Below are 57,671 nucleotides of genomic sequence, written 5' to 3' on the forward strand. Positions count from 1 at the left end.
CCAGCCCAAGGCCTAAGACGAACAGATAACTGGCTCCCAGCATTGGTTGATTAAGCTGAGACACATAGATTAAGGCACCGGCCAACGGTGCACTCATACATGGCCCGACAATCAGTGCCGCGATCATGCCCATAAGACCGGCACCAATCAGCGTGCCACCCTTCTGCTTTTGCTGCCATTGATCCAGACGCTGCAACATGCCTTGGGGTAAGGACAGCTGAAATGCTCCGAACAGATTAAGTGCGAACAAAACAAACAGAATGCTGAAAATACTGATGAATACCGGACTTTGAAACCAGCGCTGAAAACTATAACCGAGCTGTGCCACAGCAAGTCCCATGACCGCATAGACCAGTGCCATACCCAAAACAAAGACCAGCGCAATCAGCGCAGCACGGTAGCCCCGGTGCTGCTGGACCAGAATTCCCGTTAAAATTGGAATTAAAGGTAAAGAACACGGTAAAAATGCCAGCAGAATGCCAAGCCCGAGAAAAATCAGGGCATTAATTAACAGGCCTTGTTCTGACAGCAGACTTAAAAAATACTGGTCATTGTTCCACTGGCTATTCATTCCTGCTGACGAAGTTTGATTTTTAAGGTCTGCAATGAGCTGGTCATTTTTCTCTGTTAATTCCATCTCAGGCTGCACCACAGGTTCAGAAACTGCAGCGACTTGTATTTCCTCTACCTTTTCTTCAGTCAGGGCTTGATCTGTACTTGGAGTCTGCTCTATAGCTTGGAACTCATCTTTCTGAGCATTCAGAATTTTTTCGTTTGCTTGTGGCTGTGCAGTACTGGCCAGCAGTTTTGGTGTTTTGCTCAGGTTTTGCGCTGGAAATAGACCATCTGCATCAGTTGATACCGTGGCGCGTTGCACCGGATAACATAAACCGCTTTCTGCACAGCCCTGCCACTGCACCACAAACTGCTGGTTGGGCTGCACATTCATATTGCTTTTGACTTGCCCATAATGCACTTGGGTCAAACCGAAATTGGGATCGTCTTTGTCTTCGGGTTTGGGCAATGTTAGCTTGACTAGAGTCTGCTGAGAAGACACTTTAAGCTGGTCATGATACAGATAATAACCCTCTGCAATTTTCCAGCTAAGCTCTGCCTGATCCTGACTTGTAGAAACCACCTGAAACTGAAATGCCTGATCTGGTGGTAAAAAGTCTGCATGTGCAGTTCCCGTCATGATTCCACCGCCGATCACGGCACCCAATATCCACTTCAACATCCAGCTGATCTCCTCCTGTTAGGACTGCATTATTGAAAAACTAAAATTAAGGCAACATTAACAGCCCAAATCATTTATAAAATAATGGCAGTTTGATCAGGATGTTCTATGTTTATTGTATTGGTTGAGGATGATCCCTATATCGCACAGAGCATTTGTGCTGCTCTGAACTATCTGAATATTTCAGTGGAGCATGTCAGTCACGCACGTGCTGCAGATTATTTTATCCGGCATAGTGCAGTCGATTTGTGTTTACTGGATTTAGGCCTGCCCGATCAGGATGGCCTGGAGTTGCTGCACAGCTGGCGACGCGACCAGATTGATCTCCCGGTACTGGTATTGACGGCGCGGCTGCGCACCGATCAGTGTGTTCAGGCCCTGACGATGACTACCTGACCAAACCCTTTGAACTGGAGGAGCTGATTGCCCGGATTCATGCCCTCACCCGTCGCCACCGCGGCTTTGCCTCGAATACCCTGCAATTTGATGAACTGGTTCTAAACCGGGATATCCAGACTGTGACCTATCAAGACCAGGCCGTGAATTTATCTCGCCGTAAATTCAGCCTGCTGGAAACCCTGATGAGCCACCCCAATCAGATCCTGAAAAATGAACAGCTTATTGATAAGCTCTATGGTTTTCAGGACGCTATCGAGAGCAATGCCCTGAATGTACACATTTATCACCTGAGACAAAAACTGCATCCAGACTTGATTCAAACCGTTCGCTGTGTGGGATATATTTTCAAACCGTTTGAGCATCGTCATGTTTAGTCACAGCTTGAAATGGCGTCTGGTCATGAGTCTTTTGGCCGTGTTTATTGTGCTGTGGAGTGCGGTATTTTCATGGCTGTATATTGACCTGAAACAGCGTTTACAAGACACGCTGGATCAACGCTTATCGGCATCTGCGCAAATGGTTGCGCGGCTGATTCAGCAGTTACCGCTGGATAGTCTGGGGGATGCAACCTTATCCAAATTAGCCAAGAATGATGATGCAAACCAGTTAATTGCCTGTGAAGTCTCTCTTTTTAGCTCTGACCTCTCGTTAGGCAATCAGGTGATCGCCAAAACACGCGGTGCTCCCCAAAATTTAAGCCAGCGACCAGAAGGATTCAGCACTTGGCAACAGGGTGATACGGAATGGCGCAGTTATGTCCTGCGTCGTGGCGATATTCAGGTGGTGGCAGCAGAACGTATGTTCTTGAGGGATACCTTACTACAGCAGATTCTGCAGTCCGTACTGATTCCCTTGGTCTTCTCACTGCTGATCTGTATTGCCCTGATCGTTTTTATTATCCGCCAACAGTTCCGGTCTTTGGATCAGCTCAGTCAATACCTGAACCAGAAAAACCTTAACTATTCAGAGGCGGCAGATTTTTTAATGCAGCTCAAGCCTGCAAGCATCCCTCAGGAAGTACAGCCTTTTGTCAACAATTCCACCCAGTTGATTCAGAAACTCAATGACAGTCTGCAACAGGAGAAAGCCTTTAGTGCCTATGCTGCACATGAGTTACGCAGTCCCCTGACCGCAATTAAAACTCATGTACAACTGGCCCAGCTGATCGGTCAGCAGCAGAATCTGCCTGAATCCATTCAGCACAATTTGCAGCAGGCCAATGAGAGTATCCGACGTTATACGCTGTTACTCGAACAGCTTTTATTGCTGACCCAATCAGAAAACAGTGTCCAGGAAATGACTGAGACTATCTGGCTTCGCCCCACACTTGAGAAAGTTCTTGCAGACTTAGGTACACGCTATCCAGAAATGAACGAAAAAATACAAGTGAACTGGGACAGCTTGGGTGAAATTCAGCTGCCTGAATTTGTGCTGTATACGGTACTGAAAAATCTGCTTGAAAATGCCCTGCTACATGCACAGGCTGCCCATATCTGGATTTCCATGCAGTCTGATGGCCTGGTGATTGAAGATGATGGACAACAACTTACAGCCGAGGATATTCAACATTTAGGACAACGCTTCTGGCGAAAATCTGCTCAGCAGCACGGCCATGGTCTGGGACTGGCATTGGTTAAAAGCTTGCTAGGTAATTATCAATACCACCTTGGATTTCAGCAGCGTCAGCCTGTAGGACTGACTATTAAAATTCAACAATATATTCAAAATTAATTTGAATTTAATAGATCACTTTTATAAATCAAAAAATGATCGTGCTATTTATCTTTAAATGGATATTAAAAGTGCCTTCTCTCTTTGGGATAAGAAGCACTGCCTCGCAACAGGATGAGGGGGTGGAAAGCTCTTCCTAAGGAGCCTGTTTCGAAAATCTTCTATAAGGAGAAGGAATTGTCTTGATAGTGATTAAACATAATTTATGAAAGACTCTAATAATCATGCAAACATAAAATTCTTAATTTCCTCCTAAAGCTGAAATTTTATTTTCTGTTATTTAAGTTTGAGCACTTGCTCCCATGAGGATCAGTATCAATACATAGATCAAGATTTTTGCCAGCTGAAAGCTTTATTATTTTATCCAGATGAAGTTCTGCTTTTTTAACTTCTATAGTGGTTATAGCGCTCAATTAACTCAAACCACGTTTAATCCTATTTACCACACAAAAAAGGTCTAAGTTTTAGCTTTTGGCACTTTTTATCTACTTTATCACTGTCAATCTATCTCAGTCGTTTATATGTCCCCCACATTCTAATTTTTACTTTAATTTAATGATTCAGGTTCCGCATTCAAAATATCCAGGCAATAAAAAAACCCCAGTCATTGACTGGGGTTTTTCGTATCTGGCGGAAGCGGTGAGATTCGAACTCACGGAGGGGTATAAGCCCTCGTCGGTTTTCAAGACCGGTGCATTAAACCGCTCTGCCACGCTTCCATGTGCGCCATCATACGGAGCTTTTTCTCACCTGACAAGTGAAAATTACAGTGAATGCAATCAACTGCATATAGTTTCATCAAATCCTTACAATCTGGCTGCCAGTTCAGCACCTTCACGAATCGCGCGTTTGGCATCCAGCTCTGCCGCCAGTTTGGCACCACCAATAATATAATACTTAGCTATAGTTTTTTGACCTTCAACTGGCATGATTTCTTTCACTGATTCCTGACCGGCACATACCACAATCGTATCTACGCGTAGCAATTGGTCATGTCCATCCACTTCAATCCATAAGCCTTCATCAGTAACCGACTTATACTGCACACCCCGCAGCATGCGTACACCATGTTTTTTCAATTGTGCGCGATGTACCCAGCCTGTGGTTTTCCCTAGACCAGCACCAAGTGGTGTGGTTTTACGTTGGAGCAGATAAATTTCCCGGACTGGTGCTTCAACCTCCGCAGGCTGCATTCCTCCTTCAGTCACATAATTTGGATTTGGGTCTACTCCCCATTCACGCTTCCATTCATCTACAGGCATTGGCTGAGGTTGCAATGGTGGTTTTAGCAAAAATTCAGATACATCAAAACCAATTCCTCCTGCACCAATCACGGCAACTCGATCTCCGACAGATGCTCCATTCAACACTTCGGTATAGGACAAGACCTGTGGCGCATCACTACCCGCAATCTTCAAGGCGCGTGGTACAACGCCAGTCGCCACAATCACCTCATCAAAACCTTCACGTTCCAGCTGTTCACGATTGACCTTGGTATTCAGACGTAATTCAACCCCAGTCTTTTCTATTTGAACCTTGAAATAACGAATGGTTTCATGAAATTCTTCTTTACCCGGCACTACTTTGGCCAGGTTGAACTGACCACCAACATCGTTCGTCGCTTCAAACAGGGTCACCTCATGACCACGTCCGGCAGCCACGGTTGCCGCTGACATACCTGCAACGCCCCCACCCACAACGGCGATCCGTTTCGGTTTTTTGGTTTTTACATAAACCAGTTCAGTTTCATATCCAGCACGCGGATTCACTAAACAGGTAGCACGCTGATTTTTAAACGTATGGTCCAGACAAGCCTGGTTGCAGGCGATACAGGTATTGATCTCATCAACACGGTTGGTCGCTGTTTTATTGACCCAGAAAGCATCTGCCAGTAAAGGACGTGCCATTTGCACCATGTCCGCCTGCCCTGATGCCAGGATTTCTTCAGCAGTATCTGGCATATTGATACGATTCGATGCGATCACCGGAACAGTAACATTTTTCTTTACTTCTGCAGTGTACTCGACGAAAGCAGCCCGTGGCACAGACGTAACAATGGTTGGAATACGTGCTTCATGCCAGCCGATCCCGGTATTGAGTAAAGTAATTCCGGCCTTCTCTAATGCTTTAGCGACGGTAATGACTTCCTGCATGGTATTACCATCATGTACCAGATCCAGTAAAGACAGACGGAAGCAGATAATAAATTTTTCACCAATCTCGGCCCGAATCGCTTTGACAATTTCCACCGCAAAACGCATCCGGTTTTCTATCGAACCACCCCAGCGATCATTACGCTGATTAACATGACGACTCAGAAACTGGTTAATCAGGTAACCTTCTGAACCCATGATTTCCACACCATCATAGCCGGCTTTTTTTGCCAGACTGGCAGTTTTTACATAGTCCTGAATAGTAGCCAGAATCTGTTTTTCTGAAAGCTGGCGTGGTTTAAAAGGAGAAATCGGGGACTTGATTGGACTCGCTGAAACTACAAAAGGTTGGTAGCCATAACGGCCCGCATGCAGGATTTGCAACAGGATTTTGGCACCATGCTTATGCACAGCATGGGTTACCAGTCGATGCGGAGCAATATCTCCCAAGGTATTCATGGTCCCGCCTGCAGGCAGTAACCAGCCTTGACGGTTTGGAGAAATACCACCCGTGATGAGCAGCCCTACCCCACCTTTGGCACGCTCACCAAAATAAGCTGCCAGTTTAGGGTAATTATAGAAACGATCCTCCAGCCCGGTATGCATTGAACCCATCACCACCCGGTTTTTAATCGTGGTAAATCCCAGATGAAGCGGTTTTAAAATATTCGCATAACGAGTCGTTGTCATGGCTATTCCCTTTGATGATGGCTTTGCATCTTGTTGCATATTACTCTAGCGTGTTTTTTATTTTTGTTTATGGCATTTTCACAAAATTATTGCTTTCTCAGGTCAACTCAGGCCTCCCACTGTTTCGCCGAGCTTTTCCATAATGCAATTGCCCCCAGTACTGTTCCTACAGGAAAACTCAACAGCATCAGCACCGCCATAATTCGGGAAAGTGTACGTCCCTCGCCCTGACCTTTCTTAACTTTCAGAGCTGCCTGAATATTGAAATAGATCAATACCAGCATTAATAGAATGACAAATCCCAGGCTAATGGTTGAAGCGGTTCTTTGCTGAGATTCAAGATAAAGAAATACTACGCCACTAAAAATCAACAGGCCGGCATAAATGCCATGCAATACAGACAAAGTCTGATTACGCTCATGCAGTCGTGGCAGCTGGGGCGGGGTGATACTTGAATTCATAAGAGCTTCCTAAAAAATTGTTATTGTTGGTTTTATCGTATCAGGACCAGGTAATGATCTCTACTTGGCATATTAAAACCCAAGACTGGATTTAAATCAGCAGTTTCTCGATCTATTGCAACATTCGTACAACCTGTATTTTTCCAATGTTTTACAGATAAAAAAATGCAGTGCGAGCACTGCATGAGATAGGCCAGATCATATTGTTATTGTTGTTATTCCCAGTTTTTCTGCTTATTTCCAGTATTTCAGCTTTGAGCTATGCCCAATACCGACATTAAAACTATTGGTCGGGTCCAGCTTCTGGTAATGGTTTTTTAATGCCGGTTTGGCAATATAGAGATGCCCTACATTATGTTCAGCTGGATATTCCGCACCACGATCATCCAGCAGCTTCCACATGGCATGTTCCATTTTCAGCGGACTAACCCCTTTTTTCACGATATAATCCTGATGGAATACATGGCACAGGAAGTGACCATAATAAAGTTTATGTAAGATCTGCTCTTCCATCTCATGTGGCAGGTTTTCTACCCATTGGCGGTCATTCCTACGCAGCGCAATATCCAGCGCCACAATATCTTCTACTTCACTTAAATGGGTATCACGGTAACGAATTGCTGCACCAGCTACGGCAAAACGGTGCAGAAATGCCTTACGTCCTTCGTCTTCGGTGCAGAGAAAATAGTTCCCGCCAGGATGGGCCTTAAAGTAGCCTTCAAAGAAGGCCTGTACCTGTGCCACATCCTGATTTTCAATTCTGAGAATCAGATGATGCTCATACAGATCACGGTACTCGTTCATGCGTTTTGGCAAATGTGATGGCAGCATTTTACTGATCATTTGCAGAATTTTGTCACTTAAGCCACGTAGCCCCATTTTCTGCAATATCCCATCAACCTTGTCTTTCATGGCAAATGCGGCAGGCACTTTGGCAGTACCAAATTTTTCAATGAACATAAAAGTGTCTTTGCCATATTCCGCACCGATGTCATAAGCCACACGGTGAATATATTCTCCAGCAATCGGCAGACCTGGCAGATCTTTGAGCAGAAAGCGACGGATTTCTGTTAGATCATCCTGCGAGTTGGTGCCAACATAGAACACCTGACTCGGGATTTTTTCAAAAGTATCCAGACGTACTGCAAAAACACACACCTTACCAGCAGAACCAGAGACTTCAAACAGACGGCTTGGATCAGCATTGAAGCGTGCCGGAGTATCAGCATCGACCTGACGCACATCCTGACTATAACGATGATCAGATGCACAGCGATGTTCCTTCTGCTGGATATCCTGCTCGTTATATTGTTTCTGCTCCAGATTTTTCAGAATCTCTTCCGGACTATGACCCAGATGGATACCGAGATGATTCACCAGCTCCAGTTCGCCATGTTCATTGACACGCGCATACAATGCCAGTTCAGTATAGGCCGGCCCACGGCGAACCAAGGCTCCACCGGAGTTATTGCATACGCCACCCAGCACCGAAGCACCAATACAGGATGAACCAATCACCGAATGCGGTTCACGGTTAAATGGCACTAGCTGTTTTTCCAGTGCATCAAGTGTTGCACCCGGCAAACAGACAACCTGTTTGCCCTCCTGGATCACCTGAATGCCTGCCAGACGGCGAGTACTCATCACAATCACTGGACGGTCATATTCACCAAACGGTGTTGAGCCACCAGTTAAACCGGTATTGGCTGCCTGCATAATCACGATACAGTCTGCTGCAACAGCAATTTGCAATACTTGCCATTGTTCTAGTAATGAACCTGGAGTGACGACCGCAAACACCTCACCTGAACCATAACGTCGGCCTTGCCGATACAGACGAGTATCGTGATCGTCCGTTAACACATGTTGCTGGCCGACCACAGCGACCAGATTGTTTAAGGTCGCAGTAGCGTCAAATGAGTTTTGCATAGTAGAGCCCCGTTTCATTTTTATAGCTATCTTTTTATAAAATTAGCCATAAGCATGTTTTGGATTTTTAATCTTGAATAGATGAAATAGCAGTAATTATGTAGTTCCGAATTGCTCTAGGATGACCACGATTTAGAGTGGTCATCCTGATTGGTTTTATTGTGAAATTTCGCGATCGAGCCTTACCAGACAATCCTGTGTAATGTCAGCAATGGTCTTGGCACCTGTTAAGGTCATGGCAACACGCATTTCCTTGTCAATCAGATCAAGAAGGTTGCTGACACCTGCACCGCCTGCAGCACCCAATGCATAAACGAAGGCCCGACCGAGCATACAGGTGTCCGCACCCATTGCCAGCATACGCACCACATCCAGACCATTACGGATACCAGAGTCGACCAGGATTTTCAGTTCACCTTTTACCGCATCAGCAATTGGTGGCAAGGCACGTGTGGTAGATAACACACCATCTAACTGACGACCACCATGGTTGGATACTACAATGCCATCCGCACCGAAACGCACAGCATCTTTAGCATCTTCAGGATCCAGAATCCCTTTGATCACCATTGGACCATCCCAATAGTCACGGATCCACTCCAGATCTTTCCAGGAAATAGACGGATCAAAATTGGCACCCAACCAGCCGATATAATCTTCAAGGCCTGTCGGTTTACCGAGGTATTTCGAGATATTACCCAAGTCGTGTGGACGACCCATCAAGCCGACATTCCAGGCCCAGTGTGGATGCATGCAAGATTGCATATAACGGCGCATCGCTGCATTTGGTCCACTCATGCCAGAATGTGCATCACGGTAACGTGCACCCGGCACTGGCATATCCACGGTAAAGACCAGCGTTGAACAACCCGCAGCTTTGGCACGCTCCAAGGCATTTTTCATAAAACCGCGGTCACGCAGTACATAGAGCTGGAACCACATTGGGCGCTGGATCGCTGGTGCCACTTCTTCAATTGGACACACAGATACCGTCGACAAGGTGAATGGAATCCCTTTTTGGTCTGCCGCAACTGCTGCCTGTACTTCCCCACGGCGTGCATACATACCGGTCAAGCCTACAGGTGACAAGGCCACCGGCATCGAAAGGGTTTCATCAAATAATTTAGTTTCCAGATTTAGTGCTGACATGTCATTCAAGACACGTTGACGCAGCGCTACTTTTGATAAATCTTCTACATTGCGTTTCAGCGTGTATTCTGCATAAGCCCCACCATCAATATAATGAAACAGGAATGGTGGAAGACGACGTCGTGCGGCTTCACGGTAATCATTTGCAGAAGAGATAATCATAATTTAGATCCTGTTTAATCGGCTCATACGCTGCTGACGGGCTTCATCCTCATCAATCGTGCGTACTTGCTGAATGACAAACTCAATGTGTCCACAAACTGCCTGACGTGCAGCTTCTGGATCTTGACGCTCAATTGCGGCCATCACCTTAAAGTGCTGGTCCTGCAACTGATCAAAACGGTGGGCTTCGGAATAGACTTTGCGTCGTCCGAGTACCACATTAAATTGCAGCAGGTCGAACAGACTGCGCATCAACTGGATCAGCACCACATTATGCGATGCTTCGGCAATGGCAAGATGAAAACGGGCATCCGCGCGAGCTGCCTCATCGTCATCACCCAACAGCTGATAATGTGCAATCTGGTCATAACACTGTCTGATTTTTTTTATATCATCGGGTGTGGCGCGCTGTGCGGCATACCAGGCTGTACCGCCTTCCAGAATCAGACGAGACTCCTGAACATCAAAACGGTATTCAGGATCAACATCCATTAAGTCACTTAAAGGCTGCACAATATGATGCTGTGACCAGTGATTCGGCAGTTCCTGCAAATAAGTACCGGCACCAACACGGCTCACCAGCATGCCCTGGCTAACCAGATGCTGCAGCGCTTCTCGCAACGAAGAGCGCGACACGCCTAACTGCTCACATAATTTACGTTCTGCGGGCAAACGGTCCCCGACCTGCATATGATTTTTTTCAATCAGACTACGCAGACTTTGTACGACTTTATCAGAGACTTTCATTGCACCGCCCTCAGTATGGTGTTATGGAATCATCCATGGGAACACATAAGCTTGTAAGGTGATAATGATACCGATCATCACCGTGAAGGTGATACTGTGTTTTACGGTAAAGCGGAATAAATCCGATTCTTTACCGACAAGACCTACTGCGGCACAGGCAATTGCAATCGATTGTGGTGAAATCATTTTACCGGTTACACCACCGCTGGTATTCGCTGCCACCAGCAATACTTCAGGTACACCGATCTGCTGAGCCGTGGTTGCCTGTAAAGCCGAGAACAATGCGTTTGCTGAAGTATCAGACCCTGTCAGGAATACACCGACCCAACCCAGGAATGGTGAGAAGAACGTAAATGCTTGTCCTGTATGTGCCAAGGCTAATGCCAAGGTTGCCGATAAGCCCGAATAATTGGCAATGAAAGCAAACGCCAATACCATACCAATTGAGTAAATCGGTGTTTTCAGCTCATTTACTGTTTCAGCAAAGGTCGCTACTGCGTCTTTCGGTTTCATTTTCAGGTAAATGATGGTGATGATTGCAGCGATCATGATCGCTGTACCCGTCGCCGACAACCAGTCAAATTTATAGATCGCGTCGTAGTCTTTCGCTTCAGCGACCACCGGCGGCAACTTTTGAATCATTTGATGCAGGAAAGGCACTTTAATAGAAATTACTAAATCACTTAAAGCCCCATCTTTGGCAAACAGATCTTTAAATGGTTTGATGCTCCATAAAGTTACCATGGCAGTCAGTACCGCAAATGGCGACCACGCTTTAATAATTTGACCGATGCTATATTTTTGCTGGCTTGCCAAAGCAATGTTGCCATCGACCAGTTGTTCATTATCAAAACGGAAAATATGTTTTGGCTGCCAGAACTTGAGTAATACCGTTAAGCTCACCAAAGATGCAATCGCTGCAGTGATATCAGGTAATTCAGGACCTACATAGTTAGCAGTCAGGAACTGCGCCAGGGCAAAAGAACCCCCACCGACTAAAATTGCAGGCCAGGTTTCTTTCACACCACGCCAGCCATCCATGATTGCCATAATCCACACCAGTACGATGGGTACCATGATTGGCAACTGACGTCCTACCATCTGGCTGATTTCCATGGTGTCTACGCCTGATACCTGACCAGCGACAATAATCGGAATTCCCATCGCACCAAAAGCTACAGGTGCAGTGTTCACAATCAGACATAAACCCGCGGCATACAGTGGTTTAAATCCAAGACCTACTAATAACGCTGCAGTAATTGCAACCGGTGCGCCAAAGCCTGCAGCACCTTCCAGAAAAGTACCAAAAGCGAAGCCGACCAATAACATTTGTAAACGCTGGTCTTCGGTTAATGACAGGATCGATGAGCGAATAATGTCAAATTGACCGGTCTTCACTGAAATCTTGTAAAGGAATACGGCGCCAATAATAATCCAGGCAATCGGCCACAAGCCGTAGAAGAACCCATAGACCATGGAAGCCAATGCCATAGTGACTGGCATTTTGTAGAGGAACATTGACACCAGAAATGCCAAAGCCACAGTAATCGTTCCCGCTACACTGCCCTTCATTCTGAAAACAGCAAGAGCAAGAAAAAAGAATACGATTGGAATAAGGGCGATCGCGCTGGAAATCCAGATATTTCCGATTGGATCGTAAATTTGTTGCCACTGTTGAAGCATTCTCTACTCCTTGAAATGCTTGTTTGTTATTTCATTACAGGACATGTTCAAAAGCTTATTGGTATGACCAATTTAGCATTAAACAGACCAATATCGGTCTTTTATCCAGCCAAAGTTAATGAAATATTTAAAATACTGCAATAGCTAATTTATTAAAATATAATTGGTATGACCAATTTTTATATTAAAAGATGGAATTCAATATAAGTGATAGCTAAGCAACATCCGGTATTTAACAGGTCGAGAGAAGCAAAGGTTGAAATAAAATGAAGCCTATAGAACTTTAGTCTTAGCCAGCTTAAAAACCCCAGATTTGGCTAATTCAAGGCCATTTGTGATGGCTCTCTTTGCATTAGATTGTTTATTTTTTTGTCTATTTTTTAGATTTTGCATTTTTTTTGCGAAAACTTGCCATTTGAAAGGTGTTACAATATCTGCATTCAAAATTCTCCTTGGCCACCAATATAAGTGGTGCCTATATTATTCTATCGTTAGGATTAACAATGTCTGATAATGCAACTATCTTACAGAATGTACCTGTAGGCAAAAAAGTTGGTATTGCCTTTTCTGGTGGTCTAGATACTTCAGCAGCCCTGTTGTGGATGAAACAAAAAGGCGCAGAACCTTATGCATATACTGCAAACCTGGGTCAGCCTGATGAAGATGATTACGATGCCATCCCAAAGAAAGCTGAAGCGTATGGCGCAGTAAAAGCACGTTTAATCGACTGCCGTCTACAGCTTGCATTAGAAGGTATTGCTGCAATTCAATGTGGTGCGTTCCACATCTCAACTGGTGGTGTTCCTTACTTCAACACAACGCCACTGGGCCGTGCAGTAACAGGGACAATGCTTGTTACCGCAATGAAAGAAGATGACGTGAACATCTGGGGCGACGGCTCAACTTATAAAGGTAACGACATCGAGCGTTTCTACCGTTACGGTTTGTTGACCAACCCAAATCTTAAAATCTACAAGCCTTGGTTAGACCAGACGTTTATTGACGAGCTTGGTGGCCGTGCTGAAATGTCGCAGTTCCTGATCGACAACGGCTTTGACTACAAAATGTCAAAAGAGAAAGCTTACTCAACTGACTCAAACATGTTAGGTGCAACTCACGAAGCCAAAGATCTTGAATACCTGAATGCAGGCATCAAAATCGTTGACCCAATCATGGGTGTTGCGTTCTGGAAAGAAGAAGTTGAAATCAAACCTGAAGAAGTGTCGATCACTTTTGAAGAAGGCTTCCCAGTTGCGATCAACGGTCAACGTATCGAAGATCCTGTTGAGTTCATTCTTGAAGCGAACCGTATCGGTGGCCGTCATGGTCTAGGTATGTCGGATCAGATTGAAAACCGTATCATTGAAGCGAAATCTCGTGGTATCTACGAAGCTCCGGGTATGGCGCTGCTTCACATTGCTTATGAACGTCTGGTGACGGGTATTCATAACGAAGACACGATTGAACAATACCGTATCAATGGATTACGTTTAGGTCGTTTACTTTACCAAGGTCGCTGGTTCGATTCTCAAGCGCTTATGCTTCGTGAAACGGCTCAGCGTTGGGTTGCTAAAGCGGTTACCGGTACTGTGACTTTAGAACTACGTCGTGGTAATGACTACACGATTATGAACACTGAATCTGAAAACCTGACATACGAAGCTGAACGCTTAACGATGGAAAAAGGTGATTCAATGTTCTCGCCAATGGATCGTATCGGTCAGTTAACTATGCGTAACCTGGACATTACGGATACGCGTGCAAAACTGGGTATCTACACAGGTGCGGGTTTACTTGCAGTGGGTACCGGTTCAGCTGTTCCACAATTAAAAGACAAAAACTAAGTTTTAGTTGTGTCAAAAAAACCGCGCAAATTGCGCGGTTTCTATTGTCTGTAATTCAGGAAAAATTCAACTGATATGCAGCGGTTTTGAATTTACCGAAGCAATGCTCTGATAATAAATCTGATTGCGCCCTAGTTGCTTGGCACGATACAGTGCCTGATCTGCAATACCGAGTAATCCATCTTTGGTCATAGCTTGCTCGCCACGATAAACCGTAATGCCTAGACTTACCGTAATCTGCTTGGATACCAAAGATTTTTCATGTGGTATTTCCAGACGTTCAATCGCTTTAAAGATATTGGTAGATACTGCATAAGCCCCATGTGCATCAGTTTCTGGAAGTAGCACCACAAACTCCTCACCTCCATAACGCGCAACAAAGTCCATATGCCGGATCGCATTCTTGATAGTTTTGGCGATGGTCGAAATCACATCATCACCCTTCTGGTGCCCATAAAAATCGTTATAGTTCTTAAAGAAATCTACATCGATAAATAAAATAGCCAAAGAGCTTTCCTGACGCTGAGCGGTAGAAAAGTAAATTTCCAGCATTTCATCAAAGGTACGGCGATTCGAGATTTTGGTCAGCTCATCATGCTGGCTCAGATGTAACAGTTCGGTATTGTGAATCCGGTGAATCTGCTCACTGATCCGCGCCCGCATGGAATAAAGAAAAATCATCCGTTCACGTGCAAAAATCATATGACTAATAACAAAACCGAGCAGGCAACTTCCCAACAGAATTCGGCCAAATACCAAAGGATTAAAGTTAGCCCCAACCAGAGTCAGGCAAATAATCGTAGTTCCAGCTGCCAATACACCAGTGATCATCATCTGAATCGGCTTGACACCAGTAAGGATATAACCCAACACATAAATAATGGTGACAATTGCCATGGATTGATGCTGTAAAGCTGCAGTCTGAATGGACATAGTTAGACATGAAATTGAAACCAGTGCCCAGAATATCAAGACCAGTGAAGCAGGCTGAAAAAAAGGTTTTAAGCGTTCTAAACTTGAGAATAAATAGAAAACAAATAAACTAATTCCGCCATTAATAATACCTATTAAAGACAATACAAAATCATGTACAAAATATTGTTTATCGATGATCCAGTAATCGGTAGGAATAAGGATAAGGATGCCGATAAAATAGATTAATAATCCTGCCCAGACATACTGATCGGTGTGCTTACGGGCACGTTCCAGATTTTTGGTCCAGAATTCATCTTCAAGCGGTTGAGGAAAAACTCGGCTTAATTTCTGCCCAGCAATAAGCTCTTCGACTTTTTCCTTTTGATCCTGCAGTTTTGCTAAATTATACTTATATTCCATGGCAAGCATGTATGTAATTTTTTTAGTGTTTTTAAAATAACATACTTTTTTAAATTAATTCATAGTTAATGCATCTTTTGTCAGTATTTCACATTACCATTTTCGGTATAGATGCATTATCATTCATATTATTTCTCTGATTGAATTCGCCTTGAATACGATTACGATTCTCCAGCCAGATGACTGGCACGCTCACCTACGTGATGGTCTAGCACTTAAACGTACTGTTCCTGATCTAGCTCAACAATTTTCCCGCGCAATCTGTATGCCAAACCTGGTTCCACCAGTAAAAACCGTGGAAGAGGCAAACAGCTATCGTGAACGCATCATGGCGCATGTGCCGGAAGGCTGCAACTTTGATCCACGCATGGTGTTGTACTTCACCAACAATACTTCACCTGCCGAAGTTAAAAAAATCAAAGAATCTGAGTATGTGAATGCCATCAAGCTTTATCCTGCTGGTGCGACTACAAACTCGGATAGCGGTGTAAGCGATATTTCTAAAGTGTATGCAGTAATTGAGCAGCTTGAAGAACATCAGGTACCTTTACTGCTACATGGTGAAGTCACGCATAACCATGTCGACATTTTTGATCGTGAAAAACGTTTCCTGGACGAAGTACTTTCTCCATTATTAAAGCAGTTCCCGAAACTGAAGCTGGTACTTGAACATATTACCACCAGTGAAGCGGCAAACTTTGTCCTGGAACAGGACCGTAATGTGGCTGCAACGATCACGCCACAACATTTACTGTTCAACCGTAATGACATGCTAGTGGGTGGCATCAAGCCGCATTTCTACTGCCTGCCGATTTTAAAACGCCAGACGCATCAGCAAACTCTGCTGGAAGTCGCGACCAGCGGTAATCCTAAATTCTTCCTGGGCACAGATAGTGCGCCGCACTCAAAAAATGCCAAAGAAAATGCATGTGGTTGCGCAGGATGTTATAGTGCGCCCACTGCAATTGAACTTTATGCTCAGGCATTTGATCAGGTCGGCAAAATTGACCGTCTGGAAGGTTTTGCGAGCCACTTTGGTGCTGACTTCTATGGCCTTCCTCGTAATACCAATACCATTACCCTGGTAAAACAAGATCAAGTGATTCCTGAGAGTCTGGACTATTTGGATGGTGAACAGATTATTCCGTTATATGCGGGTAAAACCATTCAATGGAGAAAAGTGTGACAAATGAAACTCTCCCAGTCATTGGTCAACGTTTCCGTGGATTCCTGCCTGTTGTTGTCGATGTAGAGACAGCGGGCTTTAATGCACAAACTGATGCCTTGCTGGAAATCGCTGCCATTCCTATTATTTTTAATGAGAAAGGTGAATTTGTGCCGGGCCCTGCTCACCATGCACATATCAATCCATTTGAAGGGGCAAACCTTGACCGCCGTTCGCTGGACTTTATTGGGATCGATCCCTCTAATCCGATGCGTATTGCAATGGCCGAAGATGAGAAAACTGCGCTTAAACGCATTTTTAAATCTGTCAATGAAGTACGCCGCCAGCAAAACTGTACCCATGCCGTTCTGGTCGGTCATAACGCGCATTTCGATTTAGGCTTTGTACAGGCAGCTATTGCCCGTACAGGAACCAAAAACCAGAACCCATTTCATAGTTTTTCTGTCTTCGACACAGTGACTTTGAGCGCGGTGATGTTTGGTCAAACCGTACTGGCAAAATCCTGTATTCAGGCCGGTATCGAGTTTGATGGCAAAGAAGCCCATTCTGCATTATACGACACGCAGAAGACAGCTGAACTGTTTTGCTATATTTTAAACAAACTCACCCCACACCTGCTTGACACTTTGGTGGCGGATCAATAAGATACCGCCATCTTCTAAACGTCCCTATCGTCTAGAGGCCTAGGACATCGCCCTTTCACGGCGGTAACCGGGGTTCGAATCCCCGTAGGGACGCCATCTATTTTCCTATGTCTTTTTATTTCTATTATTCAGCTATTTAAGTCGATTAAATTCCGTACATATAAAAAACCTATTAACGCAAATAATTCTCATTATTATTGATTATTACACCAAAGTTAATGATAATCACTTTCATTATCATTTAAAGATTCAACCCTTCTCATGCGTTTTGCTTATTCAACACTTTCTATTGCAGTTCTAACAACATTATCAACCTCTAGCTTTGCAGAAGAATCAAATTATCAAGAATCCATCCTTAATGAAGCTACGGTTAAGTTCAACACGATTATTATTGAAGCTCAGCAAGAAAATGAAGTTGGAAAAGCCATTTATTCAAAAGAAGACTTAGAAAAGACGCCGAATAGCTCTAAAAATATCACTGACTTTTTAAAAGTAAATCCGAATGTGCAGTTTAGCAATGAACATATGGCAGCTAGCTCACAAGCTGATTTAAAACCGGCTGAAATTTCGATTCATGGCGCACAATCATTTAATAATAAATTTGTGGTGAATGGCGTCAGCAACAGCAATAACCTCGACCCTGCTGGTTCAGGAACAACCAACTACGGTCCAGTGTCTGGCGGTTCACAAGGTGTGGCAATCAACACCGATTTATTGTGTAATTTAGAAGTATTAGACAGCAACATTAGTGCAAAACACGGTGGCTTCACCGGTGGTGTGGTTCAGGCAGAAACCTGTGCGCCTAAATCTGAAATTGGCAAAGTCCATGGTAGCATCACTTATGACTATACAGAAAGTGACTGGAACCACTACCACTTAAAAACTGATGCAGACAAAGGACTCTTGGAAGGTGCATCAACCCAGTCAAACCAAAAAGAGTATGTTCGCCAAGGTGTTAGTGCCAATATTTTTGCTAAGCTTTCAGAGGTTTATGGCTTCGATCTCTATGCTTCACAACGTAAATCAGCAATTCCTGTTGAAAGTGGCTTACCTGCACCAAAACAAATTGATCAAGAAAAACGTAACACCAATGTCGGCGGAACCTTGTATGTCGATCCAAATGCAGACACCAGTATGAAATTCGGTTTCGCTTTAGGTGATTTGGAAGACAATACTTACGCAGACAAACGTCGTAACTCTCACAGCAGCACCAATAATCAATCAGCTTTAATTTTCGCAGAGATGCAAAAAAAACAAGATTGGGGACAATTAATACACAAGCTCAATTACCAGCTAATTGACAATGCACGTGAATCATCATCTGATCGCGGTGTGAACTGGATGTATGCAGCAGGGAGCAAAGACTGGGCAAATACTGAAAAAGTATGGGAAGGTGCAACCTCTGCAGATATTGATTTAAAACAATCTTCTGTGAGTTATGGGTTAGATGCGCTATTTAATAACTTTAAATTTGCAGACACCGACCATCAAATCAGCGCCGGTTTTACCTATCATTATGATGATGTGCAATGGGAACGTACCAAAGATTTTTCAACTTTCTATGGCGTAACATCAGGGAAAACCCAAAACTTGTTTGATCTTAAAGGTCAACAATGTCAAATCAATGATCCCCTCTGCGATGAAAATACCACAGCTGTATTCCTGAACAATAAAGTCCCTACGGTCTTTGATGGTCAATACTTTAAAAAGGGCAATATATACAAAGCAGGCAGCTTTGCTGGTCAATATCATCAAGCAGCCTTGTATCTAGAAGATAATATTCGCTGGAACAACCTCAATGCCCGTTTAGGTGTGCGTGCTGATTATGATGAATCAAATAATAATCTTAACTTTGCACCACGTAGCAGCATTAGTTATCAGCCTTTTTCCAATAAATTATTAACCCTGACTTCAGGTTGGAACCGCTACTATAATGCCCCAACGTATATGACGGACTTGCGTCAACATCTGACCTCATTAGATTTTAACATCAGCCGTGCTGATCAAAATTCTGAATGGGTTGAAGAAGCAAAAGTTTCAGCCAATGATACACGCCGCAAGGATCTTAAAACCCCATTTGCAGATGAATTTGTCCTTGGGTTTAATAGCCAATTTAAAAACACCAATCTAAGCTTAAAATGGGTGAATCGTCAGTATGATGATGAAATCACCCGTAATAGAACTGATATTCCAAACGACTATTTTACTTATTCTTATGAGTTTAATAACAGCGGTTATGGCGAAAATGATACCGTAACGCTAGAACTTAATACGATTGAGCCATTTAAATTTAAAGGCACTCAACATGATTTAGGCTTAGCAGTCAATTACTCGGATGTGTACCGTAGCGCACCAGATTATACGGAAAACTTTACCGAAGAAGACCTTCAGGAGCTGATTTCCTATGATGGTAAAATCATGCCTTATGGTGACCGCCCTGCATCAAACTATAACCAACCGATTACTGCACGTGTCATGTGGAATATTGGCTTTGATTCTCTTCCTTTAAAAATTTCCAACTTCTTTAGCTATAAAGACACCTATGAGCAAGTGTTAGAAGCGAGCTCTGCTGACAAAGTGGTGCATGATGGCGTTAAAATCGATACTTATACGCTACAAGATGTAAAACCTCGTTTTACATGGGATGTGCACACCACCTATGATTGGAAAGTTTCAAAAGATTATTCAGCGATTTTTGGCTTAACAGTAAATAATATAACTAACCGCAATAATTTATATGTGAGTGGAAGTAAACTGTACTCTGAAATTGGCCGTCAATTTATCGCCGATGTGACCTTCAAGTTCTAATCATCATAAAAGAGCACTCAGGTGCTCTTTTGAATTTGCTTAGGCTATAATTACTGCAATTTCATCTCTTGCATTTGTGCCATGTTAAAAAAGATCTTACTGGTTTTAGTGATTTTAGCGCCTTCCGCACTGTACCTCTATATCGTCAACCGTGAAGACAAAACCAAAGCTCCTGCGGAACAAGTGGTTCCAGCCAGTCAACCGGCCGAGTTCCAAACACCTGACCATTAAATCCACACTGCTTAAACTCCTGTAAAGTGACGGGAATTTGAAGTTTTAATGTCGATTTCTGATGCTATAAACTGATTAATACGCTAGTTTGAAATCAGAAATCACATTAATCCTTTGTTCTTGTTTAATGTTTAATCTGTTAATTCATTTTTAGCAAAAAGCCTTTTGACAAAGCTTAGCTTAGTCCTTAACATAGCCATCACCTCGCAACGTCCCTATCGTCTAGAGGCCTAGGACATCGCCCTTTCACGGCGGTAACCGGGGTTCGAATCCCCGTAGGGACGCCATCTATTGATCTCATACGATCAGCACTTATTCAAAATTACTATTATTTGATTGCAGATTTGTAGTTTTTGACTACAATAGCTCGCTTCATTCCTTTGAAGTATTTCTTATTTCCTATGCACTCATCTCCGAATGATGCTACGCATCAGGGCAATTCTGCGCCTTTAAAACGCGCTATGAGTACTCGACATCTGGTCATGATTTCGCTTGGTGGCGCAATCGGGACCGGCCTATTTTTAGGGTCGGGTGAAGTCATTGCACAAACGGGGCCTGTAGGTGCCATTCTTGCTTATCTCCTCGGCGGTATCATCGCTTACATGGTTATGCTATGTCTGGGTGAACTTGCCGTACATATGCCTGAATCTGGTTCATTTGGTGCTTATGCCAAACGTTATATTGGACCGGGCACAGGTTATACCATTACCTGGTTATACTGGCTGACTTGGTCAGTGACACTGGGAACCGAATTTACCGCTGCAGCTTTATTGATGCAGGAATGGTTCCCGGACAGCTCCATGTGGATGTGGACACTGGTCTTTGGTGCGCTTGTGTTTACACTGAATATGATTTCGACCCGCTGGTTTGCAGAATCCGAATTCTGGCTGGCCCTCATTAAAGTTGTCACTGTTATTGCCTTTATCCTGCTGGGATTATTGGCCATATTTGGTGTATTGGGTTATGCAGGTCAGGAAACTGCCCCGCTGTTTAGCAATCTGACAGCTCAGGGTTGGTTCCCTGAAGGCCTGTTCCCCATCTTCACAACAATGCTGATTGTCAACTTTGCCTTCTCAGGTACAGAACTGATTGGTGTAGCCGCTGGTGAAACCAAAGATCCTGCCAAAAACGTACCGAAAGCCATCAATACCGCAATTTTCCGCCTATTGATTTTCTTTGTAGGTACGATTGTCGTGGTGACGTGTCTATTACCACATCAAGAAGCAGGTCTTGCTGCTGAAGGTGTAAGTAGTAGCCCATTCGTGACCGTATTCCAGCACATTGGTATTCCATACGCTGAAGACGTTATTCGCTTTGTAATTATCACCGCACTGTTGTCTGCTGCAAACTCAGGTTTATTTGCTGCTTCCCGTATGATGTGGTCATTGTCTTATAGCAAACAATTACCAGCCATGTTCTCAAGAGTGAATGCACGCGGTATTCCTTACATTGCGGTAATCGTAACCATGATTGGTGGTATGCCAGGTCTGTTGTCTGAACAGTTTGCACCAGAAACCATTTTCACTAACCTGTTGGGTATTGCAGCCTTTACCATGGTGGTGGTCTGGATGAGTATCTGTCTGAGTATGTTCAACTTCCGCCGTGAATGGTACAAACAAGGGAAGACAGCTAAAGATCTTGCTTTCGCTGCACCGTTGTTCCCGATTGTGCCGATTCTGGGTTTCCTGTTCTGTCTGATTACCTGTATCAGTATGGTATTTGATCCAACAATGCGGATCAGCTTCTTTGGCTGTCTGGTGTTTATTGGACTTTGCTATGCCAGCTATTATAAGTTTTATCACAATAAAGCTTAAATCTTAGCGCTAACAAAAGAGCAGCTCCGGCTGCTCTTTTTTTATCTATACTGAATATGTGTCAGGCAGCCACAGCGTTGTGTCGATGAAAATTATTTATATCCATGGGATGAACAAGCAGAATTTTAGTTCTGCTTCATTAAAGCAACGTTGGCTAAGTCTGCTTAAACATGGTCTGAAACAGTCGCATCGACAGGCCTGTTTTGCCTATATCAAACGTCATGTTCGTATCCCTTTTTATGGAGATTTACTGTTACGGCATCATTTACATAATGTATTGAACGCCAGTACCTTAATGCCACAAGAGTGGCCACATTTTCCCTTGCGCCACCCACTTAAATCCCAACCGTCGCCGCCACATTTTCATCAGTATTTAGCTGAAACTTGCAAGATTCCCGAATTAAATATTGAGGATGCTCTGACTTTTAACCAAAAGCTGAAATTTATTAATAGCTTAAGCCGAAATACAGCCTTACGGGATTTTATGGTCTTGCTCAATTATTTTCCCCATCTCCATGATACGCTCATCAAAAAATTTCTGATTGAAACATATTTCTATCTGGCCAATGCCAGATTCATGCAGCAAGTTCATCAGCGTATTGGTCAGCGACTACATGACAATAAACCTTGTATCTTGATCGCACACTCCTTAGGCAGCGTGATTGCCTATCATTATCTGCTTTTACATCCGGAATTAAATGTGCAGCGCTTTATTACGCTCGGATCACCCATGGCCTTTCGTGTGATACAGGAACATTTACCGCAACCGATGACCCGACCCGAGGCCATTCGTGGTGACTGGATCAATTTTTATTGTAGCGATGACTTTCTGACTGCCTTTCCCTTATCAGAACCACCCTTCAAATTTCAGCCGGCGATTATTAATCAGAAAATTCGTACCTCCATCTATCATTCGCATGATATTGATAGTTATATCCAACATCCCGACGTCATCAAAGCGCTACTGGAATTACTTTAGGATTTACTTAAACAGCGGGATTAAACTTTTACCGTTTTATTCCTTTCTTTTTTCTATGTAGTAAAATCCTTGATCCGTATCTATCAATTTACTGCTTTTTCTATCTTTTTTTATAATTATACAATTGTCTGTTAATGATTGTTTTATCAAAGATAATTTATACATGAACACCACAAAAAGTACAGCTTGGCTTGCCGCAATTTTCTCTATACTGTGAATATATAGATCGACCTCCGTGAGGTATCGATGAAAGTTATTTTTATTCATGGAATGAATCAGCAACATCATAGCGCTGCATCGATCCGTCAGCGCTGGCTACATATACTTCAAAAAGGCATTCGCAAACATCATCACGATGCCAGATTCAGTTATTTACGACGTCACATTCACATTCCATTTTATGGGGACTTGCTTTCTCGCTATAACGTCCGCAACATCCTCAATGCTGGCACCCTGATGCCACAACAATGGCCCAGCTTTCGGTTCCGTCAGCCTGTTCAGCCTCAGCTTCCTGCACCAGTTCCACGCCCTGGCTGGCGCAAACCCGTGATTTCCGATCTTCCCCAGCTCAACCTGAATGGCTCCATGAATTTCAAACAGAAATTCAAGTTTATTACTACATTGAGCAAAAATGTTGCGCTGCGGGACTTTGTGTTATTGCTCAATTATTTTCCCAGTCTGCATCGTAGCTTGCTTCAAAAATTTCTTATTGAAACCTATTTGTATCTCGACAATCCTGGTTTCATGAAAGAAGTTCATGAGCGGATCTCTCGGCAATTGAACGGTCGTAAACCTTGTATTGTAATTGCTCATTCTCTGGGTAGTGTGATTGCCTATAATCATCTTATTCAACATCCAGAACTCAATGTACAGCGTTTTATTACTTTAGGATCACCATTAGCATTCCAGGTGATCCAGTCACATTTACCACAACCGATTGTAAGACCTGCTGCAATTAAAGGCGACTGGATAAATTTCTATTCAACTGATGATTTCCTTACCGCTTTTCCTCTTACCCAACCGCCATTTCAGTTTCAACCTGCAATTATTAACCACGGCATTCGCACACATATTCACCGCCCGCATGATATTACTGGTTATTTACTCCATCCGCAGGTGGTAGAAACAATTCTAGAATTACTTAAAAATCCGGCTTAAACCATGTATTTTTCAAGTATTTTCTTAAGATTGTTTTAATTTTATGCACTCGGTTCAAAAAACTAGAAAAAGTGCAGAAATGCGTTTGACACCCCCCTTTTTTCACCCTATTATACGCCCACCTCTGAAACGTCCCTATCGTCTAGAGGCCTAGGACATCGCCCTTTCACGGCGGTAACCGGGGTTCGAATCCCCGTAGGGACGCCAATTTTCAGAAAGTAGTTTTATTAAGTCCCTATCGTCTAGAGGCCTAGGACATCGCCCTTTCACGGCGGTAACCGGGGTTCGAATCCCCGTAGGGACGCCAATTTTCAGAAAGTAGTTTTATTAAGTCCCTATCGTCTAGAGGCCTAGGACATCGCCCTTTCACGGCGGTAACCGGGGTTCGAATCCCCGTAGGGACGCCATTACTTCAAACTGAAAGTAAAGGTTTTAAAATCTATCTTCTGTACTGTCCCTATCGTCTAGAGGCCTAGGACATCGCCCTTTCACGGCGGTAACCGGGGTTCGAATCCCCGTAGGGACGCCATATTCAAGATGATTATCTTAAAATGATCTTCTCATAAAAAAGCTCAGGCATTGTGACCTGGGCTTTTTTATTGCCTTCAATTTAATTTATTTTTACCATATATTCAAAATAATAAACCTCTAAAAATTTACGCACTTTTGCAAAGTCCTTGTATTTGCCGCCATAAAATCGAACAAAAACCAAACATCTGATCTTTCACATAAGGCTAAGGTAAGTTAGGAGCCAATATGCAAGGATAAGATTATGTTCACGAGTACGGAGTTTTGTTTAACTGCACCCCCATTTGAAAATCTTGTTCAAGAACCAACTAAAAGCTTCAAAGATTGGGTGGATTTTTTTCTGGATGAGCAGATCTCTAAAAAAACAAAAACAGATTCGGCAGAACAATACCTCAATCAGTTAATCCAGCACATCGATCTAAGTTCCATGAGCTGGCTCGATCAACCCGAACATGCTGCTACGCATTTTTTAGAAGAACATCATAAAATTTGTGGCATATTTCAGGATTATCTCAGCCGTCGCAAACAAGGCGGACAACGTGAATACTTTGCTACGGTATCGCATGCATTTGAATTTCTCTACCGGGTTGCACCTACAAAAATGGTCGATGGCTCATGGTTATACTCTACTCTGGAACATGCGGATCAACCGGCGCTTAAAGACCTGATTCATATTTATCTGGAAGAGCTGGGGCTAGGTCACCCACAAGCCAACCATGTCACCATGTATCAGGATCTGCTAAATAACTATGAACTCACTGCCTATAGCGAACAACTCGACGACCGCTATTATGAACAGGCAGCTGTCCAGTTGGCTTTAGCTTATGCGCCAGCTGAATATTTACCGCTGGTGATTGGCTTTAATCTGGGCTATGAACAACTACCGCTACATTTATTGATTACCAATTATGAACTGGCTGAACTCGGTATCAATCCGCATTACTTTAATGTGCACATCACGATTGATAATGCGCATAATGGCCATGCACAAAAATCCCTGCAAGCTTTCCTGGATCTATATCGTTCTACAGAACACCCGGAGCGCTATCTGGAAATGGTCAAACAGGGTTACCTGCTAAATGATGTAGGCAAAAGTTCTACTCAGATCGTGCGTGAGTTGGATCTCGATGCCCAGGTGTTGAAATTGTTTCAGCAGAAAGCTTTAATTGGTCAGTACATTCATAACCAGAAATGCCAGTTTAGCGGCAAGACCATCAATGAGTGGTTGTCACAACCTGAACAGATTCAGGATTTTCTACAGGTCATGATGGATAAAGGCTGGATTCAACGTGGACTGTCTGTAGAGCAAAGCCGTTTCTGGAAACTGATTGATGATCCAGATGGCAAGATGTTTGGTGTATTTAATGCCACAGAGAAACAGATAATTCGTGACTGGATTCAAGGTCCAGAACTGGCTCGACGGCTTTCTTCACATCAACTACGGACGCAAACACCGATAATCAGCCGGCAAGAGCAGCATAAGCTGGAAGAACTTCGCTTGCATCTAAAGCGTTGTGACAATAATGAGGAAAAACTGGAGATTCTCACACCTTATGTAGCACCACATTGTCATTACCAGCAGCTTGGACTTTGGGCGACACAACAGGTTTCTAAAATCCTGTTTCCTTTCCAGACCCAAGCGGTGCAATTCAGCTAAATCTGTTGCATTTAAAAAGGCACCATAAGGTGCCTTTTTATATATAGATCAGGTTATGCAGATTTACGTGAATTGATTTGTCCTTTAATCACAGCAGTGACATTGCCTTTTAGATAATGCAAGAAAACTTTTAATGGTGACAGTTTGGGATTTGGCTGCTTACCTTGAGCAATCCGTTTAAACTGTGCGGCATACCAGATGATTTCCATAATTGCCATTTTATCAATCATTGGAATACCGGTTTTAATCTTCTCTACCGCATAGCGTACATCCTGCCCTGCTACCAGCTTCTGCCCCAGATCAGTTTCTACTGCAAAGGGACGGGCAATACCAACAAAATCACAGGCACCACTCTCAAGTGCAGCATTCATACCAGCAGCAGTTCTAAAACCGCCAGTCACCATAATATGGCAGCTCACTTCCTGACGGATTTTTTCGGCAAAATCGAGGAAATAGGCTTCACGGGCAATGGTCGAGGCCTTGCGCTTGTCTGCTTTCACGCCTGCCATTGCTGGTGCTTCATAGCTACCGCCGGACACCTCAATCAGGTCAATGCCTACTGCATCAATAGCTTTAAAGACATAGATCACATCTTCTTCGGTGATACCACCACGCTGGAAATCAGCCGAATTCAGTTTAACGGAAATAATGAAATTTTCTGAAGTCGCAGCACGGACTGCCTTATAGATTTCTAATAAGAAACGGGTACGGTTTTCAATACTGCCACCCCACTGATCCTGACGTTTATTGGTCAATGGCGATAAGAACTGACTGATCAGATAGCCATGCGCACCATGAAGCTGTACGCCTTCAAATCCTGCTTTTTCACAAATTGCAGCAGAAGTTGCAAAACGCTGGATAATATCCAGAATTTCATCTTCGCGCAGTTCACGTGGGGTACCAAAACTGACAGCCAGTGCCGGGCTAAATGGCACTGCCGATGGTGCTACAGTTTCCCGATTCAAACCTTTTGGACACTGACGCCCCGGATGTGACAACTGCACCAGTTGCACCATACCATGACGTTTGCCAACTTCTGCCCAAGTCTTAAGTTTGTTCAGGTCACGTTCTGTTTCAGCGACTACAACACCCGGTTCATTCTTGGCACGAAAATCCACCATGACATTACCCGTAATCGCACAGCCTAGCCCGCCTTTAGCCCAGGCTTCGTAGAGTTTCAAATGTGAGTCATTCGGCTGACCAGCATCATTAGCGAGTGCCTCGCTCATAGCACCTTTGATGATACGGTTTTTAAAGAGGGTATTACGAATCTGAATTGAATCTGCCAGTTGTGTCATACTTTTTTCCTAAACATTATACTTTTATTCTGTCGGTGTTATACCCTGTCAGCAAGGAATTGACAATGACCCATGTCAATTTCGTTTAAAAAGATTTGTAGTTTTAATATTGGCTGGCTGCAATCAGCTGGCGGGTATAGTCAGTTTTTGGGTGCAGGAATAATTGTTCAGTTTCCTGAACCTCCATAACTTGTGCATGATGCAGTACCAAAACCTGCTGGCAAAGTGCTCGTACTACCTGTAAATCATGACTGATAAACAGGTAGCTAATCCTTTCTTCTTGCTGAATACGACGTAACAGTTTCACAATTGCACGTTGTGTAGTACGGTCCAGTGCAGAAGTCGGCTCATCCAGAATTAAAAGTTCTGGCTCTAAAATCAATGCTCTTGCCAATGATACACGCTGACGCTGCCCCCCAGAAAGCTCATGCGGATAGCGGTCTTTAAAAGATGCGGGCAGCTCTACCCGCACTAAAGCTTCCTCGACACGACTACGGATTTGCTCCTCGGTCATCGCCTTCAAGCCCAACCCTTCACCAATGATCTGTTCAATAGTCATACGCGGATTCAGACTGCTAAATGGATCCTGGAAGACGATCTGAAAATTACTACGTAATGGTCGTAAGGCTATTTCAGACAATTGATTCAAATCCTGATTTTCCAAAAGGATTTGACCGTGGCTTTCAATCAATCGTGCTATGGCCAAAGCAAGTGAGCTTTTACCTGAACCACTTTCGCCCACCACTCCAATCGATTGTCCCTGCAGCATGCTTAAATCGAGCGGCTCGACAGCAGTGATATAGCCCTTAATGCGATTCAGCAGACCCTGTTTGATGGGAAATTTGACTTCTACCTGCTTGAGTTCGAGCAAGGTTTCAGTTTGCTCTAAAGGCAGTGCCTGACCAAAATCATGATTGAGCAAGTCTTGGGTATAAGTTGATTGGGGTGAATTAAAGATCTGTTGTACTCCACCTTGCTCTTCAACGCGCCCCTTGTTCATGACAATCACCTGATCAGCATAGCGTCTCACCAGATTCAGGTCATGACTGATCAGAATCATCGCCATCTGCCGACTCTTCTGTAAAGATTTCAGCAAATGTAAAATCTGGGCTTGCAAGGTGACATCGAGTGCGGTAGTTGGCTCATCTGCAATCAGGATATCAGGATTCAGTGCCAATGCCATGGCAATCATCACGCGCTGACGCTGGCCACCAGATAATTCATGCGGATAACGCCTCAGTTTGTCCTCAGGTTCAGGAATACCAACATCCTTCAGTAACTCCAGCACCCGTTCTCGTGCCTTGGCTTTAGACCAGCCCTGCAACAACAAGGTTTCGCCAATGATCTTTTCTACCCGATGTAAGGGATTTAGTGCCGTCATCGGCTCCTGAAAGATCATGGCAATCTTCTTGCCGCGAATCTGACGTAATTGGGGCTGAGAAAGCGTCAGTAAATTCTGACCATCTAATACCGCCCGGCCTTGTACCTTTAAATTTCTTGGCAACAAACCCAAGATTGCCAGACTACTAATCGATTTACCTGAACCGCTTTCACCGACAATCGCCAAGGTCTGCCCGGCAGACAGTTCAAAACTTAGCTGTTGTACCAGTACCTGATCTAGACTGCTGATCTGCAGATTTTCGACCTGTAGAAGCGGTATTGCGTTATTGACGTCTTGGATCGAATGCATCACGCGTCGCCTCCCCAATATAGATCAGTAAAGATAGAACTATGGCCAGCGTGAAGAAGCCGGATAAAGCCAACCACGGCGCATTCAGATTGTTTTTGCCTTGTAGCAGCAATTCACCCAGTGAAGCTGCATCAGGTGGCAATCCATAGCCAAGAAAATCCAGTGCTGTCAGTGCGGTAATATTAGCCGTCAGCATAAATGGTAGCTGTGACAGACTCGAACTCATGGCATTGGGTAAAATATGCCGAAAGATAATCGCGCGATCAGAAACACCAAGGCTACGCGCGGCACGCACATAGTCAAAATTACGTGCCCGTAAAAATTCAGCCCGTACCAGACCAACCAGGGTAGTCCAGCCGAACAGCAGCATGATCAGGAATAGCCAGTACACATTTGGGGTAAACATGCTGACCAGAATCATCACCATAAACAGCATCGGCAAGCCGCCCCAGACTTCCAGAACGCGTTGCCCTGCCAGATCAATCCAGCCGCCATAGTAGCCCTGAATCGCACCGATTATAATGCCGATCACTGCAGATGCGATGGTCAGTGCAAAGCCGAACAGCAATGATATTCGTAGACCGTAAAGGATTCGTGCCAACACATCACGACCTTGGTCATCAGTCCCTAACCAGTTTTGTGACGTGGGTTCAGACGGCACGGGCACTGCCAGTTCCAGGTTTGGCGTCTGGTAGGAATATTCAATCAGTGGCCACAATGCCCAGCCCTTGGCATTGATTAACTGCTGAACGACAGGATCTTTATAATCTGCTTCAGTTTCAAACACACCACCAAATGTGGTTTCCGGATAAGTCTTAAATGCCGGCACATATAGTGAACTGTCATATCTCACCAGCAACGGTTTATCGTTAGCAATCAGTTCTGAACCTAAGGACAAAATGAAAATAATGATAAAGATAATAAAGCAGCTGAAGCCGAGTTTATTTTCCTTAAAACGCTGCAAGCGTGCTTGCATGATCGGTGACATTATTTGGCACCTCGCGAGTCAAAGCTAATTCGCGGGTCGATCACCTGATACATCACATCACTGATCAAACGTAGAATCAGCCCAAGCAAAGTAAAGATAAACAAGGTCCCAAAAATCACCGGATAATCACGCTGTACAATCGCTTCAAAGCCAAGCAGACCTAATCCATCCAAGTTAAAGATAATTTCAATAAACAGGTTACCGACAAAGAAGATCCCGACCAGTGCTTCCGGCAGACCCGCGATGACAATCAGCATGGCATTTCGGAAGACGTGTCCATATAGCACACGCGATTCATTTAAGCCCTTGGCACGTGCTGCCAGTACATACTGTTTGCTCAGCTCTTCCATAAAAGAATATTTGGTTAAGTAAGTCAGCCCGGCAAAACCACCAATTACCATCGCCAGCAATGGCAAGGTCATATGCCAGAAGTAATCCTTAATTTTTCCGAACCAGGACAATTCAGCAAAGTTTTCCGACACCAACCCTTGCAGTGGGAACCATTGGAAATAGGAACCACCCGCAAAAAATACGATGAGTAAAATGGCAAAGACAAAAGCCGGAATGGCATAACCCACGGCGAGTAGCATCGAAGTGGATTTATCAAACAGGCTGCCATGCTGACGCGCCTTTCGAATCCCGAGTGGAATCGAGACCAGATAAATCAGCAAAGTACTCCACAGTCCCAATGACAGAGAAACTGGTAATTTTTCCAACAATAATGTAGTTACAGGTTTATCTTTAAAGAAACTGATGCCGAAATCTAGCTGTACATAGCTTTTCAGCATTTCCCAAAAACGGATATGAGCGGGCTGATCAAAACCATATTGAGCCTTGATTTTTTCCACCATCTCGTCACTCAGGCCTTTGGCACCCTGATAGCTGCTTTTGGACTGTGCAGTTTCTGCACCTGTGGTTCCGCCCATGCCCTGAAAAGTTTCTGCCTGTTGAATGGCCTGTTCGACCGGTCCACCCGGCGCAATCTGAATGACAATGAAATTAATCAGCAGAATCAAAAATAAAGTCGGGATAATCAGCAAGAGCCGCTTAAGTATGTAGGTTCCCATTGTCAGTGATATTCCTTATTATTTTTGACGACGTAAATATTGGCTCACTTGTGCAGCTTTTTGTGGATTACTCCACCAGAAGTCGAATCCAACAGCAAGCTTTGGCTTGATCTTTGGCTGCTCATACATATTCCAGTAAGCATACCAGTTGCCGCCTTTCCCATAGGTCGGAATCTGATAATAACCAGCACGCAGCAGACGATCCAATACCTTGGTACGAATCACCAATTGCTGGCGATCCGGTGCCTGAATCACCTTAGTAATAGCATCATCAATCACAGCATTTTTGATACCCGCATAATTGTAATTACCCGGCTGATCTGCTGACGCACTACTCCAGAACTGTGCCTGCTCATTGCCCGGGTTGAGAGACTGTGGCAAGACATTGGTCGTCATATCAAAATCTTTACTGCGCATACGTTCAATGTACTGAGGCACATCAACATGACGGATATTCACCGTGATCCCCAGTCGTTTCAGATTACGTATAAAAGGCATTAAGGTACGTTGCAAACCATCCTGATGAATCAGAAACTCAAGTCGAATCGGCTTACCTTTTGGATCAGTCAGTTGCGCATTGTGATAACGGTAACCCGCTTCGAGTAACAATTCCCGCGCGACCAGTAAATTCTTGCGATTAAAGCCCGAAGCATCCGAAACTGGATATTTCCAGTCTTTCAGCACACCAACACGCTGAATCGGATCTAACTTAACCAGATAAGGCTTTAAAATCGCCAGTTCTTCAGCTGAAGGTATGCCCTTCGCTTCCAGCTCACTATTAGCAAAATAACTTTGTAAACGGTGGTATTGACCATAAAACAGCGCCTTGTTCTGCCACTCAAAATCATAGGCATAAGTTAAAGCCTGACGAAAGCGGATATCCTGCATTGGTGCACGACGGGTATTGAATACAAAGCTTTGTGTCGGAATCGGGTTTTCATGATTGAAGTTGTATTTCACCACCATCTTGTCCTTGATGGCTGAAAAATTATATTCCGTTACCCATTTACGTGCGGTGTATTCCTGATGCACGGTATATTGACCAGACTTAAAGCCCTCAAAACCAACATCCATATTGCGGTAATAAACAAACTTCAGGCGATCAAAGTTATATTTACCCCGGTTAACGGGTAGATCTTTCGCCCAGTAATTCGGATTGCGTTTATAGCTAATGCTGCGCCCTGCATCAATGCTTTCAATCAGATAGGGACCTGAACCCAAAATTGGCTGCATGGTGATGCGGCCAAAGTCTTTGCCTTGCCAGTTTTTCTTAGAATAGATTGGCATCTGTGCCAGAATCAGCGGCATTTCCGAATTATTATTCGACTTGAAGCTCATCTTGACCTGGTATCTGGATAGCACCTCGGTTTTATCCAAATCTGACAGATACATCTGCAAGCCCGGATTACCCTTGGTTGTATATGTATCAAAACTGAATTTTATATCTTCTGCAGTGACTGGCGTACCATCATTAAAACGTGCTTTGGGATTCAGATGATAAATCACATAGGCAGTTTTTTTTGGATCATAGGTGACTTTTTCAGCCAGCAAGGGATACATCACGCCCGGCTCATCCAGGGAACTGACCATGAGCGTATCAAACAGGTATTCCACGCCATCTGCTGCTGTACCTTTGCCGTTCATGGCATTCAGGTTATCAAAGGTACCATTGGCAGACTGGCTGAGATAACCACCTTTGGGCGCTGCAGGATTGGCATAGAGTAAATGTGTCAGCCCGGCATATTTGGGCTGACTATGAATGGCGATATAAGGAGTGGTCTGCAGTGCAGCCCAAGCCCCCTGAGTAATGACCGAAATTCCACAGATATAAATCAGGCGCTTTGCAGCAGCAAACGGCATTCAGATACTCCCTGTATCATTTCGGCTTTAGAGATTTGGAACCTTGATCACATCCCCGATACGCAGTTGAGTATTCGGTTTCAGGTCATTCATTTCTGCCAGTGTACTACTGTCCATGCCATAACGTGAGGCTAAACCGATCAATGTATCGCCACGCTTGATTTTATATTCTGTAATACGTTTAGGGACTTGCAGACTTTGGCCCACACGCAAGCCCGCATTAGCACGCAGATTATTTAAACTGGCAAGTTCTGTGGTGGTAATTCCCAGACGACTGGCAATCGCGTTAAGTGATTCGCCTGACTTCACTGTATAGCTTTCTGTGGCCTTAGATGAAACAGTCGTGGTTACTGCTTTGATCTCATCTACCTTTTTAGTTTCTGGCAGATCACCGTCAATCTTCAGACGCTGTCCGACACGTAATGGACTCGATACAGACAAATCATTCAGCTCAGCCAGATATTTCAGTTGTAACTTGTACTCGTGTGCAATTGAACTGAGGGTTTCACCTGATTTCACTATGTGGGTGTCTGACTTCACACCTTTCACCGCCTGCTCAGTCACAGTTTCACGAGCTGCTTCTGCATCTCCGGTCAATTTCAGACGTTGTCCTACTCGCAGGCCAGCATTACGGGATAAACCGTTCAGATTCGCCAGATGATCCATGCTCAGATTATACTTGGCCGCAATCCCTGTCAGGGTATCACCTGACTGCACAGTATAATTCTCTGGCACAGTGCTGCCCGCAGGAATCTTGATGGTTTGACCAATACGTAAACCGCTATTAGCAGCAAAGCCATTTAAGGCTGCCAGTTCAGCCACACTGAGTTTGTACTGATTGGCAATGCTATACAGCGTCTCACCACGTTTTACCTGATAGTTTTCAGTTGCAGTCTGATCCACTTTAATATTTTCAAACTTCTGCTCAATTTTCTTGCTTGAGCTTGCAGATTCAGCTTCATTCACAGGTACATTGATTTTTTGACCTGCCATCAGGCTGCTGCCTGAAGTCAAACCTGGCGTCAACGCAGCCAGTTCTGCATTCGAAAGTGCATAACGGTCTGCAATCAGTTTCAGATATTCGCCGCGCTGAACGGTATAAGTCTTAGTCTGAACTTTGCTGCTTTCCGCTTTTTTCGTTTCCTCAATTTTCGCTTTAGCAGCAGTTTCTTTTAAGGATAATTTTTGACCGACAAATAGACCGCTGGTCGTGCTCAAACCATTATAGTCAGCCAGCTGTTTTACCGTTAAACCAAACTGGCTGGCTACACCGGTGAGTGAATCATTGGCTTGTACCACATAGCTTTCTGGTTTTTCGGCAGGTTTTGATGCTTCTTGAACAGGTTTGGCATCATAAAGATAGATCGTGGTACCGACATATAAAGTGGCATTTGGATCAATCTGGTTCCATTTCGCCACATCCCGCCAGTTCACTCCATTTTTAGCAGCAATCAAAGCCAGGTTGTCACCCGGTAAAACCGTATAGGTACTGCGCTTGCCTTTTGGTGCAACAACCACAACTTCCGAATCTGTTTTAACGTAATTCTTGCCTTGGTTCAATTTCGCTTCGACTGAATCTGCCTTGGTACTTTCCGCTACGCCTTTTGGATACGAGAAACCTTTGGTCAGTTCTTTACCCTGCTGTTCTGCTACAGAAAGGCTGGTCTGAATCGCGGTCAGCTTAATCTTGCCATCATAAGGATCGACAATTTCAGTACCCGCAGGTGCCAGTGCTTTCAGCTCCTCCACCACTTCTGCCTGTTCTGCGGCTGTCGCTACCGGTTTCAGGATTTCATCTACAGACTTTGGAATTTCCTCTGCCACAACCGCTGCCTGAATCTGTTCACGTTCCTTTGCAGAAATTGGCGGTTCAACCTGAATCGGTTGCACAGGTGTTACTGGCGTCACCGCAACTGGAATACGCGGTGCACTTGGAATAGGTAATTCACTCTTCGCAGCAAAATCAGCCAAAGCTGAAGAACCTCTTGGTGTGCTGACCCTAGTCTTGCTTTGGGCAGTCAGGTTGGGTTTGGCTGTACTTGTAGCTGCTGGTGTTGCAGCGGCAGTAACAATCGCTGTGGTCGCGGCTGTGGACGTCGCTTTGCTTGCAGTAGTGGCTACAGGTGTTGCAGGTTTAACGGTTGTCGTGGTTGAGGCCGTGATTGCAGGCGGTGTCTGTTTAGCTGGCGTAATTGTTTTGCTATTCAGCTCAGGTGGCGTGGTTTTTACTGGCGTAATCGTCTGATTATTCTTCGGTAAACTGCTGGTAGAGCTTGCCCATAAACCTGAAGAAGAGGATTGAAGCTTTTTCAGTTTTTCATCAATGGATGGACTCAGGTCAGCTGGAATCAGAATACGGCGCGGACTGTCCGGATCAATTCTGTCTCCACGATGCCCTGGGTTCAACTGATACAATTCAGCCCGACTTAAACCGGTAATCGCAGCAATTTCATTCAGGCTGGCTGCCCCAACACTGACTTCACGAAAGTGCGGACGGTTGGCAATAGGCGGCAGACTCACGCCATATTTGGCTGGACTTTTTACAATCTGTGCCACTGCCATGAAACGAGGAACATAGTTCATGGTTTCCTGCGGCAACTTCAGTGACCAGTAATCAGTTGGCAAACCAGCAGCCTTATTACGGTTAATCGCCTGCTGAATACGGCCTGGACCGGCATTATAGGATGCTAAAGCCAGTTCCCATGAACCGAACTGATTATATAATGCACCCAAAAACTCATAGGCAGCGCGAGTTGACTCCACCACATCACGGCGGCCGTCATACATCGAGGTCTGTTTTAAACCATAAATACGGCCGGTACTTGGAATAAACTGCCACAGACCCGCTGCAGCCGCACTACTGGTTGCTGCCGGGTCGTATGAACTTTCAATCACTGGAAGCAATGCCAGCTCAGTCGGCATACCACGGCGTTCAGCTTCTTTTACTGTGTAATATAAATAACGTGAAGCACGCGCACTTAAACGCTCTAAATATGGCTGACGTGATGCGAACCAGCCACGCTGGGCATCAATACGCGGATTCCAGACATCCAGATTCATCTTGAAACCGACAGTCATGCGCTTCCACACATCACCGTGTTTCAGTACCAACAGTCGGTCGCCTTCTACCGCACGCATATCAGTCGCGGATAAAAGATCTTCCAGACTATCCACACTATCGGCACCTAAATAATTTGAACTTGTTTGTTTATGCTTGGACCCTGCCGCGCTTTGTGTCGTCGAACAACCCGTTAAACCTAAGGATGCAAGCGCAGTGCCAAGAACTGAGACTTTTAAAAATGAAGGTAACGATGGCTGCCACATGAATGCGGTTGGTTTATACATAAAGAAATCCAAACAACTTGTATAAAATTTATTTTTTAGATATGCCATTTTAATTAAGCAAGTCGACGACACAAGCTAATAATTTACCGCGATTTGACGTTAAATGTTACAAGAAATTAAAAAATCGCGGAGATATGGATTATTCAAACGTATTTGCGTTATACAATATCCCACTCAGCTTGTTCTTTTTTGATCGGATTTGGTTTATGTCTCAAACAATCACACTGTATGTGGATGGCGCATGCCGCGGCAATGGTAAGGAAATCGCTGTAGGGGGTTGGGGTGCCTATATTCAGAACGGTTCAGATGAGCATAAAATTTATGGCGGCGAGCTTCAGACCACCAATAACCGTATGGAACTGATGGCTGCCATAGAAGGGATTTCTGTCTGTCCCAAAGATGCCAAGCTGGTGATCTGGACCGATTCCAATTATGTCAAAAAAGGTATCACTGAATGGATCGAAGGCTGGAAACGTAAAAACTGGAAAGATGTCAAAAATCCTGACTTATGGAAACAGCTGGATGCAGTTTGCCAGGGCCGTCAGATTGACTGGCACTGGATCAAAGGACATGCTGGCCATGAGGGTAATGAAATGGCCGATCAGCTGGCTAATCTGGGTGCGGATCTCGCCTTAAAAAATGGCGAAAAATCCCGTCATGTTCCAGCAATTCATTTTGCAGCAAGCCCTGAGAAAAAAACACAAGATATAAAAAAGCCTGAAAAAGACTGGTTACTGGATGACCCTTTTGGCCTGGAACTGGCTGAAGCTGAAGAAATGGATGAACTCATGGCAGATGTAACTGAAGTGACCATGGAAACTCACTTAAACAATCAGCCTGTCGTTGCTGAACAAACTCCAGCGGAGAATCAACTACACCCGCAGATTGTGATTACTCCAGCCACATTAAATATATCTGGTCCTCGTCAGCTGATTCTCGATACAGAGACCACCGGTTTCTATTATCAGGATGGTGACCGGATTATCGAGGTCGGCGCGATTGAAATGGTGAATCGTAAACTCACCGGCAGCTCGATTCATATTTATATCAATCCGAAAAAACCGGTAGGCGATTCAGTTAATGTCCACGGCATTACTGATGAGTTCCTGCAAGACAAGCCTTTATTTGAGGATATTTCTCAAGTTCTGTTCGATTACTTGAAAGGTGCAGAAATCATCGCGCATAACGCGACCTTCGATATGAACTTCCTGGATATGGAATTCAAGCGTGCTGGTTTTCAAACCCTGTCAGAAGTCTGTGAAGTCACGGATACCCTGGCGATGGCCAAGTCACGCCATCCGGGCCAGAAAAACTCTCTTGATGCCCTGGTACGTCGTTATGAGATTCCGCAGCGTGACCGTACTTTCCACGGCGCATTACTCGATGCAGAAATTCTGTCCGATGTTTACCTGGCGATGACCGGTGGTCAGGTTTCTTTTGATATGGATGCCCTGTCACATAGTGAAGAACAAAATGCCAGCTCAGGCAGTGTGAAAATTGAAATTGATCTACCGGTAATTTTGCCATCTGATGAAGAATTGAGCGAACATGAGAACTGGGTCAAACAATATGAAGAAAAACATGGAGCGCCTTGCCTTTTCGCAAAATAAAATCCATTATTCAGTTAACAATTTATGTTAAAAAAAATAACAGTTCAGTTATAGTAAATACAAAGATGTCCTGCCAGTTGCAGCAGGCATCAACTATTAGATAAAACTTCAGGAAAGGTGCAGATCAATGTCTTACCAAACCTCTATACATTTTGACCCTACGGCTTTACTGATAATAAAAAATGAGGTTGATAATTCGATCAAATTGGTTGAATCAGCAGTCAGCACACTGGTAGAAGATCAGACCTTGCCTTTTGGGATTGATGATGCGCTCAACCAGTTCGAACAGTGCGCACAAGTTCTTGCACTGATCGATATGCCAAGCCTGGCCAAAGTCGCTCAATATTCTGCTGAGCTTATGCGCAAGATCATGGGGAATCCTGCCAACGTAAACACGGCAGAAGTGATCGCCCTCAGTGAAGGGACGACCATGCTGAAGCGCTATATCGAGTTCATTTGCTTGCGTGAAGTCAAAATTCCACAATTTTTGCTGGATACTTTAAACCGGCTGGAACTTGCTCTGGGCAAGCCACTGACTACTGAAGGCCATCAGATTGAGTCCCTGCTCGACCTGATCACGCCTGATTTTGATCTGCCGCAAGCACCTGGACTGGAGAAGTCTGTTTATGTGCATCGCCTGTACAAGCTATCGCTGAATAAACTGCTTAAGCAGGAAGAAAGCGATCTGGACTTACAAGCGATCAAACTGGTGGGGACTTATCTGGCAGGTCTTTCTGAACAGCACCCAAGCAAACAGTACTGGAATCTGGTCTATGTGGCGTTCAACCATATCGATGAGATCCTGATCAACGAGCCACGTTTACGTACCCTGATCAGTGTTGAGCGTAATATGGCACAGTATTTCAATGCCTCAGACCGTTTCAAGGCGAACATTGCTGACCTGGCGAATATACTGAGCTTATGTATCAGCCAGGAAGATGACATTGCTCATCATATCCGTAGCAAACTGAATATCGGTGAAGATTCATTGACCGATACCCAATTACAGGTATTTAGCCGTCATTTATATGGTCCTGATTTTGAAACCATGCATACCATCAGTGATCTGGTCACTGCTGAAATGGCACAGATCCGTAATGACATCGAATACAACTATCACAACATGACCCCTGAAAAGACTCAGGAATTGCAGGTTCAGCTGAATAGCATGGCAAACATCTTCAAGGTTTTGAACCTGAATGAAGCTTCTAATGATCTTACTCGTCAGGCTGCTTCACTCAGTCAACCTGAAGTATTGAAAGATGAAGGTTTTGCCCAGCAGCTCATGAATGTGATTTTGTCTGCTATGAACTCAATTGGGGTACTAGAACGTCATCACACCTCTAGCCGTTTACAGCTCCGTGTAAATAACATGAATATTTCACTGGATCGTCTGGATGAAGCACATGCCGCTTTACTGAGCGAGACTAAAGCCCTGATCGAACTTGCCAGCCACACCCTAATGAATTACTTGCAGGACCAGAACCTGCAAACATTAGAAAGCTTGCCAAACCAGATCCGTGAAATTGCGGGTGCAATGCTGTTCCTGAACGCTGAAAATGGTCAGGCCGCACTAAGCACAACGGCTGACTTTATTCAAAGCCGGATTGAATCTGCTACTGCACTCAGTACCGATGACGTCAATCGCGTGCTTGATCCACTCGCCAGCGCGGATATGCTCATTGACAATTTAAAGAGCAAACAGCCTGTATTACAGTCAATGTTTAAGGTAGCATTGGACAGTAGTCAAAAACTGAAAACTGTAGCCTAATGTCTAAATTGTCACTTGCGTATATCTTTCAACAACAGCAACTTTTAGTCGATGAAAATCTCCAGCTTCCCCAAGTGGAAGCGCTAGCAAGTGACATACAGCTCGGTACGGGTGATCAGGTGATTGCCCGTGACCTCCTCCCTGAGGAACCGATTCCTCTAGGTCTGCAACTCGTTCCAATCCGTCAATTACTGCAATATTGGAATGTTCGCCAGTTTGAACAGGCCAGTCGCGCTGTACAGCTACTGGAATGGCGTCGCAATCATCGTTTCTGTAGTCATTGTGGTACACCGACCGAAGCCCATGCCGTAGAATATGCTATGGTCTGCCCCGCTTGCCATTACCGTCAATATCCACGCGTACAACCTTGTGTGATTACCGTGATTACCCGTGGTGAAGATGAAATCTTGCTGGCTAAAAATGCCCGAAATAAAACCAGCCAGATGTATGGACTAATTGCCGGTTTTGTCGAAGTCGGTGAAACTTTGGAAGAAGCAGTCCGTCGTGAAACGGAAGAAGAAGTCGGAATTAAAGTCAAAAATATTCAATATCTGGCCAGCCAGCCTTGGCCCTTCCCAAGTAATCTGATGATTGCCTTTAAAGCAGAATATGCTTCTGGTGAGATCAAACTGCAGGAAGAAGAAATCAGTGATGCGCAATTCTTTAAGCTGGATGCCCTGCCAGAAATTCCATTCAAAGGCAGTATTGCACATTCTATGATTATGCATATCACGCAAGGCACGCCCGTGGCTGATGATACTCAAGCCTGGTTGTAAGCCAATTTATAAACAAAAAGCCCGGTATTAAATCCGGGCTTTTTACATTCAATAGAATGAATTATTTAAATGCATCTTCTAGTGCCCACAGTACTCTAGACTTGGTTACAAAGAAGCGGCTAAACAGGCTGGAAAGTGATCCAACAATAGTAATGTGTCCGAGCTTTGGAATACTGATCACATGACTATGGTTACCATGTTGCTTTAATACCCGATCCAGATCATGACTATTGAAATGTCCCACGATATCGTCTTTTTCAGCAATAAACAGATAATGCTTCAAAGGCTGAGGTTGTACAAAGTACAGTGGCATCACCTGCTGATAAGGCACCGCCTGATCAAAGGCATTAGCACAGATCGGATCATCCTTATAGTCAAAATGATAAGGTCCTGCTAAACCAATGATAGCGCGGATATTCGCCAGCCGCTCTGCTTTATGCTGCTGCGGATAGTACACCGCTGACATCACATTAAACGCACCGGCAGAATGTCCCATCAATACAATATTCTCTGATGAAATCTGCAGCTTTGCTGCCGCAGTGTGCAGATGATCCAAAAGCAGATGCAAGTCATCCACAGATTGCGGGAAGATATGTTCTGGCGCCAGATGGTAATTTGGAACCACCACGTCATAGCCTTCACGGGCAAAAGCCTCACCAATAAACTGATATTCTTTCTTATCCCCATGCAGCCAGGCACCGCCATGGACAAAAACAATCAAGGGGCGATGTGCCAAAGGCTGTGCACTACGATACAGATCAAAACGCTGCCGCGCTTTAAGGCCATAGGCCAAATGTCGTTCAGCGCTATAACCTGCTTTGGGAGTAAAACGGTTCAGCGCATAGCTGCCGAGATCATATAAACGAAAATCCCGGTAGATTTGTCTTGCAACGTTCAGATGACTCGACAGCCTGGCTTTAAAAGAGTGCACCTTATTGTGCATAAGTTGGTTCAACTGTATCAGGATCAATCGCAACTGGAGTTTGCACCAAGGCACTTGATGAAGCTGTAGTCGCAAAGTTTTGGCTGGTTGAATTGCTGAGCGTTTCCACATTATCAATCAGGGTCACAATTTTAGTGACATTACCGACTTGCGCCAGCACCTGATTAAGATCAGCAATTTCAGCATTGTTTAGACGGCCCATCACATATAACACGCCATCTTCGGTATGCACATGTACTTTACTGTCTGCAACTACAGGCGCCTTCATGATCAGACCACGGGTATTTGCCGTCGCTGCAGTATCCTGCATGATGGTGCCATAACTGATCTGGTTACCGATAGTAATAAAGTTATGTACGGCTTTCACATCACTCATGGCTTTGACATTGTCTTCAGCCAGTTGTTTCAGATGTGCATCTGGCACCTGACCAGTCAGTAGTACATGACCATGAAAACTCTCAATATTGACTCGCGACTGTTTGAATCGTGAATCAAGTTTATAAAGATTAATTTTTGCAGTACGAATAATCGAAGAATCGATAAAAACCTGTCCAAGGGTACGCGCCCCTTGGTCCGTACCGACAGGAGCCGTGCCTGTACCACCTGAAATAAAGCTGGCACAGCCCGATAAACTTGCGACACATAACATTGTTATTACAATACGTTTAACCACTCAGCAAGACTCCTTATTGTTTAATACGTCTTTGTTCAATTTAATAAATTCTGTCGCGCAATCTTGATCAACTTTTATTTTCCTTGAACATTACCATAATCTTTGTACAGAAAACCGCACAAAGAAAAGCCTGTGTTGTTCAAAGATTAATAAACTCTTGATCAAAAGTAAAAGCATTTTCAATCCATTGCGAATCATAAAGGTAATTGCAAAAATCATGCTGTATGGTTTTTGCAAAATGTTGATTAAAATCAAAACAAATCACATCAAAACGACAGAAAAAATGCTGAAATTCTTCATGATTTTGCAGGAAATAAAGAGCAGTTTTCATCATTTTCCGCTGCTTGCTAAGGGAAATTGACTCGAGTGCATTGGCATAATCTGTACTTGCCCGTGCTTTTACTTCCACAAAAACCAGCTCTTGATCACGTTGCACGATTAAATCAATTTCACCATAACGGCTGTGATAATTGGCTTGGACCAACTGAAAGCCATGATGCTGCAACAAGGCAAGCGCTTGCTGTTCTGCCCATTTTCCCAATTGCTGACTGATACGCATAATAGTTAAATCAGCTTGACGCCCTTGCTGGTATATTCAAAGCAGGCGGGCATACGTCGCAGTCCCTCCGCATTGACCTGAATATGTCCGGTACGACCCTGGAATTGTAGCTGTTCGGCTTTATGGTCATTTAAATACAGCTGACTGATCTGCCAGGCATCTCCACCAAAGGCGATTAACCGCTGATAGGACATCTGCACCGGCGCCTGCTGATAGGCATTCAATACATCTGGCCAGGCATGGGTATATAGTGCAGGTACGTCACAAAATTTAATACCTTTAGGCAAAGTTATATGCTGGTCAATCGCATTGGATACGGTATAAAGCCGTTTCTTCGGCAGGTTTCGCATTGCGGCTAACCACTCCGGATTGCCCATGAGTAATAACCCCTGTTTAGAGGACAAAGATTTTGGTGCAATATCGATAATATCGACTTGCAGATCCCCTACACTGAGCAAAGACATCAACATCAGTTCATGCTCGGTCTCACTTCCAGGCTGACGTAGTACCTGTAAATACCGAATTTGATCCTTCGTCAGCACCTTCTGTAAAGCAATTGCATCTTCACGTTTAGACAGACTGAACTGCCAAAGCTGAGGTGAACTGCTCATGCTGTCATTCAAACTCAGGGTTTTGACTTTGGGCTGGGCCTGAACCAGTGCTTCAATATCCTGACGTGCCAGTGGCCCCACGATGAGCTGCGTCTTTTTATTGACATGCTGTTTCAGTAATTGTGACATTTTCTTCTGATCAGAATTCACCCATTTAATCGGCACTTTTTGCCCGGATGCCATATAGGCACTCATGAATCCCTGTTTGATATTCGATGCAGCTCGCGCCAAAGGCCCAGATTCGGGTAGAATGACCAGAATTTCCGCTTGCACGCTGCCGATGCAGCCCAATAAGCTCAAACCCAATATTTTTTTAATATTCTTCCGTTTTTTATAATTCTGTTTATTCCACATGGAGAAACCTATGAGTGCTCAGTTATTTGTTGTTGCGACTCCAATCGGGCACTTAGATGATATTAGTTATCGTGCAATTGAGGTGTTGAAGTCGGTGAGTCTTATTGCTGCTGAGGATACACGAACTTCTATGCAATTGCTCAAGCATTTTAATATTTCCACTCCACTGACGGCCTGCCACGACCATAATGAAAGCAACAAGATAGATCAACTAATTCAACGTTTGCTCAATGGCGAAAACATGGCGCTGATCAGTGATGCGGGCACACCATTGATTAGTGATCCAGGCTTTAAATTCGTGCGTGCTGCACAGGAACACAATATTCGTGTGATTCCTGTGCCGGGTGCCTGTGCTGCAATTGCTGCATTAAGCGCAGTAGGTTTACCGAGTGACCGTTTCAGCTTTGAAGGCTTCCTGCCATCAAAACAAAGCCAGCGTCTGCTCAATCTGGAAAAACTCAAAGATGAAACCCAGACCATGATTTTCTATGAGGCACCGCACCGGATTCTGGAATGTGTGAAAGATATGGCGAATGTGTTTGGTGCTGATCGTCCGGTTGGCTTTGCCCGTGAAATTACCAAAACGTTTGAAACTATCCGAAAGATGACCTTGGGTGAATTGATTGAGTTTATTGCCAAGGACGCTAACCAGCAAAAAGGTGAAATCGTACTGGCAGTGGGTGGAGCGACTGTCGAAAAAGATATGGATCAGGAAAAACTCGACAAACTGTTACTCCGTTTATTACAGGATCTTTCCGTGAAAGCAGCTTCTCAGCTGGCAGCCGACCTAACCGGTATCAAAAAGAAAGTGGCTTACCAACGTGCACTTGAGTTAACGGGTGCCAATGACTAAATCGCTTTTTCCAAAGAAAGATAGGCATAAAAAAACACCACTGTAATCTGTGGTGTTTTTTTATATTCAGCAGGTAGATGACTTACTCGCGTATTGAATCGTCTGCCGGCACTTCAGTAATTCGACCACCGCGAGCCAGGAACGCAGCCACTTCATCTTCAAGTGCCTGACGCTTTTTTAGCTTCGCTGTCACAGTTAATGTTTCAGCTTCTAGAACATCTGTATCACTAACAACTTCATCACCTTCAGCAGCGCCTTTCTCTGCTGCTTTCGCTTCATCATCATCAACGACAGCATCTTCTGCTTCATCATATTCATTCATATCTGTCATATTCATGTCCCCCACAAATGACCATCACATGTGCATTTAAACTAGGTTGTAAATTACCTGAAATTTAGCAATCTCTTTGTGTTTCGCCTAGTACCAAATATTAAAAAATCGTATCTTTTTTAAACAAATTCGTTTCTTTTTACATATGATTGTTTAAAAAATAACAATTCTAGATCAGACGGCGTAGCGGGTATCTTTGAGCAGTCCCAAGCCATTGGCCTGCGCCATAAAAGCATCTTTTAATACAGGCAGCTGTTCAACCTGTTTCAGGCCCAAATTACGTGCCCAAACCACAGGGAAAAGCTGAGTGGTTTCCATCCAGCCAATCGCAGACATGCTGTGCATCATGGCATCATTCTGCCCCTTACGCAGATGTTCATAGCGCTGTAAGGTTTGCTCATGTGCCCAGACGCCACGCGTTTTATCATGCAGTAACACATCACATAACACTGCCGCATCCAGACAGCCAATATTGACACCTTGTCCCGCGAGTGGATGAATCACATGGGCAGCATCACCGATCAGGGCCAGTCCATCTTGCACATATTGCTGAGCCGCACGTGCTTTAAGCGGGAAAGTTGCGCGTGGGCTTGCTTCGAGCACCTCACCAAGCATGTGATGACTTTCGCGAGTGAGTAATTGGATAAATTCCTGATCTGACAAAGCTGCATATTCTTCAGCATAATCATCCGGTAAAGTCCAGACGATCGATTGCCAATGCCCCTGTTCTTCAGCTTTTAAGCTTGCCATCGGTAAGTAAGCCAATGGACCAGTTTCCAGGAAAATCTGGCGTGCAACATGCTGATGGGGTTGTGCGGTCTTAATGGCACAGCTGATACCGGCCTGTTTATAGTCCAGGACATCAATGTCAATAAAGGCCTGTTCACGGACAAAGGAATTGGCACCATCTGCACCGATCAGCAATCTGGTTTTGAGCTGGGTACCATCGGCAAGGTGTACAATCCAGACTCCCACCCCGCGTTCTACCCGGCTAACTTTGACCTGTGTGCGGTAATCTTTCAGTTCTTGCAGCATTTTTTGCTGAATGGCCAGGTTCAGAATACTTGGCTCAACCATAGAACCCAGCGCCTGCTCGACTTTTAGTGTTTTCTTGGAAGGCTGGCCAAAATTGATTTCACCATAACCATTTTTATTCCAGACCTGCATACCTGTATATGGCTGCTGACGTGCAAGTTTTTCCCAAACTCCTACTGTTTTTAGCAAATGAATAGTGGCCTGGCTGAGTGCCAATACGCGTGGATTGGCAACACTTAATGTCTTTTCAGTATCTAAAATCGGTGCAGCATCCAGCACGGTGGTCTGTACGCCATCTTGAGCAAGTAATAATGCCGTTAAGCCACCAACCAGCCCGCCACCTACGATGACAGCATCTAATACCTGAGTTTGTTCTGTCATGCTTTGAGTCCCATTGCATAGTTGGCTACAAGTGGCTTGATGCCTGGAATATTTTCAAAAGCCACCAGTCCGGTATTACGGATCAGTTTCAGGAATGGATTCTGGTTGCTAAAACCACGTACGACTGAATCACAGAACTTGATCACACGTTGCTGATCTTTCAAGCGTGATTTTTCATAATCTTGTAGCATTTGAGCATCGCCCAGATCAGCCCCCTGTTCCAGCTGTTCTGCCAGATAACGGTTCAGTACATAAGCGTCACGCATACACAAGTTAAAGCCTTGGCCTGCAACTGGATGGATCGTATGCGCTGCATTCCCCATTAACACCACACGACCAACCGCCTGCTTTTCTGCCAGGACTTGCGATAATGGAAAACTGAAACGCTTACCAGTTTTCTGGAATTTTCCGGCACGATCACCATAAGTCTGTTGTAAAGCATGCAGGAAGTGCTGATCATTTTCATCACCCAGCCATTCATGCTCGGTACCTTTAGGAACTGGCCATACCACGGAACGACGGTATTCGCCTGGAAGAGGTAGCAAAGCCAAAGGTCCTAAAGGACTAAAACGTTCAAAACCGACATGTTGATGCGGTTTTGATGTTTGTACGGTTGTGACAATCGCAACTTGATCATAGTCGTGTACCGATGCGCCAATACCCAGTGCCTTACGACAGAAAGAATCGCGACCATCCGCAGCAATTACCAGTTTGGATTGCAGTTTTAAACCAGTCTCGCCACGCTGTGCTTCAATATAAGCAAAGTCTGTATCTTGGATGAGAGAAGTCACCTGCACGCCATCGATCAGTTCAATGAGTGGCTCTTTTTTGACTTGTGTCAGCAGTACACGACCGAGCCAGGCATTTTCAATCACCTGACCAAAGCTTTCGACTTTTTCCTGTTCAGCGATCAGACGTGCCTTACCAAAGCTGCCCTGTTCGGTAATATTTACTTCCAGAATCGGCGTGGCATGTACCTGTAAAGCATCCCACAGACCCAGCTCCTGATAAATCTGTACACTACGACGTGATAAAGCGCTGTTTCGGGCATCGAAACTGAAGTGATAGGGAGCAAGATTGATATCATCATAATCTGGGTATTGGATTGCTTCTAACAGTTTGACCGCAATCCCGGTTTTCGCCAGCATTAGTGCGAGGCTTAAACCCACCATCCCACCACCGACAATGATGACTTCTTGTTGCATGCTTTGATCCTTCTCTGGGGTATCTATAAAGTCTAGATACGTCTAATCATGTTGGATTTAATCTTACCTCAAAGATTTTTATTTTTATAATGAATTAGTTGTTTAGCTGTAATTGATATTGCTTTGTTAATCGCTTAAATCTTTAGAGAAATAAAACTTGGCACAGATCTGTGTCTTTTTTATAAACGAACCTTAAATAGTCCTTCCAAGAATAAAGCTTAAAGAGAAAAACAATGCAAATAAAGAAATGCTTTATCTTAGCCGGCTATCTTGTCCCACTTATAGCCTGTTCATCAAAAAACCAAGCTCCTCTGCCTGAGGAAGGAGAAGTCGTCACTTGGAACAGAATCCTGAATTGTTTGTAAAAACACAGCTTAGTCCACATCGAGAGCATTATTTAGGACCGTTTCCAATTGATGACATCCCTGAAAATATCAACCGATTACGCAGGAAAAAGCAAATCGACTGCTGATGCCTGACTCTAATCGTCAATTAGAATTTTACTTGATATTGCATAGAACAAATGTTCAAGCGACAGATAGTTATCTGCTAGAGCATAAAGATCAAATTAGAGTAAAAATAAAAGGATGACCTTTAGATTTTAGAGAAAGTAATTTTAATACTGAAAAAATATTTATCAGCAATTTAGCTTTAAAGTATGTCAAGCTTCATTCAAAATTTAAAAATATAGTCTAGATTTTTATATTAGAATTTTCCCTGATTATTTTTTTATTTTGTTGTAGACCTAAAAAATATCAGAGCGTTCTTACATATAAACAGAGAAAGTGACAAATTAATTCATGCAATTCAAGGAAATCTTTTTAAATTGGATAAACATGGTGAAATATGGCTTAAGTAGGAAACTAATTTAAATAATTTAGATAAATAGTAAGGAATTCATGAAGAATTATGGCAATTATTATAAATATGGAACATCACACCTCTAATCTACAATAATTAAGATTAAATACGAAAATTAATTTAACTCTATTAACTTGAAAGCACTTAACATAAATTAGTCGATTATCATTTATAATATAAAAAAGCCTGACGCAGAAATGTCAGGCTTTTTTATAAAGTTTGTTAAGTCAGATTACTTCATTTTGGCAACAATATCTTCAGCCATTTTTAAGTGCTTGGCAACTGCGGTACGTGTTTGTGTCAACATATTTTTGAGTTCAGCATTTTTAGCATTCGGGATTAATTGTTTTTCAATCGTATTCAGTACTTTACGATGTACGTCAACCTGGCTGCTCATATAGTCTTTATCTGGTGTGGATGAGTTGCTCAGTTTTCTGACTACATTATCACTGTCTTTTTGCAAGGAGGTGCTAATACCACTCACTTGTGGGGTTAACTTCAAGCTGCTTGCCAGTGTCTGGCCTTTCTTCTCATTTGCTGAATGTTCATTAATCATCATCTGAGCATACTTACGGGCTTCTTCTGTTTTCAGCTTCGGTAAAACAGTTCTTGCCTGTTTAATCTCACCATTATTGGCTGTGCTCACCACTTTAATCACTTGACTCTCTGTCAAATTCTGATGAGCATTCTGCATTGCTTTAGACTGATTCTTACTCTCGCTGGCAGACTGCTGATCCATAGCCATAGTTTGAGATGCAGCAAAACCTAATACTCCACTTACTGCAGCACATTTGATCATGTTCTTCATAGTCATCTTTTTCATCTAGGCATCCCTCAGGTTTGTTATTTAGATAAGCCTTAATAAAATAAATGAATTAAATTAATAACAGTGTAATATTTCATTAGCTTTATGAGCTAAATATATAAAATGGATATTAAATTAGGTAAAAAATTATTGACTAAAATCTTTTTAATTTAATTTCTTAAAACAAATCTCTGAAATCTCTATATAAAGACAAAATCCACAATATAAATATTATAAAATTAAACAATTTATTATAAGCAATAAATATAAATATAAATCTATATCTAGTTATTTTTTACAATAAAAACGGAGCATAAGCTCCGTTTTTATTTAGCAGTCAACTCACTCTAACTACTTATTTTCTTAACCCAATAATAAGTGAGTTTATACTAACTTATTAATGCATTGTTCGTGTATGAGCTTCATGATGGACATCATGACGGCCTAACTTAGTTGCAGTATAGATCAGGTAAATCGCTGACAGACCAACCAAGACATAAATAATTCGAGAAAGAGCGCTCTGCTCACCGAAGATTGCTGCGACCAAGTTAAAGTCGAATGCACCAACTAAGCCCCAATTCAGGCCACCAATAATGGCTAATGCATAGGCGATCCAGTCTAAAGTTCCAAGTCTTCTCATGATTTTTCTCCAAGCTAATGTTTGACTAATTCTCATCCAAAATTATGCAAGCTATAGCAAAATGAATATGTAGTCTTGATACTAAAAGTCCCTATTCTGTGTTGATCTATGTTGAATAAATGTCATGTTTTAAGCATTAAATTTTAATTGAGTTGGTTTTCTTTGAATTGTTCATATTTTACGTAAACCAAATCAGACTTAAGCTTTGAATATTTTATCAATAATATTTAATTTATTGATTTTAATATTTTTACTTGATTTAAAAACAACTAAAGAATATAAATCATTTCTTCTACATTCTGATTTAACATCCTACCACGACTGGAAAAATTGCTTGTTTAAAAGTATGAGCAATAAATTTCATTAGTTTAGGTTTTGATTTTCCGCTCAAAATATTTCCCTATGCAGTAACCAGTCATTGAATATCTAAATCCAGTAATTGATGAAAGTAGATGAAAGGCGATTGTTGTGCTTTTTATCTGCGCAAAGGGGGACCTTGATACTGCCTCTCAATAAATACACCTTAAGGAACGTTTCATGCAGACCACCAAGCCTATATGATTTGATCTTAACGAGTTTTAGCTTATAAAATCATCTGCTTCCAGTTTCGCTTTTTTCTTATGTTCATACATATTCTTATCTGCCTCTATTAAGACCTCATGTAGATCTTTAGTCAGCTGACGGACTGCATAGCCAATTGCCACATGAATATTGGCAGCTGCAAATATTTCACTTAAACGGCGATATAAAATCGCTGCGTCTTCAGCTTTGGTCTCAGGACATAAAATCGTAAATTCATCCCCACCCATACGTGCAATCACATCATTAACACGCATATGTTCTACCAGTACATCTGAAGTACGCTGAATTAACTGGTCTCCTGCTTCGTGTCCAAACTGGTCATTCACCTGCTTTAAATCATTCAGGTCGATGCTAAATATTGCAGCTGGTAAGCCATAACGTTGACAGCGTCCCTCCTCAGCTTCTAACAGCTGATCCCAGGCGCGGCGATTATACAGTCCGGTTAAACTATCGGTGAGCGCTTCTACCTCATAACGTTCACGTAAACGTCTCTGTTTATTTTCCCGCAATTCACTTTGTAAAATTGAGCTCAATAAACTGCCTAAAAGCGAAATGAGTGCCGCATCTTTTAAAATATCCTCAGAATGGGGCTTATCATCAATAGCGCAAATTGTTCCAAAAATTGATCCATCTTCATTAAATAGTGGCTCACCAATATAAGATTTGATCGACAGTTTGTTATTTATTGGTGCTTTTGAATATAGTTCGATTTCGTTAGAACATGGCGCTATTTTAGGAGTTTTTCCCTGTACCATGTGATAGCAAAATGAATCCGCCCAACCAAATACTTCGCCTGGCTTAACATTATATTTTTGATTTTCTGCCTGGAGAATAATCCAATCATCATTTTCTACACGAGTGATCATCCATAAGCCAAAACCCAAATGCTGATGAAGATATTGAAGTACCTGCTTGCCCGCTTCTTCAAAATTATGAAATTTTATACTGTGCATGGAGAACACTCAGAATGATGAGTATTTGTAAATACTGGTTAGGGAGATTAAAAAAAGAATTATATAAGAATTGAATCAAAAAATATCCAGATTATTTCTAATAAAATCATTCAGTGAAAGATTAATTCATTATTTATTTGATTAGATTCATATTATTTTAAAAAATAAAAAAGCTGGTCAAATGACCAGCTTTTTTCAAGCTATCGTATTTTTAAGCAGCATAAGCTTTTGCCATTAAGGCTTCAATATCTTCCACAGTTTTGACCACTTTGGCAGTTAATACTAATGGGCCATTTTGAGTCGCAACCACATCGTCCTCAATACGAATTCCGATGCCACGCCATTTTGGTTCAACTGTTTCATCATCAGGTGCAATATACAGGCCCGGTTCTACAGTCACGACCATACCTTCTTCATAAGAACGCCATTCACTATTTGTCTTATAAGCACCGACATCATGTACGTCCATGCCCAACCAGTGTCCAGTACCATGCATATAGAACTGGCGGAAACTTTCGGTTTCGATAATTTCCTCAATCTTGCCCTGCATAATACCTAAGTCCAGCAAACCTTGAACCAGAATTCGCACTGCCACATTGTGTGGTTCTTTATAGGAGTTGCCGATCTGAACTGCATTGATCGCAGCAATCTGTGCATCAAGCACGATGTTATAAAGTGCTTTTTGTTCAGGACTGAATTTACCATTTACCGGGAAAGTACGGGTAATATCGGATGCATAGAACTGATATTCGCAGGCTGCATCAATTAGCACCAGATCACCGTCTTTCAGTTCTTTGTCATTTTCCACATAGTGCAGGATGCAGGCATTTTCACCGCCACCGACAATACTGTTATAAGAAGGTACACAGCCATTTTTGCCAAATACATAGTTCAGCTCTGCTTCCAGTGCATATTCCATCATACCCGGACGTACAGTCTGCATCGCTCTGGTATGTGCTTCCGCAGAAATATCTGATGCGATCTGCATCAGTTCAATTTCATTGGCATCTTTATGCAGACGCATTTCATCAACAATACGGTCTAACTGAACGATTTGAGCAGGTGCAGATTTTCCTCGACGGCTTTCACCACTGGCTTGTGCAATCCATTTCGCGACACGCGCATCAAACTCTGCACTATGGCCGACCCGGTAGAATAATTTGTCCTTGTTTTGCAATTTTTCCAGAATTTCTTCATCAAGCAGATCAATAGCATAAGCTTCATCTGCCTCATAGTCATCGACAGCACCATCCACCCCGGCACGATAACCATTCCAGATTTCCATCTCACGGTCACGTTCACGACAGAATAGACTGTAGGTATAACCTTCTTCTTCGCTGTCAAAGGTTTCGATCACAGCTACAGCTTCTGGTTCAGCAAAGCCTGTCAAATAAAAGAAACTGCTATCGGCACGATATTTATAGTCAGCATCACGGTTACGCAGGGCCACTGGGCTGGTGGCGATAATGGCAATACTGCGTAGTCCCATTTCCCCGGCGAGGATATCACGACGTTCCTGAAATTCTGCTTGTGTCAGTTTCTTCATTGGTCCTTACTTCTTATATCAATGCTGTTTTTGAATATGATTTGATACCGGAATAAGCCAGAGAATGACTGGACTTATTTCGGTTTTTCTAAAGCTAAATAGCTATAGTTCAGCTTGGGCGATGTGGTGAGAAAATCTCAACTACAGATTGTGCCTGAGCTGGGTCCGTAGACTTAGTTTTTACTTTAGCTGTAAAACGTTTCAACAGTGGCGTTTCCTCCACTTCAACTTTTTTACGACCCACAGATAAACTCACTGGAATCAGACGTACAAATTCGTACAACTCCAGATAGCTTTCCTCACCTTCAGCATCGTCGTCAGAATCTTCAAATTCAACTGCTGCAACATCTTGTAAATGTTCAATCAGTTCCATTTCATCATCACGAATATGACCTGTTGCCAGACCAAAACCAAGGACTACACCGGCACACCAGTCTGCCAATGCCTGCACACGTTCTGCCAGGCTATGCTCGTCATCTGGAAGTAATGGAAGATAATCCAGCTCATCTTCAGAAAGTGAGTGGAATACGTCTTCTGCTTCACCTGTTAGTAATTCCAATGCTTCATCATCAAGCGTAGGGACATCTAAAGTTTCCAGAATCTGTAACCATTCTTCGCTACTCGGCGCCTGGGTCACACAAACAATACCGGTAAGCAAACCATGAAGTTCGCTTGGGCTGGAAATTTCCTCAATTGAAGAAAAATTGCGGTGCCAATCTGACCAACCTGAAATATCGTCTTGCATTCGTTTATCCAATCTCTATACTGCTTATATATTACCTTTGTTTGCAATACTGTGCGACCTCGATATGTTAGAAGAATTACAGCGTCTACAAGTGCATATTGGCGTTTTAAAAACGCGCCTTGCACATCTGGAGAACGAAAACTCCAGCCTGCGTGAAGAACAGGACTCCTCTCTGAGTCAGCATCAAGCCGAAATCATTCAAAAAAACAGCATTATTAGCCAAAAACAACAAGAAAATGAAAGTTTAACTGAACAGTTAGCTGAATCTCGCTCGCAATATCAACAGCTTAATAATGATGCAACTGCACTTGCAGACCGGTATGGCCGTCTGGAAAAAAGCTGCACCGATCTGAAAAACCGTTTTCAGGAAATTCTGGCTGAGCGTAATGAACTGCGTGCTTTGAAAGAAAAGCTGCTGAATGAACAGCAACAGGCGCGTCAGGAAATTCAACGCCTGCATCAGGAAACTGAGCGTCTGACCCAGAAGAATGAGCATGCTAAAGCCAAGGTTGAAGCGATTATCCAGCGTCTGGCAATTCTGGGCACAGCTCAAGATCATCATGCACAGGAAATTCAGCAATTGGCCCATCCGACTGAAACGACTGAGGAAGCGTCAACATGAGCGAACAGATTGCTATTGATTTAAGAGTAATTGGCCACAGTTTCCGTCTGGCCTCCACAGCAGATCAACGCGAAGAACTTGAACGTGCAGCGCAACTATTGAATGACAAATACGATGAATTTCGCCGCAAAGCGCCTCGTATGGAACCAAGCAAACTGGTGATTATGGTAGCGCTAGAACTGATGCAGGAAGTATTGAGCATGAATAAATCACTGCAACAATATGCCCACTGCGAACGTTTGTTACAAACTATTTTAGAAGAAGTTGAAGAACTGACTGAATAAGCAGACTTTTTGTTTAAACTTCATTCGATCAATGGTCAAGTTTACAGTTCCAACACAGCATAGAGTTGCCACATAAACTTTATCGTTTATACTAAGTCTAACTCTGGGATGTTCGCCAGCGGGTCTATTCCCCTGCCGATACTTAAACTTATGGATTGCGTTCTGTATATTTAGAGTGTATGCCCACCTTCGAGTGGGAAACCCAGCAAGTATACGTCGCGTCCACCTTGAACTCATCGGGTTCAGGGTAACGACACATGCAGCGGCATCTTCGGAGTGTTTTCTTTTCTAAGAATAAGAATATGAGCAGCTCAATTCTTGGCAGCATTCTAAAAACATTTTAATTTTCAAAATCTAATCTTATTTAATACCATCTTTTATTCAATCAGCTTAATTTCACGAGCCAATTCACTCTCCATTTCAGGTAACACTTTTTGTAAAAATTGAATGGTCGCGGTTGCCTCTTGTACAGAAATCACTTTTACCTTTACCAGCTGTCGCTGCATTTCCAGAATTCTACTTACTTCTCTTAGATCTGGTTTTCTGCCTTGGCTGAGATGATTTGAAATGTCTGCCAATTGCATATAGAGATCATCACGCTTCTGTATGATTTGCTGATTCTGTTGTGCAATTTTCTGCTCATTTTCAAGCATAGGAGTTGGATCAGGTAGCTGTGACTCTTGCTGGATCAAGACAGGCTGTTCATCCAAACTCGAGTGTTCTGCTTTTGCAATACTGTCTTCATCTTTCATTAAAAGAAGCATCAGTGCTAAACCACTGAAGAAGATCATTGCAATACCGATGATCATATTTTTATTGTTATTCAGCATTTCGCGTTTATCCTAAAAATTCATATTAAAACAGCAGAGAGATTCTCTACTGTTTTAACACTTTTATTTTTATAGGGTAGACCAGTCTTTAGGTGCATAACCAATACGAACCCGTTGCGGATGATTGCCTACAGGCACGCTCATCACTTTATTGCCTGTAGCAAAATCAATCACTGTCACTACATCTGTTTCACTTTCAGAAATGACACAGTTTTTGCCATCTGGGCTTAGGGTAGCCCAATATGGTTTACCGGCTGGAATTAAAGGACCGGCTGTTAAGGTTTTACGATTCACAATGGTGGCGTAGTTATCCATCGTCCCTGCAACACAGAGTTTTTCACCATCGCCACTAATTGAAAGTCCGTGGTGGCGGGAATCATTGACCCATTTGGTACGATCACTTGGAATAGTACTGCTGCCTGGCAGCTGACCGATACGGGTAATTTTGTCCTGATTTAGGTCATATTCAATCAGACCATTAAAAAAAGAGACCTGCGCATAGATTTTGCTTTCATCCTTACTCAAAACCATTGGACGAACTGAATTGGACAAATCTTTACGCCCAAATTTATCTAAAGCTGGCCGGAAATCAATTTTCTTTAAAACCTTAAAAGTATTTGCATCGGCAATAGTGATAAAACGTTTACCCTTAGTAAAGTCCTGCCATTGGGCATCCATGGATGTTTCGACATTACCGATTGCAGAATTCAGGATTTTATTTCCACCATTAAAGTAGATATTTTCATGGGGTTTATCCCCTGTCGCGAAGCGTCCTAATTCTTTGCCCGTATTGATATCCAGGACATGTACCACATTGCCCGACGATGCAGAAACAGCCACGTGCTGTCCATCCGGTGAAACTGCCATATGGTCTGCCCGGAAGCCTTCGACTGGTGTACGCCAGTTAATTTTGCCAGTTTTAATATTAATTGATACCACATCGGCGAAACTTGGACGTGAAGCCACAACAGACTGACCGTCTGGTGTGGAATACATATCATCCACCAGCTGATCATTACCTTCCCCTGCCGTCGCCTGGATATAGGTATAAGCAATCAATTTGATTGGATTAAGATGGATCTCAAGTAAGCGCTCTTTGCGATCCGGAATCATATTAATCACCCCGACTTTACCAAAATCACCTGATGGACGGATCACCGTGACTGTACCATCCCAGTTATTACCGACAAAAAAAACCTGTTGTGTATTCGGTGGTGCGGGCAAGTTAGGCACTGCAGCATAGCTTAATCCTACCAGCATGCTACCGAGACCAAAAAATAGTTGTGTAAACCGTGTCAATGGCTTGATTTTCTTATTCATATCATTCAATCCTGAATTGTTTTTATATTATTCTTAAGTTGAGTTTTAGCTCTTCAACCAGGCAAAACTTCAAGCTGTTCCAATATACGAAGGTATTTGGATTGTTGGGGAAGTTTCCGATAAATAAATTAATTCTATGTATATTAATAAAATATTTTTCAATACCCGAATAGCTGTGAAAATTTTTAGTCATCACCTGCTTTTACTCAAAATTTATTTTCTTTAGGTCTTCTTTTTTACTTTTTTCTTTTCCTGCCTTAGACTTATGCTCAGCACCATCTAAAGTTCAGATAATTTATGTATACGACCGTTCAGGAACTTCGAAAAAAAATCCGCCAAGCCCGTCGTCGCATTTCCCGATTTGAACAAAAAAAGTCTGCCCAGCAGGTGCTAAATCTGCTTAGATCAAATTCTCAATTTATTCACTCACAGCATGTCGGTCTTTACTTAGATGCTTTTGGTGAAATTCGCACTCAGCAAATTATTGAATATTGTTTCTCTGTCGATAAAAAAGTCTATTTGCCAGTGATCTGTAACATGAATCAGCGATTAGAATGGGTACGGATTAACAAACACCTATACCGAAACAAGCGTTTTTTCCATCATCG

At 43.4% G+C, this 57,671-nt stretch carries 46 protein-coding genes, 7 tRNA genes, 1 other RNA gene and 1 pseudogene (2 of these 55 running past the window's edge); 25 read left to right on the plus strand and 30 right to left on the minus strand.

Annotated features, from left to right (window positions below; translation table 11 throughout):
* Positions 1 to 1,237, minus strand: partial view of a protein-disulfide reductase DsbD gene (gene dsbD, locus FSC11_RS10040; protein ID WP_163166683.1) — the 5' portion only. The gene continues 701 nt to the left of window position 1, outside the view; the window shows 1,237 of its 1,938 coding nt (coding positions 1-1,237); its start codon is at positions 1,235 to 1,237; its stop codon lies beyond the left edge, outside the window.
* 108 nt (positions 1,238 to 1,345) lie between these two features.
* On the opposite strand from dsbD, the pseudogene FSC11_RS10045 reads away from it, so the two are divergent.
* Positions 1,346 to 2,010: pseudogene (locus FSC11_RS10045) on the plus strand (winged helix-turn-helix domain-containing protein).
* Positions 2,003 to 3,367 carry an ATP-binding protein gene (locus FSC11_RS10050; RefSeq protein WP_163166685.1) on the plus strand — a complete coding sequence of 455 codons (1,365 nt, stop codon included), beginning with the start codon at positions 2,003 to 2,005 and terminating at the stop codon, positions 3,365 to 3,367. The pseudogene FSC11_RS10045 and the gene FSC11_RS10050 overlap by 8 nt, the downstream one beginning before the upstream one ends.
* Positions 3,368 to 3,995: 628 nt before the next feature.
* Here FSC11_RS10050 and FSC11_RS10055 read toward each other — a convergent pair.
* The 8 genes from FSC11_RS10055 to FSC11_RS10090 all read right to left on the minus strand — a co-directional run bounded on the left by FSC11_RS10055 (position 3,996) and on the right by FSC11_RS10090 (position 12,785).
* Positions 3,996 to 4,086 (minus strand) — tRNA-Ser (locus tag FSC11_RS10055).
* Between the two features lie 87 nt (positions 4,087 to 4,173).
* Positions 4,174 to 6,210 (minus strand): NADPH-dependent 2,4-dienoyl-CoA reductase, encoded by a 2,037-nt coding sequence (locus FSC11_RS10060; RefSeq protein WP_163166687.1) that lies wholly within the window; start codon positions 6,208 to 6,210, stop codon positions 4,174 to 4,176.
* A gap of 107 nt (positions 6,211 to 6,317) precedes the next feature.
* Entirely contained in the window at positions 6,318 to 6,671 is a 354-nt protein-coding gene (locus tag FSC11_RS10065) for a hypothetical protein (RefSeq protein WP_163166689.1), read from the minus strand.
* 234 nt (positions 6,672 to 6,905) lie between these two features.
* Complete coding sequence (dld, locus tag FSC11_RS10070) at positions 6,906 to 8,600, minus strand: D-lactate dehydrogenase (RefSeq protein ID WP_163166691.1); 1,695 nt, start codon at positions 8,598 to 8,600, stop codon at positions 6,906 to 6,908.
* Positions 8,601 to 8,756: 156 nt separating this feature from the next.
* Complete coding sequence (gene lldD, locus FSC11_RS10075) at positions 8,757 to 9,911, minus strand: FMN-dependent L-lactate dehydrogenase LldD (RefSeq protein WP_048881570.1); 1,155 nt, start codon at positions 9,909 to 9,911, stop codon at positions 8,757 to 8,759.
* A 3-nt stretch (positions 9,912 to 9,914) separates the two neighbouring features.
* On the minus strand, positions 9,915 to 10,658 hold the full coding sequence (gene lldR / locus FSC11_RS10080) for a transcriptional regulator LldR (RefSeq protein ID WP_004893693.1): 744 nt from the start codon (positions 10,656 to 10,658) through the stop codon (positions 9,915 to 9,917).
* A 21-nt stretch (positions 10,659 to 10,679) separates the two neighbouring features.
* Positions 10,680 to 12,341 carry an L-lactate permease gene (lldP, locus tag FSC11_RS10085; protein WP_163166693.1) on the minus strand — a complete coding sequence of 554 codons (1,662 nt, stop codon included), beginning with the start codon at positions 12,339 to 12,341 and terminating at the stop codon, positions 10,680 to 10,682.
* Between the two features lie 273 nt (positions 12,342 to 12,614).
* Positions 12,615 to 12,785, minus strand: coding sequence for a hypothetical protein (locus tag FSC11_RS10090; protein ID WP_155858011.1), 171 nt, complete (start codon positions 12,783 to 12,785; stop codon positions 12,615 to 12,617).
* 59 nt (positions 12,786 to 12,844) lie between these two features.
* Here FSC11_RS10090 and argG point away from each other — a divergent pair, with 59 nt between their 5' ends.
* Complete coding sequence (gene argG, locus FSC11_RS10095) at positions 12,845 to 14,185, plus strand: argininosuccinate synthase (protein WP_004810660.1); 1,341 nt, start codon at positions 12,845 to 12,847, stop codon at positions 14,183 to 14,185.
* A 66-nt stretch (positions 14,186 to 14,251) separates the two neighbouring features.
* Here argG and FSC11_RS10100 read toward each other — a convergent pair whose 3' ends face one another.
* A complete protein-coding gene (locus FSC11_RS10100; RefSeq protein WP_171521715.1) occupies positions 14,252 to 15,520 on the minus strand; it encodes a GGDEF domain-containing protein in 1,269 nt (422 codons plus the stop codon).
* Between the two features lie 151 nt (positions 15,521 to 15,671).
* Between FSC11_RS10100 and pyrC the strand changes: the two genes are divergently transcribed.
* The 14 genes from pyrC (at position 15,672) to FSC11_RS10165 (ending at position 26,525) form a co-directional block, all read left to right on the plus strand.
* Positions 15,672 to 16,706, plus strand: coding sequence for a dihydroorotase (gene pyrC, locus FSC11_RS10105; protein ID WP_004893685.1), 1,035 nt, complete (start codon positions 15,672 to 15,674; stop codon positions 16,704 to 16,706).
* Positions 16,691 to 17,350 (plus strand): ribonuclease T, encoded by a 660-nt coding sequence (rnt, locus tag FSC11_RS10110; protein WP_008303612.1) that lies wholly within the window; start codon positions 16,691 to 16,693, stop codon positions 17,348 to 17,350. The genes pyrC and rnt overlap by 16 nt, the downstream gene beginning before the upstream one ends.
* A 20-nt stretch (positions 17,351 to 17,370) precedes the next feature.
* Positions 17,371 to 17,446 (plus strand) — tRNA-Glu (locus FSC11_RS10115).
* Positions 17,447 to 17,611: 165 nt separating this feature from the next.
* On the plus strand, positions 17,612 to 20,158 hold the full coding sequence (locus FSC11_RS10120) for a TonB-dependent receptor plug domain-containing protein (RefSeq protein WP_163166697.1): 2,547 nt from the start codon (positions 17,612 to 17,614) through the stop codon (positions 20,156 to 20,158).
* A gap of 81 nt (positions 20,159 to 20,239) precedes the next feature.
* Positions 20,240 to 20,389 (plus strand): hypothetical protein, encoded by a 150-nt coding sequence (locus tag FSC11_RS16140; protein ID WP_171521716.1) that lies wholly within the window; start codon positions 20,240 to 20,242, stop codon positions 20,387 to 20,389.
* A gap of 211 nt (positions 20,390 to 20,600) precedes the next feature.
* Positions 20,601 to 20,676, plus strand: a tRNA-Glu gene (locus FSC11_RS10125).
* A 114-nt stretch (positions 20,677 to 20,790) separates the two neighbouring features.
* Entirely contained in the window at positions 20,791 to 22,203 is a 1,413-nt protein-coding gene (locus tag FSC11_RS10130) for an amino acid permease (protein ID WP_004810673.1), read from the plus strand.
* Positions 22,204 to 22,288: 85 nt separating this feature from the next.
* On the plus strand, positions 22,289 to 23,182 hold the full coding sequence (locus FSC11_RS10135) for an alpha/beta fold hydrolase (protein WP_163166699.1): 894 nt from the start codon (positions 22,289 to 22,291) through the stop codon (positions 23,180 to 23,182).
* A gap of 246 nt (positions 23,183 to 23,428) precedes the next feature.
* Positions 23,429 to 24,340, plus strand: coding sequence for an alpha/beta fold hydrolase domain-containing protein (locus tag FSC11_RS10140; RefSeq protein ID WP_163166701.1), 912 nt, complete (start codon positions 23,429 to 23,431; stop codon positions 24,338 to 24,340).
* A gap of 131 nt (positions 24,341 to 24,471) precedes the next feature.
* Positions 24,472 to 24,547, plus strand: a tRNA-Glu gene (locus FSC11_RS10145).
* Positions 24,548 to 24,571: 24 nt separating this feature from the next.
* A tRNA-Glu gene (locus FSC11_RS10150) sits at positions 24,572 to 24,647 on the plus strand.
* Between the two features lie 24 nt (positions 24,648 to 24,671).
* Positions 24,672 to 24,747: transfer RNA gene (locus FSC11_RS10155), tRNA-Glu, on the plus strand.
* 46 nt (positions 24,748 to 24,793) lie between these two features.
* Positions 24,794 to 24,869, plus strand: a tRNA-Glu gene (locus FSC11_RS10160).
* 243 nt (positions 24,870 to 25,112) lie between these two features.
* On the plus strand, positions 25,113 to 26,525 hold the full coding sequence (locus FSC11_RS10165) for an iron-containing redox enzyme family protein (RefSeq protein WP_163166703.1): 1,413 nt from the start codon (positions 25,113 to 25,115) through the stop codon (positions 26,523 to 26,525).
* Positions 26,526 to 26,578: 53 nt separating this feature from the next.
* Here the strand turns inward: FSC11_RS10165 and FSC11_RS10170 are convergent, their stop codons facing one another.
* From FSC11_RS10170 to FSC11_RS10195, 6 genes are all read right to left on the minus strand, one after another.
* Complete coding sequence (locus tag FSC11_RS10170; protein ID WP_163166705.1) at positions 26,579 to 27,823, minus strand: NADH:flavin oxidoreductase/NADH oxidase family protein; 1,245 nt, start codon at positions 27,821 to 27,823, stop codon at positions 26,579 to 26,581.
* 103 nt (positions 27,824 to 27,926) lie between these two features.
* The gene (locus tag FSC11_RS10175; RefSeq protein ID WP_163167772.1) at positions 27,927 to 29,513 is read right to left on the minus strand and encodes an ABC transporter ATP-binding protein; all 1,587 of its coding nucleotides are present in this window, start codon (positions 29,511 to 29,513) and stop codon (positions 27,927 to 27,929) included.
* Positions 29,488 to 30,501 (minus strand): ABC transporter permease, encoded by a 1,014-nt coding sequence (locus FSC11_RS10180; protein ID WP_163166707.1) that lies wholly within the window; start codon positions 30,499 to 30,501, stop codon positions 29,488 to 29,490. The genes FSC11_RS10175 and FSC11_RS10180 overlap by 26 nt, the downstream gene beginning before the upstream one ends.
* On the minus strand, positions 30,501 to 31,568 hold the full coding sequence (locus FSC11_RS10185; protein ID WP_163166709.1) for a microcin C ABC transporter permease YejB: 1,068 nt from the start codon (positions 31,566 to 31,568) through the stop codon (positions 30,501 to 30,503). Before FSC11_RS10185 ends, FSC11_RS10180 begins: the two co-directional genes overlap by 1 nt.
* Before the next feature lie 18 nt (positions 31,569 to 31,586).
* Positions 31,587 to 33,428: an extracellular solute-binding protein gene (locus tag FSC11_RS10190; RefSeq protein ID WP_163166711.1), complete on the minus strand. Its 1,842-nt coding sequence runs from the start codon at positions 33,426 to 33,428 to the stop codon at positions 31,587 to 31,589.
* Between the two features lie 27 nt (positions 33,429 to 33,455).
* Positions 33,456 to 36,773 (minus strand): lytic transglycosylase, encoded by a 3,318-nt coding sequence (locus tag FSC11_RS10195; protein WP_163166713.1) that lies wholly within the window; start codon positions 36,771 to 36,773, stop codon positions 33,456 to 33,458.
* A 206-nt stretch (positions 36,774 to 36,979) separates the two neighbouring features.
* Between FSC11_RS10195 and dnaQ the strand changes: the two genes are divergently transcribed.
* From dnaQ to nudC, 3 genes are all read left to right on the plus strand, one after another.
* The gene (dnaQ, locus tag FSC11_RS10200) at positions 36,980 to 38,383 is read left to right on the plus strand and encodes a DNA polymerase III subunit epsilon (RefSeq protein WP_163166715.1); all 1,404 of its coding nucleotides are present in this window, start codon (positions 36,980 to 36,982) and stop codon (positions 38,381 to 38,383) included.
* A gap of 127 nt (positions 38,384 to 38,510) precedes the next feature.
* Positions 38,511 to 40,154, plus strand: coding sequence for a chemotaxis protein (locus FSC11_RS10205; RefSeq protein WP_163166717.1), 1,644 nt, complete (start codon positions 38,511 to 38,513; stop codon positions 40,152 to 40,154).
* Positions 40,154 to 40,930 (plus strand): NAD(+) diphosphatase, encoded by a 777-nt coding sequence (gene nudC, locus FSC11_RS10210; RefSeq protein ID WP_076753260.1) that lies wholly within the window; start codon positions 40,154 to 40,156, stop codon positions 40,928 to 40,930. Before FSC11_RS10205 ends, nudC begins: the two co-directional genes overlap by 1 nt.
* Positions 40,931 to 40,991: 61 nt before the next feature.
* Here the strand turns inward: nudC and FSC11_RS10215 are convergent, their stop codons facing one another.
* The 4 genes from FSC11_RS10215 to FSC11_RS10230 all read right to left on the minus strand — a co-directional run bounded on the left by FSC11_RS10215 (position 40,992) and on the right by FSC11_RS10230 (position 44,070).
* A complete protein-coding gene (locus FSC11_RS10215; RefSeq protein ID WP_163166719.1) occupies positions 40,992 to 41,873 on the minus strand; it encodes an alpha/beta hydrolase in 882 nt (293 codons plus the stop codon).
* Positions 41,863 to 42,546 (minus strand): BON domain-containing protein, encoded by a 684-nt coding sequence (locus FSC11_RS10220; protein WP_163166721.1) that lies wholly within the window; start codon positions 42,544 to 42,546, stop codon positions 41,863 to 41,865. The genes FSC11_RS10215 and FSC11_RS10220 overlap by 11 nt, the downstream gene beginning before the upstream one ends.
* 139 nt (positions 42,547 to 42,685) lie before the next feature.
* Entirely contained in the window at positions 42,686 to 43,105 is a 420-nt protein-coding gene (locus FSC11_RS10225; RefSeq protein ID WP_004893644.1) for a YraN family protein, read from the minus strand.
* 5 nt (positions 43,106 to 43,110) lie between these two features.
* Positions 43,111 to 44,070 carry a penicillin-binding protein activator gene (locus FSC11_RS10230; protein ID WP_163166723.1) on the minus strand — a complete coding sequence of 320 codons (960 nt, stop codon included), beginning with the start codon at positions 44,068 to 44,070 and terminating at the stop codon, positions 43,111 to 43,113.
* Between the two features lie 10 nt (positions 44,071 to 44,080).
* On the opposite strand from FSC11_RS10230, the gene rsmI reads away from it, so the two are divergent.
* Positions 44,081 to 44,923, plus strand: a complete 843-nt coding sequence (gene rsmI / locus FSC11_RS10235) for a 16S rRNA (cytidine(1402)-2'-O)-methyltransferase (protein ID WP_163166725.1) — start codon at positions 44,081 to 44,083, stop codon at positions 44,921 to 44,923.
* A gap of 82 nt (positions 44,924 to 45,005) precedes the next feature.
* Here the strand turns inward: rsmI and FSC11_RS10240 are convergent, their stop codons facing one another.
* The 8 genes from FSC11_RS10240 to FSC11_RS10280 all read right to left on the minus strand — a co-directional run bounded on the left by FSC11_RS10240 (position 45,006) and on the right by FSC11_RS10280 (position 54,007).
* Positions 45,006 to 45,254, minus strand: coding sequence for a hypothetical protein (locus FSC11_RS10240; protein WP_004893637.1), 249 nt, complete (start codon positions 45,252 to 45,254; stop codon positions 45,006 to 45,008).
* A gap of 174 nt (positions 45,255 to 45,428) precedes the next feature.
* The gene (locus FSC11_RS10245) at positions 45,429 to 46,670 is read right to left on the minus strand and encodes an FAD-dependent monooxygenase (protein ID WP_076753256.1); all 1,242 of its coding nucleotides are present in this window, start codon (positions 46,668 to 46,670) and stop codon (positions 45,429 to 45,431) included.
* Positions 46,667 to 47,875, minus strand: coding sequence for an FAD-dependent monooxygenase (locus tag FSC11_RS10250; RefSeq protein WP_163166727.1), 1,209 nt, complete (start codon positions 47,873 to 47,875; stop codon positions 46,667 to 46,669). Before FSC11_RS10250 ends, FSC11_RS10245 begins: the two co-directional genes overlap by 4 nt.
* A gap of 1,093 nt (positions 47,876 to 48,968) precedes the next feature.
* Positions 48,969 to 49,559, minus strand: a complete 591-nt coding sequence (locus FSC11_RS10260; RefSeq protein WP_008305987.1) for a DUF4142 domain-containing protein — start codon at positions 49,557 to 49,559, stop codon at positions 48,969 to 48,971.
* A gap of 379 nt (positions 49,560 to 49,938) precedes the next feature.
* Complete coding sequence (locus FSC11_RS10265; RefSeq protein ID WP_004810720.1) at positions 49,939 to 50,181, minus strand: DUF378 domain-containing protein; 243 nt, start codon at positions 50,179 to 50,181, stop codon at positions 49,939 to 49,941.
* 578 nt (positions 50,182 to 50,759) lie between these two features.
* Positions 50,760 to 51,716, minus strand: coding sequence for a sensor domain-containing diguanylate cyclase (locus tag FSC11_RS10270; protein WP_005221321.1), 957 nt, complete (start codon positions 51,714 to 51,716; stop codon positions 50,760 to 50,762).
* A 211-nt stretch (positions 51,717 to 51,927) separates the two neighbouring features.
* Complete coding sequence (gene pepP / locus FSC11_RS10275) at positions 51,928 to 53,262, minus strand: Xaa-Pro aminopeptidase (protein WP_163166729.1); 1,335 nt, start codon at positions 53,260 to 53,262, stop codon at positions 51,928 to 51,930.
* Between the two features lie 109 nt (positions 53,263 to 53,371).
* Positions 53,372 to 54,007 carry a UPF0149 family protein gene (locus tag FSC11_RS10280; protein ID WP_004893623.1) on the minus strand — a complete coding sequence of 212 codons (636 nt, stop codon included), beginning with the start codon at positions 54,005 to 54,007 and terminating at the stop codon, positions 53,372 to 53,374.
* 64 nt (positions 54,008 to 54,071) lie between these two features.
* Between FSC11_RS10280 and FSC11_RS10285 the strand changes: the two genes are divergently transcribed.
* From FSC11_RS10285 to ssrS, 3 genes are all read left to right on the plus strand, one after another.
* A complete protein-coding gene (locus tag FSC11_RS10285) occupies positions 54,072 to 54,629 on the plus strand; it encodes a hypothetical protein (RefSeq protein WP_004893620.1) in 558 nt (185 codons plus the stop codon).
* A complete protein-coding gene (locus tag FSC11_RS10290; RefSeq protein WP_004810731.1) occupies positions 54,626 to 54,913 on the plus strand; it encodes a cell division protein ZapA in 288 nt (95 codons plus the stop codon). The genes FSC11_RS10285 and FSC11_RS10290 overlap by 4 nt, the downstream gene beginning before the upstream one ends.
* A 97-nt stretch (positions 54,914 to 55,010) precedes the next feature.
* Positions 55,011 to 55,195, plus strand: a non-coding RNA gene (gene ssrS, locus FSC11_RS10295) — 6S RNA.
* 95 nt (positions 55,196 to 55,290) lie between these two features.
* Here ssrS and FSC11_RS10300 read toward each other — a convergent pair.
* Both FSC11_RS10300 and FSC11_RS10305 read right to left on the minus strand, forming a co-directional pair.
* Positions 55,291 to 55,743 carry a hypothetical protein gene (locus tag FSC11_RS10300; protein ID WP_008305999.1) on the minus strand — a complete coding sequence of 151 codons (453 nt, stop codon included), beginning with the start codon at positions 55,741 to 55,743 and terminating at the stop codon, positions 55,291 to 55,293.
* A 69-nt stretch (positions 55,744 to 55,812) separates the two neighbouring features.
* On the minus strand, positions 55,813 to 57,003 hold the full coding sequence (locus FSC11_RS10305) for a YncE family protein (protein ID WP_227591023.1): 1,191 nt from the start codon (positions 57,001 to 57,003) through the stop codon (positions 55,813 to 55,815).
* 357 nt (positions 57,004 to 57,360) lie between these two features.
* Here FSC11_RS10305 and FSC11_RS10310 point away from each other — a divergent pair, with 357 nt between their 5' ends.
* Positions 57,361 to 57,671, plus strand: partial view of a 5-formyltetrahydrofolate cyclo-ligase gene (locus FSC11_RS10310; RefSeq protein WP_163166733.1) — the 5' portion only. Its footprint extends 280 nt past the window's final position; 311 of the gene's 591 nt are visible here — the first part of the coding sequence; its start codon is at positions 57,361 to 57,363; the stop codon falls past the right edge of the window.

Origin of the sequence: Acinetobacter schindleri (genome assembly GCF_010918895.1) — a bacterium.
Taxonomy (GTDB): domain Bacteria; phylum Pseudomonadota; class Gammaproteobacteria; order Pseudomonadales; family Moraxellaceae; genus Acinetobacter; species Acinetobacter schindleri.

Excerpts from the sequence above, each read along its gene's own strand:
- FSC11_RS10050 (WP_163166685.1), top strand. The coding sequence starts at position 2,003 with ATGTTTAGTCACAGCTTGAAATGGCGTCTGGTCATGAGTCTTTTGGCC.
- FSC11_RS10060 (WP_163166687.1), bottom strand. The coding sequence starts at position 6,210 with ATGACAACGACTCGTTATGCGAATATTTTAAAACCGCTTCATCTGGGA.
- FSC11_RS10065 (WP_163166689.1), bottom strand. The coding sequence starts at position 6,671 with ATGAATTCAAGTATCACCCCGCCCCAGCTGCCACGACTGCATGAGCGT.
- dld (WP_163166691.1), bottom strand. The coding sequence starts at position 8,600 with ATGCAAAACTCATTTGACGCTACTGCGACCTTAAACAATCTGGTCGCT.
- lldD (WP_048881570.1), bottom strand. The coding sequence starts at position 9,911 with ATGATTATCTCTTCTGCAAATGATTACCGTGAAGCCGCACGACGTCGT.
- lldR (WP_004893693.1), bottom strand. The coding sequence starts at position 10,658 with ATGAAAGTCTCTGATAAAGTCGTACAAAGTCTGCGTAGTCTGATTGAA.
- lldP (WP_163166693.1), bottom strand. The coding sequence starts at position 12,341 with ATGCTTCAACAGTGGCAACAAATTTACGATCCAATCGGAAATATCTGG.
- argG (WP_004810660.1), top strand. The coding sequence starts at position 12,845 with ATGTCTGATAATGCAACTATCTTACAGAATGTACCTGTAGGCAAAAAA.
- FSC11_RS10100 (WP_171521715.1), bottom strand. The coding sequence starts at position 15,520 with ATGGAATATAAGTATAATTTAGCAAAACTGCAGGATCAAAAGGAAAAA.
- rnt (WP_008303612.1), top strand. The coding sequence starts at position 16,691 with ATGGAGAAAAGTGTGACAAATGAAACTCTCCCAGTCATTGGTCAACGT.
- FSC11_RS10120 (WP_163166697.1), top strand. The coding sequence starts at position 17,612 with ATGCGTTTTGCTTATTCAACACTTTCTATTGCAGTTCTAACAACATTA.
- FSC11_RS16140 (WP_171521716.1), top strand. The coding sequence starts at position 20,240 with ATGTTAAAAAAGATCTTACTGGTTTTAGTGATTTTAGCGCCTTCCGCA.
- FSC11_RS10130 (WP_004810673.1), top strand. The coding sequence starts at position 20,791 with ATGCACTCATCTCCGAATGATGCTACGCATCAGGGCAATTCTGCGCCT.
- FSC11_RS10135 (WP_163166699.1), top strand. The coding sequence starts at position 22,289 with ATGAAAATTATTTATATCCATGGGATGAACAAGCAGAATTTTAGTTCT.
- FSC11_RS10140 (WP_163166701.1), top strand. The coding sequence starts at position 23,429 with ATGAAAGTTATTTTTATTCATGGAATGAATCAGCAACATCATAGCGCT.
- FSC11_RS10165 (WP_163166703.1), top strand. The coding sequence starts at position 25,113 with ATGTTCACGAGTACGGAGTTTTGTTTAACTGCACCCCCATTTGAAAAT.
- FSC11_RS10170 (WP_163166705.1), bottom strand. The coding sequence starts at position 27,823 with ATGACACAACTGGCAGATTCAATTCAGATTCGTAATACCCTCTTTAAA.
- FSC11_RS10175 (WP_163167772.1), bottom strand. The coding sequence starts at position 29,513 with ATGCATTCGATCCAAGACGTCAATAACGCAATACCGCTTCTACAGGTC.
- FSC11_RS10180 (WP_163166707.1), bottom strand. The coding sequence starts at position 30,501 with ATGTCACCGATCATGCAAGCACGCTTGCAGCGTTTTAAGGAAAATAAA.
- FSC11_RS10185 (WP_163166709.1), bottom strand. The coding sequence starts at position 31,568 with ATGGGAACCTACATACTTAAGCGGCTCTTGCTGATTATCCCGACTTTA.
- FSC11_RS10190 (WP_163166711.1), bottom strand. The coding sequence starts at position 33,428 with ATGCCGTTTGCTGCTGCAAAGCGCCTGATTTATATCTGTGGAATTTCG.
- FSC11_RS10195 (WP_163166713.1), bottom strand. The coding sequence starts at position 36,773 with ATGTATAAACCAACCGCATTCATGTGGCAGCCATCGTTACCTTCATTT.
- dnaQ (WP_163166715.1), top strand. The coding sequence starts at position 36,980 with ATGTCTCAAACAATCACACTGTATGTGGATGGCGCATGCCGCGGCAAT.
- FSC11_RS10205 (WP_163166717.1), top strand. The coding sequence starts at position 38,511 with ATGTCTTACCAAACCTCTATACATTTTGACCCTACGGCTTTACTGATA.
- nudC (WP_076753260.1), top strand. The coding sequence starts at position 40,154 with ATGTCTAAATTGTCACTTGCGTATATCTTTCAACAACAGCAACTTTTA.
- FSC11_RS10215 (WP_163166719.1), bottom strand. The coding sequence starts at position 41,873 with ATGCACAATAAGGTGCACTCTTTTAAAGCCAGGCTGTCGAGTCATCTG.
- FSC11_RS10225 (WP_004893644.1), bottom strand. The coding sequence starts at position 43,105 with ATGCGTATCAGTCAGCAATTGGGAAAATGGGCAGAACAGCAAGCGCTT.
- FSC11_RS10230 (WP_163166723.1), bottom strand. The coding sequence starts at position 44,070 with ATGTGGAATAAACAGAATTATAAAAAACGGAAGAATATTAAAAAAATA.
- rsmI (WP_163166725.1), top strand. The coding sequence starts at position 44,081 with ATGAGTGCTCAGTTATTTGTTGTTGCGACTCCAATCGGGCACTTAGAT.
- FSC11_RS10240 (WP_004893637.1), bottom strand. The coding sequence starts at position 45,254 with ATGACAGATATGAATGAATATGATGAAGCAGAAGATGCTGTCGTTGAT.
- FSC11_RS10245 (WP_076753256.1), bottom strand. The coding sequence starts at position 46,670 with ATGACAGAACAAACTCAGGTATTAGATGCTGTCATCGTAGGTGGCGGG.
- FSC11_RS10250 (WP_163166727.1), bottom strand. The coding sequence starts at position 47,875 with ATGCAACAAGAAGTCATCATTGTCGGTGGTGGGATGGTGGGTTTAAGC.
- FSC11_RS10260 (WP_008305987.1), bottom strand. The coding sequence starts at position 49,559 with ATGAAAAAGATGACTATGAAGAACATGATCAAATGTGCTGCAGTAAGT.
- FSC11_RS10265 (WP_004810720.1), bottom strand. The coding sequence starts at position 50,181 with ATGAGAAGACTTGGAACTTTAGACTGGATCGCCTATGCATTAGCCATT.
- FSC11_RS10270 (WP_005221321.1), bottom strand. The coding sequence starts at position 51,716 with ATGCACAGTATAAAATTTCATAATTTTGAAGAAGCGGGCAAGCAGGTA.
- pepP (WP_163166729.1), bottom strand. The coding sequence starts at position 53,262 with ATGAAGAAACTGACACAAGCAGAATTTCAGGAACGTCGTGATATCCTC.
- FSC11_RS10280 (WP_004893623.1), bottom strand. The coding sequence starts at position 54,007 with ATGCAAGACGATATTTCAGGTTGGTCAGATTGGCACCGCAATTTTTCT.
- FSC11_RS10285 (WP_004893620.1), top strand. The coding sequence starts at position 54,072 with ATGTTAGAAGAATTACAGCGTCTACAAGTGCATATTGGCGTTTTAAAA.
- FSC11_RS10290 (WP_004810731.1), top strand. The coding sequence starts at position 54,626 with ATGAGCGAACAGATTGCTATTGATTTAAGAGTAATTGGCCACAGTTTC.
- FSC11_RS10300 (WP_008305999.1), bottom strand. The coding sequence starts at position 55,743 with ATGCTGAATAACAATAAAAATATGATCATCGGTATTGCAATGATCTTC.
- FSC11_RS10305 (WP_227591023.1), bottom strand. The coding sequence starts at position 57,003 with ATGCTGGTAGGATTAAGCTATGCTGCAGTGCCTAACTTGCCCGCACCA.